Genomic DNA, 55923 nt, shown 5'->3' on the forward strand with positions numbered 1-55923 from the left:
ACCACCTCCGGCTGCGCGGCCCCCTCCGCGGCCGGAGCCGACCGCACCCGCCTCCGCTTCTGGCATCTCTTCGGCGGTGGTGACGGCGTCAACATGCAGACGCTGCTGGACGCCTTCCGCGCCGAGCACCCCCGTATCGGCCTGGAGGCCGCCACCCTCCAGTGGGGCGCGCCGTACTACACCAAACTCGGCATGGCCGGGGCCGGCGGACGCGCCCCCGAGGTGGCCGCCCTCCACCTCACCCGCCTCCCCGGTTTCGCCCCCGGCCGCCTCCTCGACCCCTTCGACCTGGACCTCCTCGCCCAACACGGCGTCCGCCCCGGAGACTTCCCCGAACACATCTGGCACCGCGGGACCGTGGACGGCGAGCAGTACGCCGTCCCGCTCGACACCCACCCCCTGGTGCTCTTCTACAACACCGAGATCTGTGAGAAGGCCGGACTGCTGGGGGACGACGGCAGGCTCCGGCCGACCAGCGGGGCACGGGAGTTCACCGAGGCCCTGCGTACCGTCAAGAAGACCACCGGCCGTCCCGCCCTTGCCATGGAGACCATGGGTGCCGACACCGTCGGCCCCTGGCGGCTCTTCGCCGCCTTCTACTCCCAGACCGGCGGCACCGTCCTCGACGACACCGGCACCCGCATCACCCTCGACGACGCCAAGGCCCTGCGAGTCCTGGAATGGATGCGCTCCCTCGTCGACGAGGGGCTGGCCATCCACCGGGTCGACTACCAGGGCGGCGTCGGCGCCTTCAACACCCGGCGGACCGCCTTTCTCATCAACGGGGAGTGGGAGGTCAGCACCTTCCTCACCACGAAGATCCCCTTCTCCATGACGCGGATCCCGGACCTCTTCGGCCGGGCCTCCACCTTCGCCGACTGCCACACCTTCGTCCTCCCGCACCAGGCCGGCCGCGGGGGCGCGAGCAACGAGGCCGCCCACGCCTTCGTCGCCTGGCTGCTGAAACACACCGTGGAGTGGGCCAAGGGCGGCCACGTCCCCGCCTATCTGCCCACCCTGGAGAAGCCCGAGTACCTGGACCTCCACCCGCAGTCCGAGTACCGCTCGGTCCTGGACGACGTGGCGCTCGACCCGCCCGCCTGGTTCGCCGGCTCCGCCTCCTCGATGCAGATCGAGCTCGGCGCCGTCTTCTCCGGTGTGCTCACCGGCTCCCGCAGCCCGCGCAACGGCCTCGCCGAGGCGAAGAGACGGCTGCGGAAACTCCTCGACACCCCGAACCCCTTCGGAGGCGCGGCATGACCACCACCTCCGCCGTACCGCCCGCCGCGCCCGCCGCCGGGGCCCGCGCCGGAACCACGGAATCCTTACGCCCCGTCCGCCACCGGTGGACCGAGCACGGGCTGCTCTTCACCGCCCCGTTCCTCCTCGTCTACGCCCTCTTCCTGGTGTGGCCGCTGCTCTACGGCGTCAAGATGAGCCTCGGCAACGACAACATCGCCGGCACGGGGTCGGAGTTCGTCGGGCTGGACAACTACGCCGAGGCGCTGACCGACCCGAACGTCTGGTCCTCCCTCTGGAACACCCTCTGGTTCACCGCCCTCAGCACCGTTCCGCTGGTCGTCCTGGGGCTGGTCCTCGCGCTGCTGGCCCACCATCTGCGGGTGGTGCAGTGGCTGTGGCGGCTCTCCTGGTTCGCGCCGTTCCTGCTGCCCTCGGGCGTCGTCTGCCTGCTCTGGCTGTGGATGATCTACCCGTCCGACTTCGGCCTGGCCGATCTGCTGCTGGGCGCCGCCGGGCTCGACCCGGACATCGGCTGGCTCAGCGACACCCGCTACGCGATGCTCTCCATCGTCCTCACCACCGTGTGGTGGACCGTCGGCTTCAACTTCCTGCTCTACCTCGCCGGACTCCAGGCCGTCCCGCAGCACCTCTACGAGGCCGCCGAGATCGACGGCGCCGGGCCCTGGCACCGGCTGTGGCACATCACCCTGCCGAGCCTGCGCCGCACCACCTTCGTCGTGCTGGTGCTCCAGCTGCTGGCCTCGCTCAAGATCTTCGACCAGGTCTACATCATGACCGGCGGCGGCCCCGACGAGTCCACCCGGCCGATCCTCCAGTACGTCTACCAGGCCGGCTTCACCGGCTACCGGATCGGCTACGCCTCCGCCGTCTCCTACGTCTTCTTCGCCCTGATCGTCGTCGTCTCGCTGGTGCAGCTGCGACTGTCCCGGCGCGCCAGTGAGGAGAGTGACCGGTGAGCGCAACCGCCGTGGACGGCACCACCGCGGCCGCTGCCCGGGTCCCGGGCGCCGCCGCCGCGCCCGGGACCGGCGGGGGCCGCGCGCCCCGCTGGACGCGTGGCCGGATCGCCCTGCTCGCCCTGGCCCTGCTGCTGGCGGTCGCCTGGCTGCTGCCGCTCGCCTGGGCCGTGGCCACCTCCCTCAAACCGGCGAGCGAGACGACGAAGACCACACTGGAGTGGGTGGGCTCCACCATCACCTTCGAGGCCTACGGCGAGGTGTGGGCGTCCGGAGACCTGGCCCGCTGGATGGTCAACTCCGCCTACATCGCGGTGATGACGACGCTGCTGACGGTCACCACCTGTGCGATGGCCGCCTACGGCTTCGCGCGCACCGAGTTCCGCGGCCGCCGCGTCCTCTACGGGATCGTGCTCGCCGGGATCATGGTGCCGCCGCAGGTGCTCATCGCCCCGCTCTTCGCCGAGATGGTGCGGCTGCGGCTCGTCGACACCTACTGGGGTGTCATCCTGCCGCAGGTCGCCGTGCCCGCCATGGTGTTCATCCTGGTGAAGTTCTTCCAGGGCGTGCCGCGCGAGCTGGAGGAGGCCGCCTTCTGCGACGGCGCCGGGCGCTGGCGGGTGTTCTGGCAGATCGTGCTGCCGCTCTCCCGGCCCGTCCTCGCCGCCGTCGCGATCTTCACCTTCATCTCCACCTGGAACAACTTCCTCTGGCCGTTCCTGGTGACCACCGACCCGGCCGGGATGACGCTGCCCGTCGGCCTCGTCAACGTCCAGTCCACCTACGGCGTGCGCTACGCCCAGGTGATGGCCTCCCTCGTCATCGCCGGGCTGCCGCTGCTCGTCGTCTTCGCGATCTTCCAGCGCCAGATCGTCCGCGGCGTCGCCCACACGGGCCTCGCCGGCCAGTGACCCGGGTCCGGACCGGGGCGCCCGCCGCGGCTCCCCGGTCCGGACCGGCCCACGCGCAACGCCACGCATCCCGTACGCGCGACGCATCCGGGCACGACGCAGACCGCGTACGACCCGCCCTCCCGTATCCCCGCACCCCGCAACGGAAGGACACCCCCCCATGCGTCGCCGACGCGCTCTGCTCACCGCCCTGCCCGCGGCCCTGCTGCTCGCCCTGCTGCCGTCCGGCGCCACCGCCTACCCCAACCCGGGGCTGGTCACCGGCGATGTCGTCGTCCACGACCCGACGATGATCAGGACCGCCGACGGGCGCTACGTCCTCTACTCCACCCACGGCGGCCTGGAGGCCCGCACCTCCACCGACCGCACCCACTTCACCCGCGCCGGATCGGCCTTCACGAGCCTGCCGTCCTGGTGGTCGGAGTACTCCCCGGAGCGGGACCCCTGGGCGCCCGACATCTCGTACCACAACGGCGCCTACTGGATGTACTACGCCGTCTCCTCCTTCGGCTCCAACCACTCCGCCATCGGGCTGGCCAAGAGCTCCACCGGCCTGCCCGGCAGCTGGAGCGACCGCGGCATCGTGTACCGCACGAGCACGAGCGACAACCACAACGCCATCGACCCGAACCTCTTCGTGGACGACGACGGCACCTGGTGGCTGAGCTTCGGCTCCTACTGGACCGGGATCAAGATGATCCGCCTCGACCCCGCCACCGGCAACCGGCACGGCGACCGCACCGTCCACAGCCTCGCCACCCGGCCCGACGCCCCGCACGCCGTGGAGGCCCCGCAGATCGTCGAACGGGACGGGTACTACTACCTCTTCGCCTCGTACGACCGGTGCTGCGCCGGCACCGACTCCACGTACAAGATCAAGGCGGGCCGGGCGAGCAGCCCGACCGGCCCGTACACCGATCGCAACGGCGTACGGATGATGGACGGCGGCGGCACCCCGGTACTGGAGACCCACGGGCGGTACATCGGGCCCGGCGGGCAGTCCGTCCTGAAGGACAGCGACGGGCATGTGCTCGTCTACCACTACTACGACCGCGACGACAACGGCACACCGAAGCTCGGCATCAACCTGCTGGGCTGGAGCGGCGGCTGGCCCACCGCGTACTGACCCCGGACCGGGCCCGGCAGCCGCATCCGGTATCCGGGCCCGGCCTCCGTACCGCCCGCACCGCCGTCCTCCCCGCCTCTCCCCGACCGGCTTCTCCCGTTCCCCCCGGACCGAAAGGCCTCCATGACCGCCCGCACCGCCCGCATCACCCTGGACGCCGCCTTCGCCGTCGGCGACGTCAACCCCCGCCTCTTCGGCTCCTTCGTCGAGCACCTGGGCCGCTGCGTCTACACGGGCGTGTACGAACCCGGCCACCCCGCCGCCGACGAGGCGGGGCTCCGCACCGACGTCCTCGAACTGGTCCGCGAACTCGGCGTCACCGCCATCCGCTACCCCGGCGGCAACTTCGTCTCCGGCTACAAGTGGGAGGACGGCACCGGCCCCGCGGAGAACCGGCCGCGCCGCCTCGACCTCGCCTGGCGCTCCACCGAGACCAACCGCTTCGGCCTCGCCGAGTACATGGACTTCGTCGCGAAGGCGGGCGGCGAGCCGATGATGGCCGTCAACCTCGGTACCCGCGGCGTCGCCGAGGCCCTCGAACTCCAGGAGTACGCCAACCACCCCGGCGGCACCGAGCTCTCCGAACGCCGTATCGCGCACGGGGCGAAGGACCCGTACGGCATCCGCCTCTGGTGCCTGGGCAACGAGATGGACGGGCCCTGGCAGACCGGCCACAAGACGGCGGAGGAGTACGGCCGGCTGGCCGCCGAGACCGCCCGCGCCATGCGGCAGATCGACCCGGACGTGGAACTGGTCGCCTGCGGCAGCTCCGGCCAGTACATGCCGACCTTCGCCGCCTGGGAGGCCACCGTCCTGGCGGAGTGCTACGACCTGGTCGACCACATCTCCCTGCACGCCTACTACGAGGAGAAGGACGGCGACCGCGACTCCTTCCTCGCCTCCGCCGTCGACATGGAGTCCTTCATCGAGAACGTGATCGCCACCTGCGACCACGTCGGCGCCCGGCTCAAGTCGACGAAGCGGATCAACCTCTCCTTCGACGAGTGGAACGTCTGGTACCTCTCCCGCTTCCAGGAGGAGGCCGAGCGCAACCCGGGCCAGTGGGAGGAGGCGCCGCGGCTGCTGGAGGACAACTACAGCGTCACCGACGCCGTCGTCTTCGGCTCGCTGCTCATCGCGCTGCTCCGGCACGCCGACCGGGTGACCGTCGCCTGCCTCGCCCAGCTCGTCAACGTCATCGCCCCGATCCTCACCGAACCCGGCGGCCTCGCCTGGCGGCAGACCACCTTCTTCCCCTTCGCGCAGGCGTCGCGGTACGGACGCGGCCGGGTCCTGACGGTCAACCCGGCCGGACCCGTGCAGAAGACCGCGCGCTACGGAGAGGTGCCGCTGCTGCACGCCACGGCGGTACAGGACGAGGAGACCGGCGCGGTCACCCTCTTCGCCGTCAACCGCAGCCAGACCGAACCGCTGCCCCTGGAGGCCGCGCTGCACGGCCTGTCCGTCGGACGGGTCGCCGAGCACAGCGTGCTGGCCGACGCCGACCCGGAGGCCCGCAACACCCTCGCCGAACCGGAACGCGTCACCCCGCACGCGGCGGCGGAGGGCACCGAACTGGCGGACGGCGTGCTGCGCACGGTGCTGGAACCCCTGTCCTGGAACGTCATCCGCCTCGTCTGACGGGACGGAGCGGCCGGGCCGACCGGATCGGCCGGGCCGGATATACCGGACGGGGGCCCGCTCCGGCCGCTCCGGCACCGCCCCCACGCGTGCCCAACGGCTGTACGCCGAACAGCCGTTGGGCACTCCCTCCGGTACGGGCCCGCACCCACCGGGCGGCACGACCCCCCGTACCGCTCCGGCACACCGGCACACCGGCACACCGGCACACCGGCACATCGCACCACCGGGCGCACCCAGCGTTCACGGGCTCCTACATTCCGTGATGAGATTCACACGACCAGTAGCCGTATAGCGGTTGCGCTGTTCACCGCGCAGGGGAGACAAGAAGCATGGAGCCCCACACCTACGCCCTGTGCTGTCCTCCGCAGATCACCGTCCCGAAGATCGCCCGCGACTTCGTGACGAGCGTCCTGCGCTCCCTGGACCTGCGGCACATCACCGACAGCGCGGCTCTGTGCACCTCCGAACTGGTCACCAACTCCTATGTGCACACCAACAGGGGCGGGGACTCCGGCTCCGGCATCGGCTCCCTGCTGTGGCTGGTGATCGAGCCGACCCTCGTACGGATCAGCGTCTACGACGCCAACCCGTCCGCCCCCGCCCCGCGCAGCGCCCGGGACGACGACGAGGGGGGCCGCGGCCTCGCCCTGGTCGCCGCCCTCGCCGACGCCTGGGGCCACGTACGGGGAGGCCCCCCGGGCCTCACCGCGCGCCAGGGCAAGGGCGTCTGGTGCGAACTGGGCACCCTCCGGGCGTAGCCGGCGAGCCCGGTGCGGCGGCGCGCGGGCGGACGCGCCGGCAGGCGGTGCACCGGATCAGTTCCTCACACCCTCGGGGCCGGGCTGTCGAACTCCCCGTTCTTCACACCGCTGAGCAGCGAGCCCAGTGCGGTGGAGGAGACGGTCAGGACGGTGCCGGGGGCCTCGCTCTCGCGGAGGGCGACGGTGGCGGGGCCGGCGGCGGCGAGTTCGACGCACTCGCCCTCCTCCTGCGAGTAGGACGACTTCTGCCAGATGGTCTGCTCGGCCAACGGATGACCCTTCACAGCTCTCGGACGACCGACTGGATGAAGGCGCGCGACTCGGTCTCTCCGAGCGCCGCCGACCATATGGCGTCGAAGAGCGTCCGGTACTTCCGCAGTTGCGGCTCGGTGTGGAGCAGCCCCATGCCGTGCGCGGCGTCGACCTGCACGCTGTCGAGCTGCGGTACGGGCCCGCAGGCGTAGAGCATCGCGTGGCCGGAGCCGATGTGCGCCTCGGAGGCGAAGGGGATCACGCGCAGGCTGATGTACGGCTGCTCGCTCAGGCTCTGCAGGGCCTTCAGCTGTTCGCGCACCACCGCGCGGCCGCCGAAGCGCATGCGCAGCGCGGCCTCGTGGATGACCACCTCGTAGGGGGAGGCGCGGTGCCGGCTCAGGACGGACTGCCGCTCCATGCGGTGCGAGACGCGGGCCTCCAGCTCCGTCTTGGGCAGCGGGGGGAGGGCGGCGCCGAAGATGGTGCGGGCGTACGCCTCGGTCTGTAACAGGCCGGGGATGTGGGTGATCTGGATGGTGCGGAGCCGGGTCGCGTGGTGTTCCAGTTCGGAGAGGTCCAGCAGCGGGGCGGGCAGCACGCCCCGGTACGCCTCCCACCAGCCCTGGCCGCGCTGTTCGTAGGTGATGGCCACGAGGGCGTCGATCAGCGCGCTGTCGCCGCAGGAGTAGAACGTCGCGAGCCGCCGCAGCCGCTCCTCGCTGACCCCGAGCCGTCCCGCCTCGATATGGCTGACCTTGGCGGGGTCCACCCCCAGGAGTTTCGCGGTGTCGCGGGCGGTGACCCCCGCGGCCTCGCGCATCCTCCGCAACTCGGCACCCAGGCGCTCCTGACGAGCTGTCGGCGCGCTTCTCAGCGACATGGCGTCCCCTCGTGGCTCGTGTGTCGCATGTGACGCAACACCTTTTCATGAACCGGGGGAGGCGAGGGACGTGGAGGGACCAGGTTGCAGGGGTGCCACCTTGCCCCTGGCGGCGGGGCCGGGGAGGCAGCCGCTCTGCCATGGCGCTCCGGGGGCGCTGCTGCCCAGCGTGGCGGAGGGCGTGGTCGGTGGTGACCGGTAGCAGCGGTTCCCGGCTTCACGGGAACACCGCCCCCGGCGGGGGTTACCGGCCCCGGCTCCCCCCGGGGTCATGCCACACGGTGAGCATCCCCAACCGCAACCCTTACAGAGGGAGCCCAAGCCCTCGGGGAGCCGGAGGCCGAAATCGTCAGGGAACGTCGTGGATATTGTGTTCGGCCATGTCAGAAGCGTGCCGCGTGATGACGCGGTAGTCGGCGTCGTCATGCAGCACCACCAGCCCGTGATGAGCCGCAGTAGCCGCGATCATGAGATCTACAGCCGAGGCACTGCGGTGCTCACCGGCTTGGGCCATGCGGTGCTGCACCGCGCCAATCCAGCGTCCCGCGTTCTTCGGTACTGACACGTCCGGGTAGAGATCCGCGAACATCTCGGCGATCTCGCCGTACTCGCGACCGTTCCGGGCGCTGTACAGAAACTCGGTGCGCTGTGGAAAGCAGGAGGCCATGGCTCCGGCGTCGACCGCGTCGTACCACGCGGACTGCAGTTTCGGCTCCCGGAGCAACCGGACGAGTGCCGACGTGTCGAGCAGGTACATCACCGGGTGCGCTTCTCCGCCTCGTGCAGAGCCTCGGCGTCCTCCACAGCTCCCCACTCCCGCGCCCGCTCGAAGTGGCGACTGATACGGGCCGCCCGCTCCTGCTGCTCGGCGTAGAAGTGGAGCGCGACGTTCACCGCTTCCTTCTTCGTCCTTGCCTTCGAGAGGGCCATGGCCCGTCGCAGAGCGTCGTCATCAATATCGATTTGCGTAACGGACACACCGCACCTCCGTCCAATGTTGGTGATGTACATGGAAGTGTACATGAGCAACATTCCGACCGCGAGCAGAGGCGACTGCGTGCCACGCCTGCCTCTGCGCACAGCAAGCCTGCTCTCGGAACCGGCAATGGCCCGGGCCTCCGTCTCACCCCGCGTCGGCGGGGAGGCTCGACCTGAGCGGCGTGCTCTTTCTCGTCGAGTGTCCTCCCCGCCGACGCGGGGTGTTCACGGCTGGTGCTGTCCGAAGGGGATGGGGCGCTCCGTCAGCCAGAAGGGAACGAGTAGGTCACCGTGATCCTCGCCTGACGGTACGAGTTGGCCCTAACGGCCGCAGGAAACCAATTGCTGGCTTCCAGGTAAGCCAACGGCCAGGCCTTTGACGAACATCACGATGGCCTCCGCCGGGTGAGGGCGAGGAGCAATCGCTACCGCCCAGCCGCAGGCCAGGCGTACCGTTTCGGGTGTCGAGTTCAGAACGGAGCCAGTATGCGGCACCCCGCTGACGACCACACCGGCGCTCGCATCGCCGACTACCGCAAATTGCGTCACCTCACCCAAGAGGCGTTGGCTCAGAGGGCGTACCTCTCCCGCAGTTGCATCGCCAAGGTGGAACGGGGACTTGCGCCGGCCACTCCTGCTGTCGTGGCGGCCGTGGCCCGCGTGCTCCAGGTTGATGTCGCTGTCCTCAACGGCCAGCCGTACACCTCGGAAATGCAGCAGGACCACTTGGACTTGGTGATCGCGCCGCTGTCCGACGCGCTGGATCTCTACGACCTCGGGCCCGACCCGGACATCACGCCCCGCTCTGTCGCGGACATCGAGCCGGACGTCCGCGCCTTGTGCGAAAAAGCTTGTGCCACCGAGTACAGCGGTGTGGGGCAGCAACTCCCCGGTCTGCTTGGTGAGCTCACCACGGCCATCAGCCTTCTGCCCGAAGGGGAGGAACGGCGGCGCACCGCCGCAGCGTTGTCCTGGTGCTACTGGGTGGCCTACGAATTCGCGTACCGGCTCGGCTACCACCTGCTGGCGTCCATCGCGCTGGAGCGGATGGGGTGGACTGCCGAGCAGGCCCAGGACCCACTGCTCCTCGCGGTCCGTCTCAGCCGCCGCAGTGCCATGCTGCTGCGCCGCGGCGACCACCGCATGTCGCTGCGCACGCTGGATCGCGCGTACCGACTCGTGGGCCAGCACGACGCCCCCGGCTCCGTGCCAGTACTCGCAGTCTCCGGGAGTCTGCACCTGGCAGCGGCCATCGCTGCGGCTCAGGCCAAGGACCCGGACACTGTGGCAGGGCGCATGGAGTTGGCGCGGCAGGTGGCGAAGGAGATCGGCCGCGACGTGCCCCAGGTGTACTGGGCCGCGTTCGGTGAGACCAACGTCCAGCATTTCGATGTGGCCACGCGGGTTGAGCTCGGGCAACTCGGCGACGCGGTGAGGGCGGCGCGGTCGCTGCGTTTCCCTGCCGAGCATCCGCGGATGCGGGTGGGCCGGTACTACATCGAAATGGCCCGGGCGTACACCGAGATGGGGCGGGTGGATGCGGCGCAGTGGGCGCTGTCCCAGGCCCGAACAGTGGCACCGCAGCAGGCCCGCTACCACCCGCTGGTGCGGGAGACGATCGGCGCGCTGGTGCGTCGGCAGCGGCGGGCTGCGGAGGGGCTGACATCACTCGCGGCGTGGGTCGGTATGTGACGGTACGACCGTAGTCAAGAGGCGTTTGTTCCCGTCTCATGAACAGCGGGTCCAGTCCAGCTCGGCACTGTTGTGACGTACCGTACGCATCGCGTCACATGGAGTTCATCGTGCTGGACAAGCATTCCACCGTCGCCCTGGAGTGGATCGGCCGTGCGGGCGGCAGTCCCGGGCAGGCGGCCGTCGCGTGGCTGGCGGACGAGCTCGTCACGGTCCCGGTGGGTGTCGCCTGGGACGTCGTACGGCTGCCGGCCGCCGAGGGGTGGCGGACCGTTCACATCCTGCAGAAGCTCGGGGAGGTCGGCCCCGTCCTGCTCGGCCCGAAGGGCGTCGAGGTGATGGTGCCGGTGGGCGCGGCCCACGACTGGGACCTGCCCGGTGCGCGCGTGCTGGCCCGGGCCGAGCACGTCGATGTGCCGCCTCCTCGGGTGGTCGCACCGCACACCCGGCACCGGCGCACGTGGATCGTCCCCCCGACCGGCGAGCCCGCCGTGCTGACGGACGCCGACGCCCTGTACGGGGCTTACGCGGCGGCCCTCGCCACCGGAGGGTCCGCCCGGTGAGGCAGTGCGCACGGTGCGGGCAGCTCGGTCGACTGGTGCGGGTCGGCGCGCGGGACGGGGCCGCCACGGGGATTGTGGTGTACGCCTGCCCGGGGCACGCGGCGGAGTTTCCGCCGCTGCCCGGGGCGGACCCGGTCGGTCTGATCGAGTCGGTGGCGCGGGCTCGCCGGGAACGGGACGCGGCCGGGCGGTGAGGCGGCGGTGAGGCTGCGATGGTGCGCGTGGCACGAGCCGCTCGCCCCGGACACCGTGCCGGTCCGGGGCGTCGAGGCGGGGCTCGGTGCGGGGTGCCGGCGGTACGCCTGCCGCCGCTGTGTCACCGGTCTGGGCCTGGTCCCGGACCTCCGCCTCACCTCCGTGAGCCGGAGGCCCGGGCCGGGCGGTCAGCGGGCCGAGAAGGAGTGCACCGTCTCCGAGCGGTAGGTCTCGCCGGGGCGGAGGACCGTGGACGGGAACGACGGCTGGTTCGGGGAGTCCGGGAAGTGCTGGGTCTCCAGGCAGAAGCCGTCGCCCTGGCGGTAGACGCGGCCCGAGGTGCCGGCGTAGGTGGCGTCCAGGAAGTTGCCGGTGTAGAGCTGCACGCCCGGCTCGGTGGTGGCGATCCGCATCGTGCGGCCGGAGCGCGGGTCGGTGACCGTCATCGCGTGGCGGGGGCGGGTGGTGATCCCCTTGTCCAGGACGTAGTTGTGGTCGATGCCCCGCCCGTACAGCACCTGCTCGTGCGCCTCGCGGATGTCCCGGCCGATGGGCTTCGCGCGCCGGAAGTCGAAGGGGGTGCCGGCCACCGGGAGAAGTTCCCCCGTGGGGATGAGCGAGGCGTCCACCGGCGTGATGCGGGACGCGTCGAGCCACAGCTCGTGGTCCATGACCGTGCCGGTGCCCTCGCCGCCGAGGTTGAAGTAGGTGTGGTTGGTGAGGTTCACGACGGTGGGGGCGTCCGTCGTCGCCGCGTAGACGATGCGGAAGTCCCCGCGGGCGGTGAGGATGTAGTCCACCCGCACCGTCAGCTCGCCCGGGTAGCCCATCTCGCCGTCCGGGCTGACCCGGGTGAGCGTCAGGCCGGCGTCCCCGCCCCGGGTGAAGGGCTCGACGTCCCAGACCCGCTTGTCGAAGCCCCGGTCGCCGCCGTGCAGGCTGTTCTCCCCGTCGTTGAGCGGGAGTTGGTAGGTCCTGCCGTCGAGGGTGAAGCGGCCCCGGGCGATGCGGTTGCCGAAGCGGCCGATCAGCGCGCCGAAGAACGGGCTGTTCTCGGTGTACGAGGCGAGGTCCGCGAAGCCGAGGGAGACATTGGCCGTGCGGCCGTGCCGGTCGGGGATCTCCAGGGACTGGACGATCCCGCCGTACGACAGCACCCGCAGCCGGGTGCCGCCGCGGGCGAGGGTCCAGCGGTCGACGCGGGTGCCGTCCGGGAGGCTGCCGAAGCCCTCCCGGGTGGGGAGGCCGCGCCCGGCGGGCCCGGCCTCCCCCGGGGCCCCGGCCCCGGTCCCGTTGCCGGCTCCGGCCCGGTCCCGGGCCCGTGCCGCGCCTGCTGTCGTCATGCTCGCCGCCAATCCGGCGGCCGCGGCCGCCATCACCGTGCGTCTCGAAGTCATGCCGTGCCGATCCTCTCAGGGGGGACAAGGGGACAAACGGGCAGAGGGCGCCTGGCCCCGGGCCGGTCGGCCGGCCCGGCTAGGAACCGACCCGGCGCTTGTTCCAGACGTCGAAGCCGACCGCCGCGAGCAGCACCAGGCCCTTGATGACCTGCTGGTAGTCCGAGCCGATGCCGACCAGGGACATACCGTTGTTGAGCACGCCGAGCACCAGGCCGCCGATGATGGCGCCGAGGACGGTGCCGACGCCGCCGGTGGCCGAGGCACCGCCGATGAAGGCGGCGGCGATGGCCTCCAGTTCGAAGTTGATACCGGCGTTGGGGGTGGCGGCGGTCAGCCGGGCCGCGTAGACGACCCCCGCCAGAGCCGCGAGGACCCCCATGTTCACGAAGACCAGGAAGGTGACGCGCTTGTCCTTGACGCCGGACAGCTTCGCCGCCGCCCGGTTGCCGCCGAGGGCGTAGACATGCCGGCCGATGATCGCGTTGCGCATCACGAAGCCGAGGGCCATCAGCAGGCCCACGAGGATCAGCAGCACGATCGGTGTGCCGTGGTAGCTGGCCAGGGTCAGCGTGAAGGCCACGACCGCCGCCACGAGGGCGGTGCACTTGGCGATGAAGAGCCCCATCGGGATGACGTCCAGCTCGTACCGCTCCTGCTGCCGCCGGTCGCTCCACTCCCGCCACAGCACGAAGACGACCACGCCGAGACCGATCAGCAGTGTGGCGTTGTGGTAGTTGGTGTCCGGGCCCAGCTCCGGGATGAAGCCGCTGCCCAGGGCCTGGAAGCCGTCCGGGAAGGGCCGCAGGGTCCGGCCCTCCAGCATGATCTGGGTGGCACCGCGGAACAGCAGCATCCCGGCGAGGGTGACGATGAAGGACGGGATGCCGATATAGGCGATCCAGAAGCCCTGCCAGGCCCCGGCCGCGGCGCCGATGAGCAGGCACAGCACCAGCGCGAGCACCCACGGCACATCGTGCCTGATCATCATCACGCCGGCGGCGGAGCCCACGAAGGCGGCCAGCGAGCCGACGGACAGATCGATGTGGCCCGCGATGATCACGATCATCATGCCGATGGCCAGAATGAGGATGTAGCTGTTCTGCTGGACCAGGTTGGTGACGTTCTGCGGCTTCAGCAGGATGCCGTCCGTCCACACCTGGAACAGCACGACGATCAGCGCCAGCGCGAGGAGCATCCCGTACTGCCGCATGTTGGCGCGCATGCCGCGGATCAGCGCCGCGCCCAGGCCGCTCCCGGCGCCGGGACCGGCTCCCGCGCCCGGCCCGGAGCCCGGGCCCGGCGCCGGTCCCTCGTCCTTGGTGGTGGTCGTGGTGCTCATGGGGTCCGTTCCTTGTCCATGGTCATGTGCCGCATCAGCACTTCCTGGGTGGCCTCCGCCCGGGGGATCTCCCCGGTCAGCCGGCCGGCGGCCATCGTGTAGATCCGGTCGCACATCCCGAGCAGTTCCGGCAGCTCGGAGGAGATGAAGACCACGGCCTTGCCCTGTGCGGCGAGCTCGCCCACGACCGTGTAGATCTCGTACTTCGCCCCCACGTCGATGCCGCGGGTCGGTTCGTCGAGGATCAGCACCTCGGGGCCCGCGAAGATCCACTTGCTGAGGACGACCTTCTGCTGGTTGCCGCCGCTCAGCCGGTTCACGGTCTCGAACACCGTGGGGGTCTTGATGTTCATCGATGTCCGGAACCGCTCGGCGACCCGGCTCTCCTCGTGCTCGCTGACGACACCGCGCCGGGCGACCTTCGGCAGCGAGGCGATGGAGATGTTGCGGGCCACGCCGTCGCCGAGGTTGAGCCCGTAGGTCTTGCGGTCCTCGGTGACGTAGGCGATGCCGTGCGCGACGGCCTCCGGCACGGTCCGCGTGGAGATCTCCTTGCCGTGCAGGAGGACCCGGCCCGCCGCGTGCCGCCCGTAGCTGCGCCCGAAGACGCTCATGGCCAGCTCGGTGCGGCCCGCGCCCATCAGCCCGGCGATGCCGACGATCTCGCCGCGCCGCACTTCCAGCGACACCCCGTCGACCACTTTCCGCTGCTGGTCGATGGGGTGGTGCACGGTCCAGTCGGCGATTCGCAGGGCCGTCTCCCCGGCGCCGGGGCCCGTGTACGGGGTGCGTTCCGGGAAGCGGTGGTCCAGATCGCGGCCGACCATGCCGCGGATGATCCGCTCCTCGGAGACGGCCGGTTCCGCCTCGGGCGTCTCACGCACGGCGAGGGTCTCGATGGTCCGGCCGTCCCGCAGGATGGTCACGGAGTCGGCGACCCGCCGGATCTCGTTGAGCTTGTGCGAGATGAGGATGCAGGAGATGCCCTGCGCCGTGAACTCCAGCAGCAGGTCGAGGAGTTTGGCGCTGTCCGCGTCGTTGAGGGCCGCGGTGGGCTCGTCGAGGATGAGGAGCTTCACCTCCTTGGCGAGCGCCTTGGCGATCTCCACCAGTTGCTGCTTGCCCACGCCGATGTCGGCGATCCGGGTGTGCGGCGAGTCGGTGAGCCCGACCCGCCGCAGCAGCCGGCGGGCGTGCCCCAGGGTGTCGTTCCAGTCGATCACCCCGCGGGTGGCGTGCTCGTTGCCGAGGAAGATGTTCTCCGCGATGGAGAGATAGGGGACGAGGGCGAGTTCCTGGTGGATGATGACGATCCCGCGCCGCTCGCTGGCCCGGATGTCCTTGAAGGCGCAGGGCTCGCCGCGGAAGACGATCTCGCCCTCGTAACTCCCGTGCGGGTGGACTCCGCTGAGGACCTTCATCAGGGTGGACTTCCCGGCGCCGTTCTCCCCGCAGACGGCGTGGATCTCCCCCTCCCGCACGGTGAGTTCGACGCCGGACAGGGCCTTGACACCCGGGAACGTCTTGGTGATGGAGCGCATCTCGAGGACGGGGTGCCCGGGCGGCGCCGCCCCCGGGCCGCCCGCCGTACCGGTGGCCGCTTTCATGACCGTCACCCCTTACTTGAGCTCGGAGGCTTTGTAGTAGCCCTCGTCGACGAGGAGCTGGGTGTTGGACTTGTCGATGCTCACCGGCTGGAGGAGATAGGCCGGCACGACCTTCTTGCCGTTGTCGTAGGTCTTGGTGTCGTTGACCTCCGGCTCACCGCCGGTCAGCATCGCGTGGCCCATCTGGACGGTGGCCTTGGCCAGCTTCCGGGTGTCCTTGTAGATGGTCTGGGTCTGCTCACCCGCGATGATCGACTTCACGGAGGCCTTCTCGGCGTCCTGCCCGGTGATCACCGGGTACGGCTTGTCCTTGCTGCCGTAGCCCACGCTCTTGAGGGCGGAGAGGATGCCGATGGAGATCCCGTCGTACGGGGAGAGCACGGCGTCCAGCTCCGCCGAGGTGTACGACTTGCTCAGCAGGTCGTCCATCCGGCGCTGTGCCGTGCCGCCGTCCCAGCGGAGCGTGGTGATCTGGTTCAGCTTGGTCTGCTTCGACCGCACGACCAGCTTCTTGTCCTCGATGTACGGCTTCAGCACGCTCATCGCGCCGTTGAAGAAGAAGCGGGTGTTGTTGTCGTCGGGGGAGCCCGCGAACAGCTCGATGGTGAAGGGGCCCTTCTCGCCGCCCTCCTCCTTCAGCCCGAGCTTGTCGGCGATGTACGTGCCCTGCTGCACGCCGACCTTGAAGTTGTCGAACGTGGCGTAGTAGTCGACGTGTTCGGTGCCCATCAGCAGCCGGTCGTAGGCGATGACGGGGATGTTCGCCTCGGCCGCCCGGTCCAGCACATTGGTGAGCGCCGCGCTGTCGATCGCGGCGATGACGAGGAGGTCGTGCCCCTTGGCGATCATGTTCTCGATCTGGGCGACCTGCTCGTCCACGTCGTCGTTGCCGTACTGGAGGTCGGTCTTGTAGCCCTTGGCCCGGAACTGCTTGGCCATGTTCCGGCCGTCGGCTATCCAGCGCTCGGACGACTTGGTGGGCATGGCCAGGCCGATGGTGCCGCCCTTGGCGTCCTTCTTGCCGTCGTCGTCGACGCCGGTGGAGTCCTGGCCGCAGGCGCCGAGCGCGGAGGTGAGGAGAAGCGCCGCGGTCGCGGCGCCGAGACCTCTGGTGATGCGCATGGTGGTGGTTCCTTCCGTGGTGGGGCGGGTCGAGCGGGTGGATCGGGTGACGGGGACGGAGCGGTGGGGCAGGGGTGATCAGGAGTCCGGGCCGGTGGGGAAGCGCCGCAGCGTCCCCGGGAGCCGCGAGCCGAGGGGTGACATGCCGCCGTCCGCCCCGTGCCGCGCCAGCAGGTCCAGGACGAGCCGGCCGCGGCGCACCCGCTCCCGCGCGGTGTCGAGGGTGACGTCGCGCATATGGGCCCCGTAGGGGTAGATGCCGGGCGCCTTGCTCAGCCCGAACTTGAGGTAGACGGGGGCGCCCCGGCGGATCAGCTCCCCGGTGTCGTACATCCGGACGTAGCCGCCGAGGTCGTCCGGCGCCTCGATGTAGAGGTCCATCGGCGCGCGGCCGGCCCGGCGGATCTCGGTGAGCTGGTCGAAGGAGAGATCCGACGGGATGTTGATGGAGTCGGCGCCGAGCCGCTCCCACACCGCGTACGAGGCCGGGTTGACCGGGCCGACGAGCGCCGAGACCTTGAAGGTGGTGTCCGCCGGCAGGCCGCCCCGCTCCCGCAGCCGGTGCAGCGTCCACAGCACGCCCTCGTCGGCGACGAGCAGGCAGCGCACGCCGAGCTCGGTGGCGCGGACGGCGTCCTCCACGCAGCCCGCGAGGCCGTCGTGGCCGCGGGCGCGCAGACCGCCGCCCCGGGAGTCGGTGCGGGTGGCGGCACCGATGTCCCAGGTGCCGCGCGGGCCGGTGAACAGGCAGAGCTCGATGTCCCGTTCGGCGCAGGCCCCGGCCATCTCGGTGATCTCGTCGTCGGTGAGCATCCATATGCCGCTGCCCTGGCTGATGCGGTGGATCGGCACATCCAGCCGGGAGGACTCCTTGAGAACGGTCGCCAGCGCCTCGGGGCCCTCCACCGACGGCACCTCGGTGCGCCAGGTGCCGCCGTCGGGGAAGGAGTGCGGGGAGGCGTCGGCCGGGTCGTCGGCGGGCACGGGCTCGCCGATGAGGGCGAGGGCGGCCGAGCCGGGGCGGCGCGGCACGGGACGGGTGCTGTCGGACACAGGACTCCTCTGTTCTGCATGACGAATGATGTTCGGGTGGTCGGGCACCCCTGGGCCGGGACACCGCCGGTGGGGAGCCGGGGTGCCGGGGACCGGCCGGAGGGCGTCCGGTGCGGAGACGGAAGGGGGACGGAGGGCGGAGAACAGGAACGGGAACGGGAACGGGAACCGGGCCGGCGACGGGGACGGGGCCCGGGCGCGGCGGCCGCCGCGCGCTCAGGGCCGCAGCAGCACCTTTCCGGCCGCCGGATCACCACCGCCGACCAGCGCGACGGCCTCGGCGTACTCCTCCCATGCCAACTCGTGGGTGATCAGCGGAGCCGGGTCCAGCAGCCCGCTCTCGAAAGCCCGCACGGCATACGCCCAGGCCGCGGGCGGGGCACCGAAGACCGTGCGCACGGTGATCTGGCGCATCGCCAGGCCGAGCGGGTTGATGCCCTCGGCGCCCGCCCCGGGCAGCCCGGTGAGCACCACCCGGCCGCCGCCCCGGGCCAGGGCGACCGCGCAGACCGCGCTGCGCGGCGCGCCCGCGGTCTCCACCACCAGGTCGTACCGGCCCGTGAGCGTGCCGAGCCCGTCCGGCGGGCGGACCTCGGTGGCGCCGAAGGGCACCGCCTGCTCGGCCCGGCTCGCGCGGGGCTCCACGACCAGCAGTTCGGCGGGGGAGGAAGCGGCCAGGAACTGCACGGCCAGCAGGCCGAGGGTTCCCGCGCCGACCACCGCGATCCGCTCGGCGGGCCGCGCCGCCGCCGTCAGCGCCGCGGCGGCGACCACGGCGGCCGGCTCCAGCAGCGCCGCGGCGCGCAGATCGGCGTCCGGGCCGAGGACGTGCAGCAGCCGGGCGGGCAGGGTGAGGGTGTCGGCGAAGGCGCCGGGCCGGGTGAAGCCCGTCTCGTCGTAGCCGCCGGTGCACAGGGAGGTCTCGCCGGCCCGGCAGCGTTCGCAGGTCTGGCAGTTGCGGAAGCCCTCGCCGACGGTCTTCCGGCCCACCAGCGCCGGGTCGACACCCTCGCCGACCGCCTCCACCGTCCCCGACCACTCGTGGCCGGGCGTGACGGGGTAGCGGACGTAGCCGGGCGCGCGCGTGCCGTCGTACAGCTCGCGGTCGCTGCCGCACACCCCGGCCGCGAACACCCGGACCAGGGCCTCGCCCGGGCCGGGCGGCACCGGCTCCGCCGGGACGATCCGGTGCGCACCCGGCCGCTCCAGGAGGACGGCGCGCCCGCCGCCCGTCACGACCGGCCCCCGGTGGGATCGCGCTTCTCCCAGCCCTCGGCCCACAGGTCGAAGTGGGCGCGCTGCTGCGGGAACTCCGCCGCCGCGTCGGGGTCGAACTCGACGCCGAGGCCGGGTGCGTCGGAGAGGGTGAAGTAGCCGTCGACCACCTCGGGGGCGCCCTTCACCACCTTCTTGATCTCGGCGTCGGCGAAGTCGTTGAAGTGCTCAAGGATCTTGAAGTTGGGGGTGCAGCCGGCGAGCTGGAGGGAGGCGGCGGTGAGGACCGAGCCGCCCACGTTGTGCGGGGCGATCAGGACGTAGTGCGTCTCGGCGGTGGCGGCCAGCTTGCGAGTCTCCAGGATGCCGCCGATGTGCCCGACGTCGGGCTGGATGATGTCGGCGGCCTGTGACTCGAAGAGCTCGCGGAACTCGATGCGGTCGTGGATGCGCTCGCCGGTCGCGATCGGCAGCGTCGTCCGCCCGGCCACCTTGGCGAGCGCCTTGAGGTTCTCCGGCGGCACCGGCTCCTCCAGCCAGGACGGCCGGAACCGCTCCAGCTCCTGCGCCAGCCGGGAGGCCGTCGCCGGGCTGAACCGCCCGTGCATCTCGACCAGCAGCTCGGCCTCCGGCCCGATGGCGTCCCGGACGGCCTCGACGAGGGCGAGGGAGTGCAGGGTCTCGGTGTGGTCCAGTTCGAAGTGGCCGGTTCCGAACGGGTCCAGCTTCAGCGCCCGGTAGCCGCGGTCCACGACCCGGCGGGCCGCCGCGTGGAAGGCCTCGGGGGTGCGCTCGACGGTGTACCAGCCGTTGGCGTAGGCCTTCACCCGGTCGGTGACCCGGCCGCCGAGGAGCTGCCAGACCGGCACGCCCAGGGCCTTGCCCTTGATGTCCCAGCAGGCCATTTCGACGCAGGCGATGCCGGACATGACGATCTCCCCGGCGCGTCCGTAGTCGCCGTACTTCATCCGGCGGACGAGGTCCTCGACCGCGAACGGATCGGCACCGGCGAGGTGGTTGGCCTCCGCCTCGCGGAGGTAGCCGACGAGCGCGTCGGTCCGGCCGAGCATCCGCGTCTCGCCGACGCCGGTGATGCCCTCATCGGTGTGGACGAGGACATAGGTCAGATTGCGCCACGGGGTGCCGACGACGTGGGTGGTGATGCCGGTGATGCGCAAGGCCGCTGCCCTTCCGGTGTTCGATATTTCGTCACACGTTCGAAATCCTGGCGTGACGGTAATGACGTGCCGGGAGCAGTGTCAATGGTCGTGCACCCGCGTCCTTCCCCGAACCGGGTGACGGCACCCCGGCCCGGAGGAGAAGGGCCGGTTTGCGCGGCCGGTGGAGCCCGGCCCGAGGCCCGGCGGGTGCCGCTGCCGACGGGATCCGGCCAGAATCCGGCCAGGCCCCGGCCGGGGTGCCGCCGGTGGTTGCGGCGGGGGAACCGGAAGCGTGCCGGACCGGCGGGGCGCGGTGCCGGAGGAGCGGGACCGGGGCCGGCCGGCGCTCCGGCGGTCCCATGTCCCCTGTGGTGCAGGGCTGTTCGCGGACCCTCCCCGCCGGGGAGACGTACACCCCCTCGGGCGGTCCCCGCCGGGAAGTGCGGGACCGCCCCCGAGGGTGAAGCTTCTCGTGATATCCGGCCCGGACCGACGGTACGTCACCCCGGGGCCCCCGGCGCACGGTAGCTTTTCCCCGGGGCGCAGGCGCCGTGCCCCCGTGGCGGGTTCCCGGTCCTCCGATCGGGTCAGGGCGCCCGGCATCCGTACGTTCACGGCACGTCAACACAGTGTCCCTTTTGTAGAGGATCGCTCCCGATGATGTTTACTGTTGGTAATCTCGGGGCCTGGTGCGGAAGTGATCTCTGGGGCAGAATGTCAAGTGCTGTTCCGGACGAGAGCGGTACGGGCGCGAGGCCGCTGGGGAAGGCGCACCTCGTCCCACACTGGAGGTCCCGGTGACGACACGTGGAGTTCTGTACGTCCACTCCGCCCCGCGGGCGCTCTGCCCGCATGTCGAGTGGGCGGTCGCGGGCGTCCTCGGCGTGCGCGTCAGCCTCGACTGGATCAGACAGCCGGCCGAACCCGGCACCTGGCGCGCGGAGTTCTCCTGGCAGGGGGAGCACGGCACCGCCTCCAAGCTCGCCTCCGCGCTCCGCGGCTGGCACCTGCTGCGCTTCGAGGTGACCTCGGAGCCCTGCGCCGGCGCCGAGGGCGAGCGCTACAGCTCCACCCCCGGGCTCGGCATCTTCCACGCCGTCACCGGCATCCACGGCGACATCCTGATCCCGGAGGACCGGCTGCGCGCGGCCCTGGCCCGCTCCCTCCGGGGTGAGACCGCCCTGGAGTCGGAGATCGCCAAGCTTCTCGGCAAGCCCTGGGACGACGAGCTCGAACCCTTCCGCTACGCCGGCGAGGGAGCCCCCGTCCGCTGGCTGCACCAGGTCGTCTGAGGCCCGCGGAGGCCGCGCACCCGCACAACGGAGGGGCCCGCCCGGATCGCCCGGGCGGGCCCCTCCGCGCTGCCGCGCCGCGTCAGACCGTCCGGAAGGCCAGGACGACGTTGTGGCCGCCGAAGCCGAAGGAGTTGTTCAGCGCCGCGATCGTGCCCTCGGGCAGCGGGCGGGCCTCGCCGCGCACGATGTCGGCGTCCACCTCGGGGTCGAGGTTCTCGATGTTGATGGTCGGCGGGGCCGTCCGGTGGTGCAGCGCCAGCACGGAGGCCACCGTCTCCACACCGCCCGCGCCGCCCAGCAGATGACCGGTCATCGACTTGGTGGCGGAGACCGCCATGTGGTCGACGTCGTCCCCGAAGACCTTCCGCAGTGCCTTGATCTCGGCGACGTCCCCCAGCGGGGTGGAGGTCGCGTGCGCGTTGATGTGCGCGACCTCGGAGGGCTTGAGGTCGGTGGAGTCCAGCAGGTTCCGCAGGGCGTCCGCGATGCCGCGGCCCTCCGGCTCCGGCTGGGTGATGTGGTGGCTGTCGGCCGAGATGCCCTGGCCGAGCACCTCGCAGTAGACCCTGGCGTTCCGCGCGGCGGCGTGCTCGGCCGACTCCAGGACGACGACGCCGGCGCCCTCGCCGAGCACGAAGCCGTTGCGGCCCGCGTCGTACGGGCGGGAGGCGCCCTCCGGGTCCTCGTTGCTCTTCGACATCGCCATCATGTTGCCGAAGGCGGCGATGGGCAGCGGGTGGATGGCGGCCTCGGTGCCGCCCGCGACGACCACGTCGGCACGGCCGGTGCGGATCATCTCGACCGCGTAGCCGATGGCCTCGGCGCCGGAGGCGCAGGCGCTGACCGGGGTGTGCACGCCGGCGCGGGCGCCCACCTCCAGGCCCACGTTGGCCGACGGGCTGTTCGGCATGAGCATGGGCACGGTGTGCGGGGAGACACGGCGTACGCCCTTCTCCTTGAGCACGTCGTACTGGTCGAGCAGGGTGGTGACGCCGCCGATGCCGGAGGCGACGACCGCGCCCAGCCGCTCCGGGCGGACGGCGCCGGCGTTCTCCTCCGAGCCGGCCGCGCCGGTGAAGCCCGCGTCGGCCCACGCCTCACGGGCGGCGATCAGTGCGAACTGGGCCGAGCGGTCCAGCTTGCGCGCCACCGGCCGGGGCAGGATCTCGGAGGGGTCCACGGCCGCCGAGGCGGCGATGCGGACGGGGAGGTCGGCGAAGCGCTCGCCCTCCAGGGCCGCCACACCGGACCGTCCCGCGAGCAGGCCTTCCCACGTCGAAGCGCTGTCGCCACCCAGCGGTGTGGTTGCTCCGATACCGGTGACGACCACGGTGCGATTGGTCGAGTTCACAGGAATGTTCTCCACGAGTAGAGGGGTGCGGACCGCCACCGCCGGGGTGGCGACGAACGCTCGGCTCAGGCCTGGTGCTTGAGGATGTAGTCCGCGGCGTCGCCGACGGTCTTCAGGTTCTTGACGTCGTCGTCCGGAATCTTGACGTCGAAGCGCTCCTCGGCGGCGACGACGACCTCGACCATGGACAGCGAGTCGACGTCCAGGTCGTCGGTGAAGGACTTGTCCAGCTGGACGTCCTCGGTGGGGATACCGGCGATCTCGTTGACGATCTCCGCGAGACCGGCGACGATCTCTTCCTGCGTGGCGGCCATGATGGCGCTCTCCATTCGATGTGTTTCGGTGGTGCTTTCCGGATGAAAACAGGACGCGTGGTGACCGGATGCCCGTAACCGCGCGTTTCGTGCCTAGGGGAGAGTAACGACCGTGGCGGCGTAGACGAGACCCGCCCCGAAGCCGATGACGAGCGCGGTGTCCCCGCTCTTCGCCTGCCCCGTCGCCAGCAGCCGCTCCATCGCGAGCGGAATCGACGCTGCCGAGGTGTTGCCGGTGGTCTCGATGTCACGGGCGACCGTGACGTGCTCCGGCAGCTTGAGGGTCTTCACCATCGAGTCGATGATCCGCATATTGGCCTGGTGCGGAATGAAGACGTCCAGGTCGGCCGGGGCGATCCCGGCCGCTTCCAGAGCCTGCTGGGCCACCTTCGCCATCTCGAACACCGCCCACCGGAAGACCGCCTGGCCCTCCTGGGTGATGGCGGGGAAGCGGATGTCCGAGACGTCGGCGCGGCCGCGGTAGGCGTCCCAGGGCACGGTCTGCTTGATGGTCTCGGACTTGTCGCCCTCGGAACCCCAGACGCTCGGGCCGATCCCCGGCTCCTCGGAGGGGCCGACGACCACGGCGCCCGCGCCGTCGCCGAACAGGAAGGCCGTGGCGCGGTCCTCCAGGTCGGTGAGGTCCGACAGCCGCTCCACGCCGATGACGAGCACGTACTCCGCGCTGCCCTCGGTGACCATGCCCTTGGCGAGCGTCAGGCCGTAACCGAAACCCGCGCAGCCCGCGTTGAGGTCGAACGCGGCGGGCCGGCCCGCGCCCACCCGGTGGGCGATCTCGGTGGCCACGGCCGGGGTCTGCTTGAAGTGCGAGACGGTGGCGACGATGACGCCGCCGATCTGCTCCGGGCCGATCCCGGCGTCGGCGATGGCCTTGCCCGCCGCCTCGACCGACATCTCCGCCACGGTCTCGTCGGGCCCCGCCCAGTGCCGGGCGGTGATGCCCGAACGGGAGCGGATCCACTCGTCGGAGGAGTCGATGTGCTGCAGGATCTCCTCGTTCGGCACCACCCGTGTCGGGCGGTAGCCGCCGACGCCGAGGATGCGCGCGTACGGGGCACCCCGGCTCGGCCTGATCTTCGCGGTCATGCTTCTTCGGCTCCTATTCCGCGGCGGAGCGGGCGGGCGCCGCGTGCTCGGCGATGAGCTCGCGAGCGGCGTCGAGGTCGGCCGGGCTCTTCAGCGCCAGGGTCTTCACCCCGGGCAGCGCCCGCTTCGCCAGCCCGGTGAGGGTGCCGGCGGGGGAGACCTCCAGCAGCGCGGTGACGCCCAGCTCCTGGAACGTCTCCATGCACCGGTCCCAGCGGACCGGGTTGGAGACCTGGTTGACCAGACGCTCCACGGCGTCCCGGCCGGACGCGACGGCCCGGCCGTCCTTGTTCGAGAGGTAGGGAACGCGCGGGTCGGAGACGGTCAGATCCGTGACCGCTGCCTCCAGCTTCGCGACCGCCGGCGCCATGTGGCGGGTGTGGAACGCGCCGGCCACCTTGAGTGGCATGACGCGGGCCTTCTCCGGCTTCTCCGCGGAGAGCGCGGCGAGTTGCCCCGCCGTGCCCGCGGCGACGATCTGCCCGGCGCCGTTGATGTTGGCCGGGGTCAGTCCGAGCTTCTCCAGATGCGCCAGCACCTGCTCCGGGGCGCCGCCGAGCACGGCGGACATGCCGGTCTCGGTGACGGCGGCGGCCTCGGCCATGGCCAGGCCGCGGGTGCGCACCAGGGCGACGGCGTCCTCGTCGCTCAGCACTCCGGCGAGCGCCGCGGCGGTCAGCTCGCCGACGCTGTGCCCGGCGACGGCGCCGACCCGGGCCGGGATCTCCGCCCCGGGGTCGTCGAAGAGGGCGTACGCGGAGACCAGCCCGGCGGCCACCAGCAGCGGCTGGGCCACCGCGGTGTCACGGATGGTCTCGGCGTCGGCCTCGGTCCCGTAGTGCACCAGGTCCAGGCCGGAGACGGCCGACCACTCCGCGAGGCGTCCGGAGACGCCGGGGAGGTCGAGCCAGGGGGTCAGGAAGCCGGGCGTCTGAGCGCCTTGGCCGGGAGCGACGAGTACGAGCACTCTCACACTCTCTCGTGACGGTGGTCCCCGCCGCCCGTGGGGACAGGGACCAAGAACGGACAAGGGAATTGTTGCTATCCAACAAAGGCTCAGGGCTGTGAACCCGCGTCGGCGAGACGGCCCAGGATGAGTGCGATGCGCAGGGTGAACGCCGAGCGCACATCGGACGGAGACCAGCCGGTGACGTCCGTCACACGTCGGAGCCGGTAGCGCACGGTGTTGGGGTGGACGAAGAGCATCCGCGCGGCACCCTCCAGACTGCTGGCCTGCTCCAGATAGACGCTCAGAGTTTCCAGCAGCGCCGACCCGGCTTCCTCCAGCGGTCTGTAGATCTCCTCCACCAACTGCCGCCGCGCGGCGGCGTCTCCGGCCATCGCCCGCTCCGGCAGCACATCGTCCGCGAGGACGGGCCGCGGCGCGTCCGGCCAGGCGGCGCACGCCCGCAGACCGGCCGCGGCGGCCGCCGCCGAGCGGGTCGCGGAGAGCAGATCGCCCACGACGGGCCCGGCGACCACCGGGCCCGCCGCGAACGGCCCGATCAGATCCCGGGCGGTGCGCAGCGGATCGTCGCTGCCGCCGGCGACGACCACCAGCCGGCTGCCCAGCACCCCGGTCAGCACCTGCAGCTTCGCGTGGCGCGCGGCCCGCCGGATCGCCTCCACGGTCAGCTCGCTGTCGCCGTCGGGCGCCGTGCCCAGCACGACGCAGACGTGCTCCGGGGAGTTCCAGCCCAGCGCGGCGGCCCGGGACAGCGCACCCTCGTCGGCCTCCCCGGAGAGCACCGCGTTGACCACCAGGGACTCCAGCCGGGCGTCCCACGCGCCGCGCGCCTCCGCGGCCTGCGCGTACACCTGGGCGGTCGCGAAGGCGATCTCGCGGGCGTAGACCAGCAGGGCCTCGCGCAGGGCGCTCTCGTCGCCCGGGGCGGCGACCTCGTCGATCGCCGACTCCATGACCTCGATGGTCGTGCGCACCATCTCCACGGTCTGCCGCAGCGTGATGGCCCGGGTCAGCTCGCGCGGCGCGGTGCCGAAGACGTCCGTGCTGATGGCCTGGGGCGCCTCGGGATGCCGGAACCACTCGGTGAAGGCCGCGATACCGGCCTGCGCGACGAGGCCGATCCAGGACCGGTTCTCCGGCGGCATCGCGCGGTACCACGGCAGCGTCTCGTCCATGCGGGCGATCGCGTCCGCGGCGAGCGAGCCGGAGGACTTCTCCAGCCGGAGGAGCGTCGCGGCGTGCGGATGGCGGGCGGGGTCGGAAGGCGCGGTTTCAGGTTCGGGCACGGAACCAGCCTGCCTCATCGTGCGGCCATTCGGGGCCGGGGGTCCGGAGAGCGGGACCGGCGCCGCCCCTGGGGACGCCCCGGGGCAGGGGTGCCCCCGCGGTTCCCCGGGGCGCCTCACCCGGCCCGGGGTGTGCCGGAGAAGTCCCGGGGGGACGTCCCGGGGCCCTCGGCGAGAGGAGCCGGCGGGGGCCGGTCCGCCCGGGGCCGCGGAGCTGCCGCGCTGTCCCCCGGGGTGTCCTGTTCTCCGTCCCCGGGGCGGCCCGGGGACGCGGGACGGGGACCGGCGGATGTCCCGTGCCGCCCGGAGTGCTCCGGCTCGTGCCGCCGGCGCCTCTGCCGCTGCCGGCCGCTGCCGTGCGGGCGGCGGGGCCGGCTGGTGGCCGGCGCGGTCCCACCCCGAGCCGTTGACGAACGCCCCAGCCGTCCCAGCCGTCCCCGCAGCCACAGCCGCTTCCGGCCGTACCCCGCCGAGCCCGCGCGCGCCGCGTCCTCTACGGTGTGATCATGAACGAGGTCTGGCGGGCGGGCGCACGGTTCCGGGGCGGGGACGCGGGCGCCGGGATCGAAACCCTGCACGCGTTCTCCTTCGGGCGGTTCTACGACCCGGACAACCTGTCCTTCGGCCCGCTGATCGCCTGCAACGAGGAACGGCTCGCTCCCGGCGCGGGCTTCGCCTCCCACCCGCACCGCGACACCGAGATCGTCACCTGGGTCGTGGAGGGGGAGCTGACGCACCGCGACTCGGCCGGGAACACCACCAGGGTGCGCCCCGGCGACGTCCAGCGGCTCGGCTCGGGCAGCGGGGTGCGGCACGAGGAGCGCAACGAGGGCGAACGGCCGCTCGTCTTCGTGCAGATGTGGCTCAGCCCGCGCGAGCCCGGCGGCGAACCGGAGTACGAGATCGTGCGCGGCATCGCCGACCGCACCCCGCTCGCCGTGGACCGCGCGGAGGCGTATCTGCACATCCGCCGCCCGGACGCCGGGGCGCGGGTCGTCCTGCCGGACGCACCGCAGCTCTACGCCCACGTGGTGCGCGGGTCGGTGCGGCTGGCCGCGGCGGGCACACCCGGCACCGGCGTCCCGGAGACCGGCGCCGACGCGGACGGCGAGCTGCTGGTCCCCGGGGACGCGGCCCGGATCACGGACTGCCGGGGCCGCTTCCTCGTCGCCGAGGAACCCGCCGAACTGCTCCTCTGGGAACTGCCGTAGCACCGGACGGCCGGACGGCCGGACGCCCGGGCCGTCCCGGGGCCCGGCCTTCCCCGCCGCCGGGCGGGGCCGCGACGTCCCGGCGGCGAACGGTGCCGGGCACGACCGGTCACGCGCGGCCGGTCACGGGCCGGTGCGCCGGGAGCGCCCCGAGCCCTTCGCCGGCCGGTTCCCGGGCCGGGCGGTGCCGAGGGCTGCCGGGGAGAGGCGCGTCGAGGACGGCCTCCCCCCGGTACCGCCGGGATCGGGCAAGGTCAGGGCAGGTTGACGAACGGGGCGAGGAAGTCGCGTGCGGCGGGAGTGTCGAGGCGGTAGGCGACGTTGGTCGCGTAGCACACGGCGTCGCCGGTGATGGTGGTTCCCACCAGGGTCCGCCTCCCGTCGATCTCCGCGAAGTTGGGGCCGCCGGAGTCGCCGTAGCAGGCGCCGCCGTTGCCCTGCGGCTCCGTCATCGCCAGCCGGATCCAGGTCCGGTCGAGGGCGTTGAAGGAGAGCGGGGCCTTCATCCGGACTCCGCCGCCGGGGTGGGTGTGGCCGCCGGGCGCCCGGAGTGCTTGCTGGGTGCCGTAGCCGGCCACCGTGAAGCCGGTGTCGTTCAGGCCGCGCGGGCCGAGGTCACCGAGGCGGCCGGCGGCGGGAAGCGTGGCCGGGGTGAAGTCCCAGCGCTCCCGCATCTTCTCCGCGGGGAGTTCGATCACGGAGATGTCGTGGGTGTCGGACTGCGGGCCCGGGTACTCCGGGTGGCTGTGCGCCTCGCCCCGTACCGCGACCTCCGCGGCCACGGCGGCGGGGTCGCCCGGGTGCCGGGCCTCCGCGTCGTCCAGCGCGGACTGGACGTCCTGGTCGAGCGAGACGTGGAAGCGGACGTTGTCCGGCCAGTCGGTGGTGCAGTGCGCGGCGGTGAGGAAGGTGTTCTCGTCGACCATCGTGCCGGAGCAGACCCAGTCCACCCGGTCGGGGGTCGCCGGGTCGCCGTCGTTGTCCCAGGTGGCCACGAGGGCACCGACCTCGGTGCGTTCGGGCGCGGGGGTGGAGTTGTACGAGTTGACGGCCGCGGCCGGCAGGGTCGCCGCCAGTGCCAGGCCGGCGGTGGCCGAGGCCACGGCGATCGACTTCGCCAGGGTGGAGCGGGTGGAGCGCGGTTGTGTGGTGGCCCGCAAGATAAGCCCCTTCGCTGATGTGTCCGGCGGGTGCCGTGCGCCTGGTGGGCGGCACGGAACGAACGAACGGACGTTCGGCTGTTTGCTGCTCTCAGCGCCGGCGGGGCGCAGAACATCACCCGGGGCGTGGCGGCAGGGCGGGACGCCCGACCCGGTTCAGCCCGTCCGGCCGCCCAGTTCGGCGAGGACCGCGTCGGTGAACGGGGGCCAGGCGTCGATCGCCCACTGGCCGAAGTCCCGGTCGGTGAGGACGACACAGGCGGCACCGCCGGAGCCGGCGTCCGGGTCGACCCAGAGGAAGGTGCCGGTCTGGCCGAAGTGGCCGAACATCCGGGGCGAGGAGGAACTCCCCGTCCAGTGCGGGGACTTGCCGTCCCGGATCTCGAAGCCCAGCCCCCAGTCGCAGGGGCGCTGGTGGCCGTAGCCGGGCACCACGCCGTTCAGCCCGGGGAAGACCACCTGGGTCGCGGCGGCCACGGTCTGCGGGTGCAGCAGCCGCGGGGCCTGCACCTCGGCCGCGAACCGGGCCAGGTCGGCGGCGGTGGAGACGCCGTCCTTCGCGGGGGAGCCCGGCAGATGGGTGGCGGTCATGCCGAGCGGTTCCAGCACCGCCTGCCGCAGATAGTCGGGGAACGCGATCCCGGTGGCCTCGGCGATGTGGTCGCCCAGCGCCTCGAAGCCCGCGTTGGAGTAGATGCGGCGCTCGCCGGGGGCCGCCATCGCCCTCGGCTGGTCGAAGGCGAGCCCGGAGGCGTGGGCCAGCAGATGGCGGACCGTGGAGCCCTCGGGCCCGGCGGGCTCGTCGAGTTCGACGGCACCCTCCTCGTACGCGACGAGCACGGCGTAGGCGGCCAGCGGCTTGGTGACCGAGGCCAGCCGGAACCGGTGGTCCTGCGGGCCGTACGACCCGGCGAGGCTGCCGTCGGCCCGGACGACAGCGGCCGCGGCGGTGGGAACCGGCCAGTTCTCGATCATCCGCAGACTTTCCATGGTCAGGAGCCTAACCCGCCGCCGGGCGGCTCCTGCGCCCGGCCGAGGACGGCGCCACCGGGTTCCCCGGCGGCGGAAATCCGGGACGGCTTCCGGGGCCGGGGCCGGGGCCGGGACCGGCAGTGGCACCGGGGCGCGGGTGTGCCCGGAAGCGGGACGCGGTGCCGAAGTGCGAACCGGCCGGTGCGAGAGCCGGCCCGCGGCCGGGGTACGCGGCCCCGACGCGGGTACGCGGCCCGGACGTGCCGGGAATGGCCGGAAAGAAATCCCGCGCCGCTTGCTTCGAGTGCACTCCAAGCTCTTAACGTGAGCGGCGAGCGTCCGGTGAGCCGCGAACCAGGAAGGCGGTCGGCGATGAGCGTGGTGAAGAGTGCGCCCGTACGGCGGGACCTGTGTGCGTCGGAGCTCCCGGAGCACCCGCGCCCGGCCGGGCAGGACGCGTACACCATCAGCGAGGTCTCGGCCTGGACCGGGCTGACCGCGCACACCCTGCGCTGGTACGAGCGCATCGGCCTGATGCCGGACGTGCTCCGCTCGCACACCGGCCAGCGCCGCTACACCAACCGCGACCTCGACTGGCTCGACTTCGTCGGCAAACTGCGGCTGACGGGGATGCCGGTCGCGGACATGGTGCGCTACGCGGAGATGGTCCGCGCGGGCGACCACACCTACGCCGGGCGGTGCGAGCTGCTGACCGCTCACCGCGAGGACGTCCGCCGGCGGATCACGGAACTGCAGGACACCCTGGACGTACTCGACTACAAGATCAACCTCTACACGGAAGGACCCGGCACCGCATGAGCCACAGCCAGGAACGGATCGCCCGCACACCCCTCGGCACCGGCGGCCCCGAGGTGGGCGTGCAGGGCCTTGGCTGCATGGGCATGAGCTTCGCCTACGGCCCCACCGACGAGGCCGAGGCCCGCGCCACCCTGGAACGCGCCCTGGAACTGGGCGTCACCCTCTACGACACCGCGGACATGTACGGGATGGGGGAGAACGAGCGGTTCCTCGCCCCCTTCGTGGCCGCCCACCGGGACGAGATCACCCTCGCCACCAAGTTCGGCATCGTGCTCGACCCGGACGACCCGTCCAAGCGCGGCATCCGCAACGACCGCCCGTACATCCGGCAGTGCGCCGAGGCCAGCCTCCGCCGGCTCGGCGTGGACGTCATCGACCTGTACTACATGCACCGCCGGGACGTGAGCGTGCCCGTCGAGGAGACCGTCGGCGCCATGGCCGAACTGGTCCAGGAGGGCAAGGTCCGGCAGCTCGGACTGAGCGAGGTCACGGGGGACGAGCTGCGCGCCGCGCACGCCGAACACCCCATCGCCGCCGTGCAGTCGGAGTGGTCCCTGTTCAGCCGGGACGTGGAGCGCACGGCGGTGCCGGCCGCGGCGGAGCTCGGGGTGGCCTTCGTTCCGTACTCGCCGCTCGGCCGGGGCTTTCTGACCGGGGCGTTCACCGACGCCGGGAAGGAGCTGACCGAGGACGACTTCCGCCGGACGATGCCCCGCTTCACCGGCGAGAACGCCGAGGCCAACGCGGCGCTGCTGGAGCCGGTGCGGAAGGTCGCCGGGGCGCACGGGATCACCCTCGGCCAGACCGCGCTGGCGTGGGTGCACCAGCAGGCGGAGCGGTACCCCGGGCTGAGCGTCGTCCCGATCCCCGGCACCCGCAAGCGCTCCCGCGTGGAGGAGAACACCGCCGCCACCCGCGTCCGCCTGACGGACGAGGACCTGGCCCTGCTCGCCCCCATCGCGGACCGCGTCGCGGGCGGCCGCTACCCGAACATGGCCTTCACGTCGGCCGGACGGGAGTAGTTCCGGACCCGCCGGACGCGGCGACGGAGGCGGCCGGGGCCCGGGTGCCGACCGCCTGCGCGGCGGCTCCGGGCTTTCGGGTGCGCTCGGGTCAGCGGCGGATGAGGCCGAGGTCGGTGGCGGTGGCGACGGCGGCGGTACGCGAGTCGACGCCGAGTTTGGCGTAGACGCGGGCCAGATGGGACTTGACCGTTCCCTCGGTGAGGTGGAGCCGGTCCGCGATGGCCTGGTTGGACAGACCGTCGGCGACGAGGGCGAGGACTTCGGTCTCACGCCGGGTCGGGGCGGCGCCCGGCGCGCGCAGCCGGTTCATCAGCCGGTCGGCGACCGTGGGCGCCAGCGTGGTGCGTCCGGCGGCCGCGGTGCGTACGGCGGCGGCCAGGTCCTCGGGCGGGGCGTCCTTGAGGAGGTAGCCGGTGGCGCCGGCCTCGATGGCGGGCAGCACGTCGGCGTCGGAGTCGTACGTGGTGACGACCAGCACGCGGGGGGCTCCCGGCCGGGCGGTGATCCGGGCGGTGGCTTCGGCGCCGCCCATGCCGTTGCCGAACTGCAGATCCATCAGCACGACGTCGATGCCGCCCTCGGCGGCGCGGGCGACGGCGTCCTCGGCGGTGGCGGCCTCGGCCGTGACGACGAGGCCGGGTTCGGTTTCCAGCACGGCGCGCAGCCCGGCCCGTACGACGGGGTGGTCGTCGGCCAGGAGCAGGCGGACGGGGGTCTCGGTCACGGGCGGGCCTCGGTCTCGGTCTCGGCCGGTGGGGTGAGGGGCACCCGTGCGGCCAGGGCGGTGCCGCGGCCGGGGGCGGATTCGACGGTGAGGGTGCCTCCGAGGGCCTGGGCGCGAGCGCGCATGGCGGCCAGCCCGAACCCGCCGGCCCCGGGGTCGGGGGCGACCGGACGGGCGGGGTCGAAGCCGCGTCCGTCGTCGACGATGTCGAGGACGACGTGATCGCCGAGGTAGCCGAGGGTGACGTCGGCGGTGGTGGCCTCGGCGTGCTGGACGGTGTTGGCCAGGGCGGACTGCGCGATGCGCAGCAGCGCCACCTCGTGCGCGGTGGCGAGCGGGGCGGGGGCGCCGGTGAGGTGGAAGCGCGCGGTGAGCCGGTGCCGGGCGGATGTGGTGGCGCACAGACGTTCCAGGGCTTCGGCCAGGGTGGTGCCTTCCAGCGTGGGCGGAGTGAGGGCGGCGACGAAGCGGCGGGCCTCGGCGAGGCTGTCGACGGCTGCTTGCCGCGCCTGGCCGACGTGGCGGGCGGCGTTCCGCGGCTCCTGGGGCAGGGCGCGTTCGGCGGCGCGCAGCAGCAACTGGATGCTGGAGAGGCCCTGCGCGAGGGTGTCGTGAATCTCGCGGGCCAGGCGGTCGCGTTCGGCCAGCACGCCGGCGGTGTGCTGGGCGGCGGCCAGGTCGGTGCGGGTGGCGGTGAGCTCCTCGATCAGTCCGCGGCGGTGTTCGCTCTCCCGGTACAGAGCCTGATATCCCCACACCACCGCGACGGCCACAGCGGCGCCGAGCGCCGGGCCGATGGCCATGGCGGGGCTGAAGGAGCGCTGGTGGGTGGCGAAGCCCGCGACGGCCGCGGCGGCCGTGACGGTCACGGCCGCCAGTCCGGCACGGCGGGACAGCAGGTGCAGCTGGAGGAAGTACAGCGGGAAGGCCACCCACACGGCGTCGGGGGACAGGGCGAGCAGCACCAGCCACACCACGCCCACGGCGGCCAGCCAGAGTGCGGCGGCCCGCCGCGAGCGGCGTACGCGCGGCAGTACGGGCCCAGCCGCGTACACCAGGCCGCATGCGCCCGCCGCGGTGACGATCCACCCGGCGTGCGGCCGGTCGCCGGTCAGGGCCCGGCCGGCAGCCAGGGCGAGCAGGCCGATGATCAGCAGATGCAGGGACCAGGCCAGGGCCCGGGTGGTCGGGGTCAGCGCGGGGGCAACGGTGTTCACAGTGCTTACCAGGCTACGGAGGCCGGCGCCCCGGGGCCTCCATCGAAAGTGAGAACCCGTGTGCCGTCTTCCGGCCCGCGAAGTGCCGTCCTGCGCCGGACGCGCACACGGGGGTCCGGCCGCGATGGTGGAGCCACACCGCTTCCGCCGCCGGAAAGGACAGCCCACGGCCGTGTTCGTCGCCTGGAGAGACCTCAAGTTCGCCAAGGGGCGCTTCGCCCTGATGGGAACCGTCATCGTACTGATCACCCTGCTGGTCGGACTGCTGTCCGGGCTGACGGCCGGACTGGGCCGGCAGAACATCTCCGCGATCACGGGACTGCCCGCCGACAAGATCGCGTTCCAGGCCCCCGGTGACGGCCGGGACCTGTCGTACTCCGACTCCACCGTCAGCGAGCGGCAGTGGCGGCAGTGGTCCGGGGCGCCCGGCGTCGAGAGCGCCGAACCGCTGGGGATCACCACGACGAGGGCCACCGCCGGGGACCGGAGCACCGGGGTCTCGGCCTTCGGCGTCGAGCCCGGCTCCCGCCTCGCCCCGGACGGCGACAAGATCAGCGACAGCGCGGTGGTGCTGTCCACGGCGGCCGCCGAGGATCTCGGCGTGAAGCCCGGCGACTTCCTGACCCTGGCGGGCCGGCGGTTGACGGTGGCCGCCGTCCAGGGCGACGCCCACTTCAGCCACACTCCGGTCGTCTGGACCAGCCTGCACATCTGGCGGAAGACCGCGCCGCCCACCGGCAGCGGCCAGGGCCCGACCGCCACCGTCATCGCCCTGAACACCACCTCCGGGGCCGATACGGACGCCACCGACCAGCAGGCCGGCACCAGGACGGTCTCCATCGGCGACTCGCTGTCCGCGATCGGCTCCTACACCTCCGAGAACGGCTCCCTGCAGCTGATGCGCGGCTTCCTGTTCGCCATCTCCGCCCTCGTCATCGGGGCCTTCTTCACCGTCTGGACCATCCAGCGCAGCGGCGACGTCGCCGTCCTCAAGGCCCTGGGCGCCTCCACCACCACCCTCCTCAAGGACGCCCTCGGCCAGGCCGTCGTCCTGCTCGCCGGCGGCACCCTGCTCGGCACCGGCATCGCCGCCGCCGTGGGAGCGCTCGTGGCCGGCTCCGCCGTGCCGTTCCTCCTCACGCCCACCACCGTCCTGCTCCCGGCCGCCGTGATGATCCTCCTCGGCGCCCTCGGAGCCGCCCTGTCCATCCGCCGCATCACCTCCGTCGACCCGCTGACCGCCCTGGGGAGCGCCCGATGAGCCTGAACCTGACCGGCGTCACCCTCACCTACCCCGACGGCGACACCCGCCTGACCGCCCTCGACCGGGTCGGTCTCGATGTGCCCAAAGGCAGCCTGACCGCCGTCGTCGGACCCTCCGGCTCCGGAAAGTCCAGCCTGCTGGCCGTCGCCGCCACCCTCACCGCCCCCGACACCGGCACCGTCACGGTCGACGGCACGCCCACCACCGGCATGACCCGGGGCGAACTGACCGAACTGCGCCGCCACAAGATCGGCATCGTCTTCCAGCAGCCCAACCTGCTGCCCTCCCTCACGGCCGCCGAACAGCTCCAGGTCATGGCTCAGATCGACGGCCGCAAGCCCCGCGCCGCCCGGAACCGGGCGATGGAACTCATCGACGCCGTCGGCCTGACCGGCCAGGCCGGCCGCCGCCCCCACCAGCTCTCCGGCGGCCAGCGCCAGCGCGTCAACATCGCCCGCGCCCTGATGAACGACCCCGTCGTCCTCCTCGTCGACGAACCCACCAGCGCCCTCGACCACGAGCGCGGCGCCGCCGTCATCGACCTCATCACCCGTCTCACCCGCCGGCAGGGCACCGCCACCGTCCTGGTCACCCACGACCGCACCCACCTCACCGCCGCCGACCGGATCGCCGAGGTCCGTGACGGGCGCCTGCGCCTCCCCGCCACACTCCGCTGACCGGCCGCTGCCGGCCGACCGGGTTCCGGCCTCGGGCGCGGTAGGTCCGGGAAGTGCGGCCGCGGCGCTCCTGCTCGTCGAGCGCCGCCGGCCCGATGACATCCGGCACCCGTGGCAGGCGCGACCGACGACGACGTCGTCACCCTGCTCCCTGCGCAACGTCGCCGCTACTACGCCGAGCCGGGCACGGCTCCGGAGTCCGGCGATGGCTCAAGAGCAGGCGACGACGCCTCCATGCCGGCTCCGGGCATATCGCCGCCTGGGCGACGGCAGACTCCGCACGCGATCCCGGGAAAGACATGACCCGGCACCAAGGCGTCAAGCACGGCTGGCAGCTGTGGCGGCTCAACAGGGTCGGGCAACGAGCTCAGATCCCACCACGCGATCCAGGCGTGCGCGCCCAGACTGGCCTGTTCACCGGGCAGCAGGCCGGTCCTGCTGAGCGCTGGCCGCTCATCGGCGAATTGAGCGACGAAGAAACGCTCCGTCCCGATGTACCGCTTGCGGTTCCACTGCACATCGCGGTTCACCGGTACCGACCGGTCAAGGACCGCGGCCGGATCGAGTCCGGTCTCCTCGGCCAACTCGCGTCGTGCCGCCACCAGAGGCGTTTCGCCGGGCTCGATGCCGCCACCGGGCGGCTCCCAGAGCCACGCCCCGGTGAATGGATCACGCCAGTGCAGAAGGAGCAGGCGATGGGCAGCGTCCAGGCAGATGACCCGGGCGGCAGGCCGGCACGTTGTCTCCACGCCCTGACGGTATGCCGTTCCCGAAATGCAGATCAAGAGCTGAGCGGTGTTGCTGGACATCCCCAAGACGGCCTGGGGCGGCAAGCAAGCACTGCCGGGTTGTGTGTGAGTCGAGCGCTGAAGCAGGCCAACGACATGGCCGACGTCCTCGCCGACCGGCCCGGTGGCGGCCTCAGCTCAGCGACGCGGTGAAGGCCGCCCAGGCGGTGGGGGCGATCGTCAGCGTCGGGCCGCTCCGGTGCTTGGAGTCCCGGATGTGGACGGCGCTGGGGCCGGTGGCGCCCTCGGAGCAGGCGTTGTCCTGTGCCGGAGTGAGCATGGATCTCCCCCCGGAGTAAGCGACCTCCAGGCAGTCGCCCCCCTCGTCGCCGCTGTAGCTGGACTTGAACCAGGTCGTCGGTGCGTCGTTCATCGCTCTCCCAGCAGCCGGTCCAACAGCCCTGTGGATTCATCCGGATTGAGGGCCTGGGACCGCAGCATCGCATACTTCCGGTTGAGGATGGACACCTCGTCCAAGTCGGTGATCAGCTGGCTGCCACGCTGTGTTTCGGTATAGGCCACGTGCTGATGTTCAGGGGTCTCCAGCAGGACGAACGGGCCGTTCAGGCCGGCGTGGCCGGTGCGTCCGAGCGGCATGATCTGGAGAGAGACATCGGGGGAGTCCGACGCATCGCGCAGACACCGGAGCTGTTCCGCGTACACGTCCTCGCCGCCCAGCCGGTCCAGCAGCACGGGCTCCCAGATGACGAAGCTCAGCGTGGGCGCGGGCTCCCGGTGAAGACTCTGCCGGCGTGCCATGCGGGCTGACACCTGGTCTTCGATCTGCTGCTCGCTGTAAGAGGGAACCCGGCTGCGGAAAACCGCTCGTGCGTAGCGTTCGGTCTGCAACTGCCCCGGCAGGACCTGGTTCTGGTAGGAGGACAGCGCGATCGCTTCCCGCTCCAGATCGACGAACTCCTCCGCCCAGGCCGGGATCCGGTCCACCTCCGGCATGTTGTCGACGGCGACCGACAGCGCGCCCTTGGTGTCGAGGTATTCGTCGAAACGCTGGGCGAGGTCGGGCTTGAGAGGGCGGCGGCCCTGCTCGACGGAGGCGACGGTCTCCTCGGCGAGGTTGAGCCGCGCCGCCAGCTCCCGCTGGGTGAGGCCCGCGGCTTCGCGGAAACAGGCGAGCTGCCTGCCGACCAGCCGCAGGGCCGAGGCGTTCTTCCGGTGCCGTTTCACGGTGCGCATATCCGAGCCAACTCCCCGTCCCTCGGCGTGCGTCACGCCCCGGCGCCCGTACACGGAATTCGTACGGGGCGACGCACTGCAAGAAGGGTGTCACGGACGGTGATGATCGCCCGCATGGAACAGCTGACTCAACACCCTTTTGAGCGACACCAGTTCGTCATGGACACGGACAGCGGCCGGATCGGCGAGGTCATGGACTTCCAGGACGGTCTGCTCCAGCTCCGCCCGCCCCGGGGCGGTGTGGAGTGGGACTGCCGGCCTGAGGCGGCGAGGGCCGCCGAACCCGGTGAGGAGCTGAGCGCCCGGGTCGCGCAGGCCAACCACCGGCACCGGAGGTGGTGACCGCCACCGTGGACCCGTCCCCGGCACGGTCGGCTGACCGCGGGGCCGGCCGCGCCCGGGCGTTCCGGCGCGCCGTCTGCCCGGGGCACGGGTCCGGTCGGGCCCGGGCCGGGTCCTGCCTGTGGCCCCGCGTACAGAAACGGTCGCCTGCGGACCCGGCTCACCGGCCGGGCCGGCACCCGGCCGGGCCCGCGGGCGGCCGGGTCACAGCTCCGCGAGCAGTTCCGCCTTCTTCGAGGTGAACTCGTCGTCCGTGAGCAGACCTGCGTCGTGCAGGGCGCCGAGGTGGCGGATGCGGTCGGCGACGTCCGCCGGGTCGGGGCGGGCCTGCGCCGGGGCCTCGGCGGTGAGGACGGGAACGGGGGAGCGGCGCCCCGGGCGGCCGGGGCAGGCGGCGGTGGCCGGTTCGGCGGCCTTGACGGCCTCCAGCACCGAGGCCGCGAACGGCAGGGACTCGTGGACGAGTCCGTAGCCGAGTCCGAAGACCACCGCCGCCGGGTCCTGGTCGGCGTCGCCCGGCGCCGCGTTCTCCGTGCCCCGGCGCAGCAGCCGCAGGTGGCCGTCGAAAACCTCGGGGGAGCGCCATTCGACGCCCTCCAGCTCGCCCACCGGGAAGGTCTGGTCCCCGGCCTTCCACTTGGCGGAGGAGGCGCCGGTCCAGAACCAGCGGAAGGTGACGTTCCGGCCGTCGAAGGCGGCCTTGCCGTCGTACGCCTTGAAGCTGAGCGGCGGCGGAGGGGCAGCGACCAGATGGCAGGAGGCGGGGTCGGCGGCGTCCGGGCCGAGCGCGGAGCGCAGTTCGTCCGCGTAGTACTCGGCGAGCAGTTCGCGCTCGGCGGGCAGGACGAGCCGGTAGGGGTCCGAGCCCTCCTTGAGCTGTCCGCCCGCCACGTCCATCAGCGGGTCGGCGCCCGGCCGGGGCACGGCCCGCAGCACTATCGTTCCCTTTCTGCCGGGAGCGAGCTCCACGGCGGACAGCGCCTCGTACGGGACGCGTCGCTCGCCGAGCACGTGGAAGAGTCTCGGCGTGCGGATCCCCCGTTCGAAGCGGATGAGCACGGAGTCCGTGTCGAACTCCCAGACGGTGTGAAAACCGGCCAGCACATCACCCATACGGCTCATCGTATGCGGCGCCGGACCGCCCGTCCCCCCTCCGTGCCCTGCGCGCGTCACAGCGCCCGGTGCCCGGGGCCGGCGGGCCGCCCGCAGCCCGTCCCGCCGGACGGGCAGCTCACGGCGGCGAGGTCGCCCACGCCGACCCGGGCGAAGTTCTCCAGGCTGGCGGTGCCCGGGACGAAGTAGCCGGCGTGCCCGGTGGCCCCCGCGGCGGAGAGCAGCCGGGCGCCGAACGCCGGGGAGACCGGGTCCACGCCGTGGCCGAGCGCGCCGAACTCCAGGTTCGGCACGTCCTCGATCCAGTCGTCGGCGTCTCGGGTGGCCCAGATCCGGGCCCGTCCGCCGAGGTCCGCGACCCGCTCGGCCCGCATCCCGGGGCTGCCCGCGACCGCTATGTCGGTGACCCGGGAGGGCAGCGAACGGGCGGCGACACCGCAGACCACGGAGCCGTAGCTGTGGCAGAACAGGGCGACGCTCGACGTTCCGGGCAGTGCCCGGACCAGCGACCGCAGGGTGACGGCGCCGGCCGCGGCGAGCCGGCCCGCGGCGGCGTCCATGCCGATGCCCGCGGGGCTGGTGTAGTCGGCCCAGGCGATGACGGCGGTACGGACCCGGGGCGCGGCCGCCCGCTCGGCGCGGTGCAGCGCCCGTGCCATGCCGGCCGGTGCCGCGTACGTCCGCCGGGTGCGCTCGAAGGTGAGCAGATCGGTGTCGACGCCGGGCACCACGATCGAGACCCGCTGGGCGGAGTCGAGGTCGCCGAAGACCTCCGCGACCCTGCCGGGGCCGGTGGGGTCGAAGGCGAGGATCTGCCGGTTTCCGTCCAGCAGCGAGCCGTAGCGGTGCATCCGGCGGGCCGCCTGCCGCCGGCCGAGCTCGGTGAGCCGGTCGTCGTGGAGCCGGGCCCGCTCGGTGCCGATCGCCTGCCGCAGCGCGGTGCGGTTGGCCCGGTAGCGCAGGGCCGCCGGGGCGCCGTTCAGGTTGCCGACGACCAGCGCGTGGCGCTGCGCGAGCCGCCGGCGCTGCTTCTCGCCGAGTGACCGGAAGAAGGCCCTGACGGCGGCCGGGGAGGCTTCGGGGCGGGGGAGTCTCCGCCCGTCGACCGTCGCGCGGTTCCAGGCGGCCTGCGCGGCGGCGCGGGCGCCCGGCTGCGGGCGGTGGGTGCGGATCGCGGTCCAGCCGGTGGTGGCCAGGAGCATCAGCACCAGGCCCAGGACGAGCGCCGCCCGCGAGGCGGGGGAGCCGCTGAACCAGGAGGTGGGGGAGGAGCCGAGCTCAGACAAGGAAGACACTGCGCCACACCCTAGGAGACCGGCGCTGCCGAATCGTTATCCGGCGGGAGACCGTGAGTCATTTCACGTTTGAGGCCGGGCATAGCGGTCGCAAGGGATGACCGTGTCCCGGCGGACACGGGGGCCGATACCGGGTGAATGCCGAGGTGGGGGCCGCGATGGGCCGGGGCGGGGACGGGAGGAGGCGGCCCCGGTACGCGGGCGGACGCGGCGGACGCGCGGGCCGGAGCGCCCCCGGGGGCGTGGGCGCGGACGCCGGAGGGGACGGAGACCGCGGACCGTTGTCGCGGGCCCGGCGCGCGGCCGTGCGGCGGCCGGGCCCGGGCCGGCGCGGGCTGGTGTGCGGGCGGGCCCCGGGGAGCACGGGCCGTCGCCGCGGGCGCCCGCGTGCGGCAGGCGGCGCGCGGCGGACGGCGGCCCGGGGCCGGACCCCCGGCGCAGCCGGGATCAGCCGGCCGGCGGGTGCGGCCGCTCCAGGGCCAGCGCGGGTCCGATGGCGTCGAGATGGCACTCGGTGAGCCGGCGCAGCGCCTCGGCGCTCGCGTCCGGCCCCGCGCCCCAGACGCGTCCGGTCATCCGCATTACGCCGGTGAAGGCGGCGACGAGGACCCGCGGGCGGAGGTCGCGGGCCGGGTCCGCCCCGGCCCGGCGGGCGATGTCGCGGACGAGCCGGTCCTCCAGCTCCGCCGAGCGGCACATCGCGGTGGCGAGCAGGGCCGGTGTCGACTCGATGACCTGGTACATCCGCATGTGCAGCCCGGGCTCCACGGTCTCCCCGACGGCCGCCCCGAAGGTGTCCCAGGTGACGGAGACGGCCCGGCGCAGCGCGGTCAGCGGGGGCTCGCAGTCCGGGCGGGCGCCGAAGGCGTCGAGGAAGTGCTCCTCGACGAGGTCGTGGACGGAGAAGGCGACCGCCTCCTTGCCGGCGAAGTAGCGGAAGAAGGTCCGCTGGGAGACCCCGGCGGCCTCGGCGATCTCGTCGACCGTCGTCTCCTCGTAGCCCCGGGTGGTGAAGAGTTCCAGGGCCGAGCGGATCAGCGCGTCACGGGTGTGTCTCTTCTTGCGTTCGCGCAGCCCGTCCGGTGCCGCGCCCGCGGGGTGCCCAGTCGCCACCTTCGGGCCGCCTCTCGCTCGGTTCCGCCGCTGTTCTCCCAGTGTTCTCCCTGCTCGGGGAGGGTGTGAGTAGCGTGACAGTTACCGGCCCGGGAAACGGTTTGTCAACTGTCAGTCGCTGCCATAATCTCCGGGCCATGACGTCTCAGACCACCGTCGCCGACGACGCGGCGCCGGACCTCACGAAGCCCGGGCCCCGCAAGGGCCTGCGGGGACACCCCTGGCTCACTCTTCTCTCCGTCGCGATCGGCGTGATGATGGTCGCCCTCGACGGCACGATCGTCGCGATAGCCAACCCCGCGATCCAGCAGGACCTCGGGGCCTCGCTCGCCGACGTCCAATGGATAACCAACGGCTATCTGCTCGCCCTCGCCGTCTCGCTCATCACGGCGGGCAAACTCGGTGACCGCTTCGGCCACCGCCAGACCTTCCTCATCGGCATCGCCGGCTTCGCCCTCGCCTCGGGCGCCATCGGCCTCTCCGCGAGCGTGCCGCTGGTGGTCGGCTTCCGCGTCCTCCAGGGCCTCTTCGGCGCGCTGCTGATGCCGGCCGCGCTGGGTCTGCTGCGGGCCACCTTCCCGGCCGAGAAGCTCAACATGGCCATCGGCATCTGGGGCATGGTCATCGGCGCCTCCACCGCGGGCGGCCCGATCGTCGGCGGTCTGCTGGTGGAGCACGTCAGCTGGCAGTCGGTCTTCTTCATCAACGTGCCGGTGGGTATCGCCGCCCTGCTGATGGGCGTGCTGATCCTGCGGGACCACCGCGCCGAGAACGCGCCGCGCTCCTTCGACATCCCCGGCATCGTGCTGCTGTCGGCCGCGATGTTCTTCCTCATCTGGGCGCTCATCAAGGCCCCCGCCTGGGGCTGGGGCGACGGGCTCACCCTGGGCTTCCTGGCCGCCGCGGTGGTCACCTTCGCGGTGTTCGCCGTCTGGGAGACGAAGGTCCGCGAACCGCTGATCCCGCTGGGGATGTTCCGCTCCGTGCCGCTGTCCGCGGGCACGGTGCTCATGGTGCTGATGGCCTTCGCCTTCATGGGCGGGATCTTCTTCGTCACCTTCTACCTGCAGAATGTGCACGGCATGAGCCCGGTGGACAGCGGGCTCCACCTGCTGCCGCTCACCGGCATGATGATCGTGTCCTCGCCGGTCGCCGGCGCCCTCATCACCAAGGTCGGCCCGCGCGTTCCGCTGGTCGGCGGCATGGTGTTCACGGCCGCCGCCATGTTCGGCATGTCGACCCTGGAGCCGGACACCGGCAGCGGCGTCATGTCCCTGTGGTTCGTCCTCCTGGGCCTCGGCCTGGCGCCGGTCATGGTCGGCGCGACCGAGGTGATCGTCGGCAATGCGCCGTTGGAGCTCTCCGGTGTGGCGGGCGGTCTGCAGCAGGCCGCGATGCAGGTCGGCGGCAGCCTCGGCACGGCCGTGCTCGGCGCCACCATGGCCTCCCGGGTCGATGCCCAGTTGCCCGGCAACTGGGCGGACGCCCAGCTGCCGCCGGTGACCCCGGAGCAGATGGCGAAGATGTCCGAGGCCGTGGAGGTGGGCATGCCGCCGCTCACCAAGGAGACGCCGCCGCAGCTCGCCGAGATCATCACCGGTGTCACCCACGAGACGTTCGTGTCCGGCATGGGCTTCTCGTTCACCGTCGCGGGCGGGGTCGCCGTCCTCGCCGTCGTGGTCGCCCTCTTCACCAACCGGGGCGTCAACGCCGGGGCCGGTGCCGGGGGCGCGCACATCTGAGGCGGCGGCGGGCGGGTTCGCGGCCGCCCGGCGGCCGGGAGGCCGGGGAGGCCCCGGCGGGCAGTCCGGCAGTCCGGTAGTGCGGTAGTGCGGCAGTCCGGCAGTCCGGACCCGTGGGCACCCCGGCAGTCGGCGCGGACAGGCGTCCGGAACAGTCAACTCCATTTACCGCCAGTCCCGTTGGGGTCATCCCCGGCGGGACTGTCGTCCGTCCGGGTGGCATCGCCCGGAGACCCTTGGCGGCGGAGGGGGCGGCCGGAGAGGCTCGTCGTGGAAGCGCCGCCGGGCATCCGCCCGCCGGCCGGCTGTATGCCCGCGCCCCGGCGGCGCGGCATCTCACGGGGGAGTGATCCTTGATGCGCCATGTCCTGACGACCGCCGCCCTGACCGCCGCCGCGGCGGCCACCACCCTGGTCACGGCAGGTCCGGCCGCCGCCACGTCCGCTGCCGCCGCGCCGGCCGCCGCCGACGAGTACGCGACCGTGTCCGCGGCACCCGCGGCACGGCCCGGACCCGCCGCACCGGCCACAGGGCCCGCGGCGCCGGCCACGGGCCCCGCCGCACGGGCCGCCGGCCCCGCGCCCTCCTCCGGCTCCTGCCCGTCCGGGGCGTTCTGCCTCTGGGACCACCACGGCTACAGGGGCACCCGCAGCGCCCACGAGCTCTCCGGCACGGACATCGAGAGCTGCATCCCGCTGCCCGCCGGTGCCTCGGCGGGCTCGCTGGCCAATCGCACCGGCCGGCCCGTCACCACGTACCAGAGCGCCGAGTGCGGGGAGACGGGCGAGTTCGACACCTACCCGGGCGGCGGCACCTGGGTGCCCGACTCCCCGTACCGGGTCCGGGCGTTCAAGATCTGGGAGAACTGACTCCCGGCCCGCCGCCGTTCCGTCCGGCCGGCTCCGGGACGGCGGCGCCGCTCGCCCCGGCCGCCGCGAGCTCCGCGCGCAGGGACTTGACCTCGGCGGTGAGCTCCGCGATGGCCGCCGTCTGCCGCTGCTCCTCGGCGTTCTCGCGGTCGAACTGGGCGATGAACCAGGCGGCGATGTTCGCGGTGACCACACCGAGCAGGGCGATACCGGAGAGCATCAACCCGACCGCCAGCACCCGGCCCAGCCCGGTGGTCGGGGCCAGATCGCCGTAGCCGACGGTGGTCATGGTCGTGAACGACCACCACACCGCGTCGCCGAACGTCTTGATGCTCCCCTCGGGGGCGTCCCGTTCCACTTCCAGGACGGCCAGCGAGCCGAACAACAGCAGCCCGGCGCACGACCCGGCCACATAGGTGGTGAGGCGGATCTGGGCGGTGGCCGCCGCCAGCCGCGCCCGGTGCCCCGCCAGCAGCAGCCCGGAGACCAGCCGCAGCAGCCGCAGCGGCTGGAGCAGCGGGAGGGCCACGGCGAGGACGGCGAGCGGATTCTCACGGAGGAACCGCAGCTTCCGGGGGGACAGGTGCAGCCGGACGGCGAGATCCGCGGCGAAGGCCGCCCAGACCCCCCATTCCACCGCCCGGCCGGCCTCGCGCACCCACGGATCACTGTCCGGCAGCACGATCGGCACGGCGTAGGCGGCCGCGAACAGCAGGGACAACGCCAGCAGCGGTCCCTGGGTACGGCGCTCCCAGCGCTCCCTCTTCCGCAGGCCGGACGGTGTCTCACTCATGGTGTGAATCGTATGGGAGTGCGGGGGAAGGCGGAGAGCAGCCCGAATTCGACAACCCTTTGGAGGGACGAGATGGCGGGCATCGGACACAGCAGTACGCGCAGGCACCCCCGTGAGAGCGGCCGGATGTGGTCGCGGAGCGGGCCGGATCGCGCGTCACTGGGCATCATCGGCCTCGTCTGCGCGATCGCCGGGTTCTTCGTCCTGGGCATCGTGCTCGGACCGGCGGCGATCGTGGCCGGCTGGCTGTCGATGGGCCGCCGCTGGGACTTCCGCGGTGCCTCGGTACCGGCACTGGTCGCGGTGGTCCTCGGTGCCATCGACACGGTGATGGCCGTCCTCCTGCTGGCCGGGGTCGGGGGCGCCGGCGGCGGCGTCTTCTGACCGGGCGGTCCCGAGCGGCGCCCGGCGCGGAGGACATGACACGAAGGGCCGGGCCCGGACGCTGTGCGGCGTTCCGGGCCCGGCCCCTGGTCGTCTCTGTGTCCTGGTGGGCTCGGCGGGTGCCGCGCGGGGTGCTTCCGGCGGCTGCCGGGTCGCACTCCCGCGCGGTCACGCCGCGCCGCCGTCACGCGGTCAGGCGTCGCCGCCCTCCGTGCCCGGGTGGGCCGCCGCCGGGTCCAGCAGCTGATAGCGGTCGATCGCCTGCTTCAGCACGGAGCGGTCCACCTTCCCGTCCCGCGCCAGCTCGGTCAGGACCGCCACCACGACCGACTGCGCGTCGATGTGGAAGAAGCGCCGGGCCGCGCCGCGGGTGTCCGCGAAGCCGAAGCCGTCCGCGCCCAGCGACTGGTACGTCCCCGGCACCCAGCGGGCGATCTGGTCCGGTACCGCCCGCATCCAGTCGGACACGGCCACCTTCGGGCCCTCGGCGTCCGCCAGCTTGCTGGTGACGTACGGGACGCGCTGTTCCTCCTCGGGGTGGAGCAGATTGTGCTCCTCCACCGCGATGGCTTCCTTGCGCAGCTCGTTCCACGAGGTGGCCGACCAGACGTCCGCCCGGACGTCCCACTCCTCGGCGAGGATGCGCTGCGCCTCCAGGGCCCACGGCACCGCGACACCGGACGCCATGATCTGCGCCGGGATCATGCCCCGCGCGCCCTGCTTCAGGCGGTAGAGGCCCTTGAGGATGCCCTCGACGTCCACGTTCTCCGGCTCGGCCGGGTGCTGGATCGGCTCGTTGTAGACGGTGAGGTAGTAGAAGACGTCCTCGCTGTTCTCGCCGTACATCCGGCGCAGACCGTCCTCGACGATGTGCGCGATCTCGTACGCGTACGCCGGGTCGTAGGCCACGGCGGCCGGGTTGGTGGAGGCCAGCAGCTGGGAGTGGCCGTCCGCGTGCTGGAGGCCCTCACCGGTCAGCGTGGTGCGGCCGGCGGTGGCGCCGAGCACGAAGCCGCGCGCGAGCTGGTCGGCCATCTGCCAGAACTGGTCGCCGGTCCGCTGGAAGCCGAACATCGAGTAGAAGACGTAGACCGGGATGAGCGGCTCGCCGTGCGTGGCGTAGGCCGAGCCGGCGGCGATCAGCGAGGCCGTGCAGCCCGCCTCGGTGATGCCGTCGTGCAGCAGCTGGCCGGTCGGCGACTCCTTGTAGGAGAGCAGCAGCTCGCGGTCCACGGACTCGTACTGCTGGCCCAGCGGGTTGTAGATCTTCGCCGACGGGAAGAGCGAGTCCATGCCGAAGGTGCGGTACTCGTCGGGGGCGATCGGCACGAAGCGCTTGCCGATCTCCTTGTCCCGCATGAGGTCCTTGAGCAGCCGGACGAAGGCCATGGTGGTGGCGATCTGCTGCTGCCCGGTGCCCTTCTTCAGCGTCGCGTACGTCTTGTCGCCCGGCAGCACCAGCGGCTTCGACCGCACCACGCGGGTCGGCACATAGCCGCCCAGCGCCTTGCGGCGGTCGTGCATGTACTGGATCTCCTCGGAGTCCGGCCCCGGGTGGTAGTACGGCGGGGCGCCGGACTCCAGCTCCTTGTCGGGGATCGGCAGGTGCAGCCGGTCGCGGAACATCTTCAGGTCGTCGACCGTCAGCTTCTTCATCTGGTGGGTCGCGTTGCGGCCCTCGAAGTTGGGGCCGAGCGTCCAGCCCTTGACGGTCTGGGCGAGGATCACCGTCGGCTGGCCCTTGTGCTCCTTGGCCGCCTTGTACGCCGCGTAGATCTTCTTGTGGTCGTGGCCGCCGCGCCCCAGGTGGAGGATCTGGTCGTCGGTCATGTCCTCGACCATCTTGCGCAGCCGCTGGTCGTCCCCGAAGAAGTGCTCGCGGATGTACGCGCCGGTCTCGGTGGCGTACGTCTGGAACTGGCCGTCGGGGGTGGTGTTGAGCTTGTTGACCAGGAGGCCGTCCCGGTCCTGGGCCAGCAGCGGGTCCCAGGTGCGGTCCCAGACCAGCTTGATGACGTTCCAGCCGGCGCCGCGGAACTGCGACTCCAGCTCCTGGATGATCTTGCCGTTGCCGCGCACCGGGCCGTCGAGCCGCTGCAGGTTGCAGTTCACCACGAAGGTGAGGTTGTCCAGGCCCTCGCGGGCGGCGATGGAGAGCTGGCCGATCGACTCGGGCTCGTCCATCTCGCCGTCGCCGAGGTAGGCCCAGACGTGGGAGCCGGAGGTGTCGGCGATGCCGCGCGCCTCCATGTAGCGGTTCATCCGCGCCTGGTAGATCGCGCCGAGGGGGCCGAGACCCATGGAGACGGTGGGGAACTCCCAGAAGTCCGGCATCGACCGCGGGTGCGGGTAGCTGGAGAGGCCGTGGGGGGCCTTGGACTTCTCCTGGCGGAAGCCGTCGAGCTGTGCCTCGGAGAGCCGGTCCAGCAGGTAGGCGCGGGCGTAGACACCGGGGGAGGCGTGGCCCTGGAAGAAGATCTGGTCGCCGCCGTCGCCGGCGTCCTTGCCGCGGAAGAAGTGGTTGAAGCCCACGTCGTAGAGGGAGGCCGAGGAGGCGAAGGTGGCGATGTGGCCGCCGACGCCGATGCCCGGGCGCTGGGCGCGGGAGACCATGACGGCCGCGTTCCAGCGGGTCGCGTTCAGGATCTTGCGCTCGATCTCCTCGTTGCCGGGGAAGAACGGCTCGTTCTTGGTCGCGATGGTGTTGACGTAGTCCGTGCTGCGCATCTCGGGGACCGCGACGCGTTTGGCGCGCGCCCGCTCGATGAGGCGGAGCATCAGGTAACGGGCGCGTTCCCGGCCTCGCTCATCGACGGCTGCGTCGAGGGAGTCGAGCCATTCCTGGGTCTCCTCGGGATCGAAGTCCGGGACCTGGCTGGGAAGACCGCCAATGATGATCGGGTTGCGATCGGATGCGGAAGCCACGCTGTTCCTTCGCTTTTCGGTCGTGCTGTGCACGTCATGGATTCGTGCTCTGGTGGTGTCGCGCCGCCTCCATCGTGGACCGCAGAGGCGAAAACGTCATCTCTACTGATCGGTAATAACCACGGTACTGCGCGGTAACCGCCACTCTGTGAGACAACGGGGGGTTCCGGCCGACTTGGGTGGCTCGGCCGACCGCAACCCTACGCCTCGCCGGAGCCCCGGCCGGATGCCGGTCCGCTCCCCGGACGGGGGTTTGGCGCCCACCCCCGAAATGCGCCGGAAATGCCGGACTGGGACCATGGCCGGGGAGTGCGTCTTGCGGCGACAAGTCAACGTTTGGGCGGGATAAGGGGCCAGGTACTTGCGCGATCCGCCCGGCCCGTGTGGACTACGCCCAAGCCTCGCGTGCGCGTGGGGTGCGAAGAACACTCGAAACACGACAGGAGGCAATCCGTGAGCGCGACCGCGGACCACGCGGAGGAGCGGACCAACCCTGCCGCCAGGCTGGGTTTCCAGCCCGGACAGGTGGTCCAGGAGCTCGGTTACGACGACGACACCGAGCAGGATCTGCGTGCGGCCATCGAGGAACTGACCGGCACGGAGCTCGTCGACGAGGACTACGACGACGTGGCCGACGCCGTGGTGCTGTGGTTCCGAGAGGACGACGGCGACCTGACGGACGCGCTGGTGGACGCCACCACCATGATCGACGCGGGTGCCCCGATCTGGCTGCTGACGCCGAAGACCGGCCGTGACGGCTATGTCGAGGCCAGTGAGATCGGCGAGGCCGCTTCCACCGCCGGGCTGGCGCAGACCAGCAGCGTCAGCGCCGGCAAGGACTGGGCGGGCAGCCGCCTCGTCACCCCGAAGGCGGCCCGCTCCGGAAAGCGGTAGCCGGCCCCCGGCCCGGCCCCGAGCCGTACCGGATACCGGAAGCGTCCTGTGCCCCCGCGGTGATCCACCGCGGGGGCACAGGGCATCCCGGGCTCCCTTCCGCGCCCGTCCCGGGCGGGTGCCGCCCGGCCCGCCGCGGGCGGTGCCCGGCCCCCGGCGCGAAGGGGAACCGCGCAGTGGAAGACTGGGGCGCGACCGGTAACCACGACGAGAGGAACGCGCACCCCATGGCGATCGATGTCGGCACCGAGGCCCCTGACTTCGAGCTCAAGAACCAGCACGGTGAGCTCATCAGGCTCTCCGACTTCCGCGGTGAGAAGAACGTCGTCCTCCTCTTCTACCCCTTCGCCTTCACCGGCGTCTGCACCGGCGAGCTCTGCGCCCTCCGCGACGAACTGCCGCAGTTCGTCAACGACGACGTGCAGCTGCTCGCCGTCTCCAACGACTCCCCGTTCTCGCTGCGGGTCTTCTCCGAGCAGGAGAACCTGGAATACCCGCTGCTCTCCGACTTCTGGCCGCACGGTGAGACCTCGCGCGCCTACGGCGTCTTCGACGAGGAGAAGGGCTGTGCCGTGCGCGGCACCTTCATCATCGACAAGGAGGGCGTGGTCCGCTGGACGGTCGTCAACGGCCTGCCGGACGCCCGGGACCTGAACGACTACGCCAAGGCGCTCGGCGCGCTCTGACCGCTCCGCGTACGCACGGTGATCCCCGGGGGGAACGGGCCGGTCGCGAAGCCTGTCCCCCCGGGTGGCCGCTCACTAGGATCGGCCCGTTGATCCGATGTCATCGCACGACGGGGGCGGGGCGGTCTTCCTCCCGCCCCTCGAATCCAGGGGAGGACTTGTGGGAGTCAGTCTCAGCAAGGGCGGGAACGTCTCTCTGAGCAAGGAGGCGCCGGGCCTGACCGCCGTCACCGTCGGTCTCGGCTGGGACGTCCGCACCACCACCGGCACCGACTTCGACCTCGACGCCAGCGCGCTCCTGACGAACGCGGAGGGCAAGGTCGTCTCCGACCAGCACTTCGTCTTCTTCAACAACCTGAAGAGCCCCGACGGCTCCGTCGAGCACACCGGCGACAACCTCACCGGTGAGGGCGAGGGCGACGACGAGGCCATCAAGGTCAACCTCGCCGCGGTGCCCGCGGATGTCGCCAAGATCGTGTTCCCGGTCTCGATCTACGAGGCCGAGAGCCGGCAGCAGAGCTTCGGCCAGGTGCGGAACGCCTTCATCCGTGTGGTGAACCAGGCCGACAACAACGAGCTGGCCCGCTACGACCTGACGGAGGACGCCTCGACGGAGACCGCCATGGTCTTCGGCGAGCTGTACCGGCACGGCTCGGACTGGAAGTTCCGGGCCATCGGCCAGGGCTACGCCTCCGGTCTGCGCGGCATCGCGCAGGACTTCGGTGTCAACGTCTGAGCACCGCGTCAGCGTCTGAGAAACGTCACCGCCCGGCGCCGCGCCTCCCGTCACACGGAGGTGCGGCGCCGGGCGCGGCAGGGTCGGCAAGCCCGCAAGGCAGCAAGGCAGCAAGGCAACAAGAAGGGGGAGGAACAGATCATGGGTGTCACGCTCGCCAAGGGAGGAAACGTCTCCCTGTCCAAGGCCGCGCCGAATCTCACGCAGGTCCTGGTGGGCCTCGGCTGGGACGCGCGGTCCACCACGGGAGCGCCGTTCGACCTCGACGCCAGCGCGCTGCTCTGCCGCGAGGGGCGGGTGCTGGGGGACGAGTACTTCGTCTTCTACAACAACCTCAAGAGCCCGGAGGGCTCGGTCGAGCACACCGGCGACAACCTCACCGGCGAGGGCGACGGCGACGACGAGTCCCTGCTGCTCGACCTGGCCAAGGTCCCGGCGCAGGTCGACAAGATCGTGTTCCCGGTCTCCATTCATGACGCCGATGTCCGGGGCCAGACCTTCGGGCAGGTCAGCAATGCCTTCATCCGGGTGGTCAACCAGGCGGACGGCAGCGAGCTGGCCCGCTACGACCTCAGCGAGGACGCGTCCGGCGAAACCGCGATGATCTTCGGCGAGGTGTACCGGTACGGGGGCGAGTGGAAGTTCCGGGCGGTCGGACAGGGGTACGCGTCGGGGTTGCGGGGGATCGCTCTAGACTTCGGGGTCAACGTTTCGTAAAGCCGCGCACTGCGCGCGGGGGACCCGTACTCACGATTGGGTGGCCAGTGCTCCTGAAAACTTTCGGCTGGTCCTTCGGCGTCACCGCCGTGGGGCTGGCCGCCGCGGCGTTTTTCTGGGGGTGGCAGGGGTTCGCCGTCGTGGCGATCCTGTCGGTCCTGGAAATCTCGCTGTCGTTTGACAATGCAGTCGTCAACGCCGGTGTGCTGAAGAAGATGAACGCCTTCTGGCAGAAGATCTTCCTCACCATCGGCATTCTGATTGCCGTCTTCGGTATGCGACTGGTCTTCCCGGTCGTGATCGTCGCCATCACGGCCAAGGTCGGTCCGATCGAGGCCGTGGAACTGGCCATGCGCGACCCCGACCAGTACGAGATGCTGGTCACCGACGCCCACCCGGCCATCGCCGCCTTCGGTGGCATGTTCCTGCTGATGATCTTTCTCAACTTCCTCTTCGACGAGAAAGAGCACCACTGGCTGCCCTGGTTCGAGAAGCCGCTCAGCCGGCTGGGCAAGGTGGACGGCCTCGCCGTCGGTATCGCGCTGGTCGTCCTGCTGGTCACCGCCGCCACCATCGCCACCGAGGCCGCCCAGCACGGCGGCACGTATGTGGACAAGTCGTCGACCGTGCTCCTCTCCGGCGTCGCCGGCCTGATCACGTATCTCTTCGTGGGCGGGCTCTCCGGCTACTTCGAGGACAAGCTGGAGGAGGACGAGGAGCACGACGAGGAGATCAAGGAGCAGGCGCGGCGCGAGGGCAAGGACCCGTCGATGGTCGGCCTCGCCGGCAAGGCCGCGTTCTTCATGTTCCTCTACCTGGAGGTCCTGGACGCCTCGTTCTCCTTCGACGGCGTCATCGGTGCCTTCGCCATCACCAACCACATCTTCTGGATGGCGCTGGGCCTCGGCATCGGCGCGATGTACGTCCGTTCGCTCACGGTCTACCTGGTCCGCGAGGGAACCCTCGACGACTACGTCTACCTGGAGCACGGCGCGCACTACGCCATCGGCGCCCTGGCCGCGCTGCTGCTCATCACGATCAAGTTCCACATCTCCGAGGTCATCACCGGCCTCATCGGCGTCGGCCTGATCGCGGCCTCCTTCTGGTCCTCCGTCCGCCGCAACCGCGGGCTGGCCGCCGAGGGCCACGAGGAGGAGACCAAGGTGTCACCGGGGGTGTGACCCGGCCGGAGTGTGACCACGCTCCGAATGAGGAACGCTCTGTGCGGGGCGGCCACCAGGCGGCGGATCCCGGAAACGTCCGGGCCGCCGGCCGTCGTGGCCGCCCCGCGGTGCCGCCCGGTCCGCGCTCCGGCGGGCCGGGTGAGGGGACGAGAGCAGTGGGGGTGTGTCCGGCGTGGCGTTCTGGAACAGGGACGGGAGCAGGGACTGGTCCTGGCCTGCCTGGCTGCGGCCCGGTGGCGGCAGGGCGGTCTTCGAGAGCGGCAACCCGGCGACCAACGCGATAGAGCTCACCAAACGACGGCAGACCGTCTCGCTCACCAAGCAGGGCGCGGCCACCGGAAACCTCCGCGTCAACCTCTCCTGGCGGATGCGGACCTCGGACATCGGCGGCTACACCAGGCGCGGCGGGCTGCTGCGCAATCCGGGCAGCCTGTTCAAGCCGGAGATCGTGCAGGCGCAGGGCCCGGCCGTGGTCAAGATCGACCTGGACCTGGCCTGCCTGTACGAGCTGAAGGACGGCACCAAGGGTGTCGTGCAACCGCTCGGGAACTTCCTCGGCGACATCAACAGCCCGCCCTATGTGAAGCTCAGCGGCGACGACCGCTTCGGCGGCACCTCCGGCGAGACGATCTACATCAACCTCGACCACCGGGACGCGTTCAAACGGCTGCTGATCTTCGTCTACATCTACGACGGCACCCCCGCCTTCGACCGCACCCACGCCGTCGTCACGCTCTACCCCAGCAGCGGCCCCCGGCTGGAGATCGGGCTCGACGAGCGGGCCCCGCAGGCCCGCTCCTGCGCCGTGCTGCTCATCGAGAACGTCAAGGGCGAACTGGTGGTGCGCCGCGAAGTGCGGTACGTCTACGGCTTCCAGGCGGAGCTGGACCGGTTGTACGGCTGGGGACTCCAGTGGGGGCCGGGCACGAAGGAGAAGGTCTGACGGAGCCGCGGCCGGGGACGGCTCCGGCCGGCCGCGCGCCCCGGGCGGGCGCCGTCCGGTGCCGTTCCGGGCGCCGGGTACCGCCGGTGATGCCCCGGTGCCCCGGTGCCCCGGCGGCCGGCGTCCCCTCTGCCGGTGACGGGACGGCGTACCCCCGGGACGGCGCGCGTCAGCGGTTCCGCTGGAACTGCGGCCCCTGCGGCGGCAGGGCGAAGGCCGGGTCCGGCACGGGCGGTGCGGAGGCGTGCGGATAGCCGTAGGCCGCCGCCGGCTGGTGCGGATAGCCGTACCCCGGCGCGTGCGCCGGAGGCGCCTGCGGCACCGGGGCCGGAACGGCCGGCGGGGGCGGGAACGGCGGCTGCCCGGGAGGCGCGGCCGGCGGGGGCGGGGGGTAGCCGTAGCCGGGCCGGTGCGCGCGGGTGGCGTCGTCCGGCGCGGCGGCGGGCGCGGTGGCCGGTTCCGGGCGCGGCGCGGGCACGGGCTCGGTGAGCGCATCGGGCGCGGGTGACGGGGCCGGCGGGGCCGGCGCCGCGCCGTCCTCGGCCGGGGCGCTGCCGGAGGGCCCGTCCCTGCCGTCCCCGCCGTCCTCACCGTCCCCGCCGTCCTCCACCGAGATGCCGTACTCGGTGGCCAGGCCGACCAGCCCGGTGTCGTACCCCTGGCCCAGGGCGCGGAACTTCCAGGTCTCGCCGCGCCGGTAGAGCTCACCGCAGATGAGGGCCGACTCGTCACCGGTCTCGGGCACGAGGTCGAAGACCGCGAGCGGCTCCGCGCCGTTCCCCGAGACCTCGGGTGAGGCGTCGAACAGCAGCAGCCGCAGGTCCGGCACCCCGCCGAAGGCGCCGCCGTCGGACGAGGCGGCCAGCACCACCCGCTCCACCACCGGCTCCAGCGCGGTGAGTTCGGCCTCGACGGTGTCCGTCAGCGCGTCGGCCAAGCGCTTCTTGGGCAAGTGCCGCACCAGGCCGGAGGGGTGGCGGGGCTGGTTGTAGAAGACGAAGTCCTCATCCGAACGCACACGGCCGTCCGCGGTCAGCAGCAGCGCCGACGCGTCGACATCGGGCACCCCCGGGCCGGGAGTCCAGCGGAGCACCGCCCGTACGGCGGATGCGTCCAGCGGGATGTTCGACCCCTTCACCATCGCGTGCGTCATGGCGGTCATCCTGCCTTCCCGGGGCAGGCGGGTACAACGCGGGGACCGCTTCCGGCGTCCGGCGGACAGCCGGCGGACACGGACGGGACGCGCGAATTTCACATCCGGAAGGGCTTTCGAGCCTGATCGCAACGTACGATTACCGGCCAGATCGCGTCACAGCGCGACAGATCACTGGGGAGTTCCATGCGTCACTTCGGGTACGTGCCGCCCGATGTCCGGACGGCCCTCTTCCACCGGGAGCCGGGCCACTTCGACGTCGACTCCCCAGCTCAGCGGCTCGCCGTCGCGCTCGGCGCCACCCTGTACAGCCCCGCCACCCGGCCCGCGCTGGCCGAGGACGTGGTCAAGCGGACGAGCCGCGGCGTCGTCTCCATGGTGCTGTGCCTGGAGGACTCCATCGACGACGCCGACGTCACCGGCGCGGAGGAGAACCTGGTCCGGCACCTGCGCACCCTCCTCGACCACGGCTCGGAGCTGCCGCTGCTCTTCATCCGGGTGCGGTGGCCGGAACAGATCACCGATCTCGTGCGCCGCCTCGGGCCCGCGGCGCGGCTGCTGTCCGGATTCGTGCTGCCCAAGTTCACCGAGGAGCGCGGTGTTCCGTTCCTGGAGGCGCTGGCGGAGGCCGAGAACGCCTGCGGGCGGCGGCTGTTCGCGATGCCGGTGCTGGAGTCACCGGAGCTGCTGCACCTGGAGAGCCGCGCGGAGACCCTCGCGGGCATCCGGCGCAGCGTCGACAAGTACCGGGAGCGGGTGCTGGCGCTCCGCCTGGGCGTGACCGACTTCTGCTCGGCGTACGGGCTGCGCAGATCACCGGACATGACCGCGTACGACGTGCAGCTCATCGCCTCGGTGATCGCCGACGTGGTCAACACGCTCGGACGGGCGGACGGCACCGGCTTCACCGTGACCGGACCCGTGTGGGAGTACTTCCGGCTCCAGGAGCGGATGTTCAAACCGCAACTGCGGCGCAGCCCCTTCACCGGGCGCGCCGAGAAGCTGCGCACCGCGCTCATCGAGCACGACATGGACGGCCTGCTCCGGGAGATCGAACTCGACCGCGCCAACGGCCTGCTGGGGAAGACCTGCATACACCCCTCGCATGTCGCGCCGGTCCACGCGCTGTCCGTCGTGAGCCACGAGGAGTACAGCGACGCGGTCGACATCCTGCGGCCCGAGCGGGGGGGAGGTGGTGTGATGCGGTCCGCCTACACCAACAAGATGAACGAGGTGAAGCCGCACCGCGCCTGGGCCGAACGGACGCTGCTGCGCGCGGAGGTCTTCGGGGTGGCGCGGGAGGACGTGACCTTCGTGGAACTGCTGGCGGCGGCCGGCATCTCGTGACCGGGCACGGCGGCAGAGCGAGGACAGTGCCCCCGGCCCCGGCCGCGGGCCGCGGAACGGCCGGGGTACGGACGGCAGAGGAAAGGCGAGGCGTTCACAGGATGCGGCAGGAGCGGGAGTGGTCCGGGGCATGGGTCGCGGAGCGGCTCGGTGTCGAACTGCGCGAGGCGGACCGGCCGGAGGACGGCGACGGCCA

The 55923-nt window shown here is 72.0% G+C and carries 55 protein-coding genes (2 of these 55 running past the window's edge); 26 read left to right on the forward strand and 29 right to left on the reverse strand.

The window, feature by feature from the left end; translation table 11 throughout:
• The 6 genes from KBZ10_RS10075 to KBZ10_RS10100 all read left to right on the forward strand — a co-directional run.
• Positions 1-1260, forward strand: partial view of an extracellular solute-binding protein gene (locus tag KBZ10_RS10075; RefSeq protein WP_210987194.1) — the 3' portion only. Its footprint begins 87 nt before the window's first position; only the last 1260 of its 1347 coding nucleotides appear in the window; its start codon lies off the left edge, out of view; it ends in the stop codon at positions 1258-1260.
• Positions 1257-2219, forward strand: coding sequence for a carbohydrate ABC transporter permease (locus tag KBZ10_RS10080; protein WP_210987195.1), 963 nt, complete (start codon positions 1257-1259; stop codon positions 2217-2219). The genes KBZ10_RS10075 and KBZ10_RS10080 overlap by 4 nt, the downstream gene beginning before the upstream one ends.
• An 11-nt stretch (positions 2220-2230) precedes the next feature.
• Positions 2231-3130, forward strand: a complete 900-nt coding sequence (locus tag KBZ10_RS10085; RefSeq protein WP_210987372.1) for a carbohydrate ABC transporter permease — start codon at positions 2231-2233, stop codon at positions 3128-3130.
• Positions 3131-3290: 160 nt separating this feature from the next.
• Positions 3291-4256, forward strand: coding sequence for an arabinan endo-1,5-alpha-L-arabinosidase (locus KBZ10_RS10090; RefSeq protein ID WP_210987196.1), 966 nt, complete (start codon positions 3291-3293; stop codon positions 4254-4256).
• 123 nt (positions 4257-4379) lie between these two features.
• On the forward strand, positions 4380-5897 hold the full coding sequence (locus KBZ10_RS10095; protein WP_210987197.1) for an alpha-N-arabinofuranosidase: 1518 nt from the start codon (positions 4380-4382) through the stop codon (positions 5895-5897).
• Between the two features lie 332 nt (positions 5898-6229).
• Entirely contained in the window at positions 6230-6658 is a 429-nt protein-coding gene (locus tag KBZ10_RS10100) for an ATP-binding protein (RefSeq protein WP_210987198.1), read from the forward strand.
• 65 nt (positions 6659-6723) lie between these two features.
• Here KBZ10_RS10100 and KBZ10_RS10105 read toward each other — a convergent pair whose 3' ends face one another.
• From KBZ10_RS10105 to KBZ10_RS10120, 4 genes are all read right to left on the reverse strand, one after another.
• The gene (locus tag KBZ10_RS10105) at positions 6724-6930 is read right to left on the reverse strand and encodes a DUF397 domain-containing protein (RefSeq protein ID WP_247702123.1); all 207 of its coding nucleotides are present in this window, start codon (positions 6928-6930) and stop codon (positions 6724-6726) included.
• A gap of 11 nt (positions 6931-6941) precedes the next feature.
• Positions 6942-7796 carry a helix-turn-helix transcriptional regulator gene (locus tag KBZ10_RS10110; protein WP_210987200.1) on the reverse strand — a complete coding sequence of 285 codons (855 nt, stop codon included), beginning with the start codon at positions 7794-7796 and terminating at the stop codon, positions 6942-6944.
• A gap of 349 nt (positions 7797-8145) precedes the next feature.
• A complete protein-coding gene (locus KBZ10_RS10115) occupies positions 8146-8556 on the reverse strand; it encodes a PIN domain-containing protein (protein WP_210987201.1) in 411 nt (136 codons plus the stop codon).
• Positions 8553-8774 carry a type II toxin-antitoxin system VapB family antitoxin gene (locus KBZ10_RS10120; RefSeq protein WP_210987202.1) on the reverse strand — a complete coding sequence of 74 codons (222 nt, stop codon included), beginning with the start codon at positions 8772-8774 and terminating at the stop codon, positions 8553-8555. The genes KBZ10_RS10115 and KBZ10_RS10120 overlap by 4 nt, the downstream gene beginning before the upstream one ends.
• Positions 8775-9260: 486 nt before the next feature.
• Between KBZ10_RS10120 and KBZ10_RS10125 the strand changes: the two genes are divergently transcribed.
• Both KBZ10_RS10125 and KBZ10_RS10130 read left to right on the forward strand, forming a co-directional pair.
• Positions 9261-10466 carry a helix-turn-helix transcriptional regulator gene (locus tag KBZ10_RS10125; RefSeq protein WP_210987203.1) on the forward strand — a complete coding sequence of 402 codons (1206 nt, stop codon included), beginning with the start codon at positions 9261-9263 and terminating at the stop codon, positions 10464-10466.
• 110 nt (positions 10467-10576) lie between these two features.
• Positions 10577-11029 (forward strand): hypothetical protein, encoded by a 453-nt coding sequence (locus KBZ10_RS10130; protein WP_307847323.1) that lies wholly within the window; start codon positions 10577-10579, stop codon positions 11027-11029.
• Positions 11030-11412: 383 nt separating this feature from the next.
• Here KBZ10_RS10130 and KBZ10_RS10135 read toward each other — a convergent pair whose 3' ends face one another.
• From KBZ10_RS10135 to KBZ10_RS10165, 7 genes are all read right to left on the reverse strand, one after another.
• A complete protein-coding gene (locus KBZ10_RS10135) occupies positions 11413-12621 on the reverse strand; it encodes an aldose epimerase family protein (protein WP_210987204.1) in 1209 nt (402 codons plus the stop codon).
• A gap of 79 nt (positions 12622-12700) precedes the next feature.
• Positions 12701-13963 carry a multiple monosaccharide ABC transporter permease gene (gene mmsB, locus KBZ10_RS10140; protein ID WP_210987205.1) on the reverse strand — a complete coding sequence of 421 codons (1263 nt, stop codon included), beginning with the start codon at positions 13961-13963 and terminating at the stop codon, positions 12701-12703.
• A complete protein-coding gene (gene mmsA, locus KBZ10_RS10145; RefSeq protein ID WP_210987206.1) occupies positions 13960-15570 on the reverse strand; it encodes a multiple monosaccharide ABC transporter ATP-binding protein in 1611 nt (536 codons plus the stop codon). Before mmsA ends, mmsB begins: the two co-directional genes overlap by 4 nt.
• A 12-nt stretch (positions 15571-15582) precedes the next feature.
• Positions 15583-16692 carry a multiple monosaccharide ABC transporter substrate-binding protein gene (chvE, locus tag KBZ10_RS10150; RefSeq protein WP_210987207.1) on the reverse strand — a complete coding sequence of 370 codons (1110 nt, stop codon included), beginning with the start codon at positions 16690-16692 and terminating at the stop codon, positions 15583-15585.
• Between the two features lie 78 nt (positions 16693-16770).
• The gene (locus KBZ10_RS10155) at positions 16771-17745 is read right to left on the reverse strand and encodes a hypothetical protein (protein ID WP_210987208.1); all 975 of its coding nucleotides are present in this window, start codon (positions 17743-17745) and stop codon (positions 16771-16773) included.
• 216 nt (positions 17746-17961) lie between these two features.
• Positions 17962-18981: a zinc-binding dehydrogenase gene (locus KBZ10_RS10160; protein WP_210987209.1), complete on the reverse strand. Its 1020-nt coding sequence runs from the start codon at positions 18979-18981 to the stop codon at positions 17962-17964.
• Positions 18978-20138, reverse strand: a complete 1161-nt coding sequence (locus tag KBZ10_RS10165) for a mandelate racemase/muconate lactonizing enzyme family protein (RefSeq protein WP_210987210.1) — start codon at positions 20136-20138, stop codon at positions 18978-18980. The genes KBZ10_RS10160 and KBZ10_RS10165 overlap by 4 nt, the downstream gene beginning before the upstream one ends.
• 779 nt (positions 20139-20917) lie before the next feature.
• Between KBZ10_RS10165 and KBZ10_RS10170 the strand changes: the two genes are divergently transcribed.
• A complete protein-coding gene (locus KBZ10_RS10170; protein ID WP_210987211.1) occupies positions 20918-21412 on the forward strand; it encodes a DUF3145 domain-containing protein in 495 nt (164 codons plus the stop codon).
• An 82-nt stretch (positions 21413-21494) separates the two neighbouring features.
• Here the strand turns inward: KBZ10_RS10170 and fabF are convergent, their stop codons facing one another.
• The 5 genes from fabF to KBZ10_RS10195 form a co-directional block, all read right to left on the reverse strand.
• Positions 21495-22766, reverse strand: a complete 1272-nt coding sequence (fabF, locus tag KBZ10_RS10175; protein WP_210987212.1) for a beta-ketoacyl-ACP synthase II — start codon at positions 22764-22766, stop codon at positions 21495-21497.
• Between the two features lie 65 nt (positions 22767-22831).
• The gene (locus KBZ10_RS10180; RefSeq protein WP_030545387.1) at positions 22832-23080 is read right to left on the reverse strand and encodes an acyl carrier protein; all 249 of its coding nucleotides are present in this window, start codon (positions 23078-23080) and stop codon (positions 22832-22834) included.
• Between the two features lie 93 nt (positions 23081-23173).
• Positions 23174-24187: a ketoacyl-ACP synthase III gene (locus tag KBZ10_RS10185; protein WP_210987213.1), complete on the reverse strand. Its 1014-nt coding sequence runs from the start codon at positions 24185-24187 to the stop codon at positions 23174-23176.
• Between the two features lie 13 nt (positions 24188-24200).
• A complete protein-coding gene (locus KBZ10_RS10190; RefSeq protein ID WP_210987374.1) occupies positions 24201-25154 on the reverse strand; it encodes an ACP S-malonyltransferase in 954 nt (317 codons plus the stop codon).
• Positions 25155-25243: 89 nt separating this feature from the next.
• Entirely contained in the window at positions 25244-26440 is a 1197-nt protein-coding gene (locus KBZ10_RS10195; protein WP_210987214.1) for a CdaR family transcriptional regulator, read from the reverse strand.
• Positions 26441-26946: 506 nt separating this feature from the next.
• Between KBZ10_RS10195 and KBZ10_RS10200 the strand changes: the two genes are divergently transcribed.
• The gene (locus KBZ10_RS10200) at positions 26947-27651 is read left to right on the forward strand and encodes a pirin family protein (protein ID WP_210987215.1); all 705 of its coding nucleotides are present in this window, start codon (positions 26947-26949) and stop codon (positions 27649-27651) included.
• Between the two features lie 254 nt (positions 27652-27905).
• On the opposite strand, the gene KBZ10_RS10205 is transcribed toward KBZ10_RS10200, so the two are convergent.
• Positions 27906-28811, reverse strand: coding sequence for a trypsin-like serine protease (locus tag KBZ10_RS10205; RefSeq protein WP_247702125.1), 906 nt, complete (start codon positions 28809-28811; stop codon positions 27906-27908).
• A 156-nt stretch (positions 28812-28967) separates the two neighbouring features.
• A complete protein-coding gene (locus KBZ10_RS10210; RefSeq protein WP_210987216.1) occupies positions 28968-29801 on the reverse strand; it encodes a serine hydrolase in 834 nt (277 codons plus the stop codon).
• A gap of 354 nt (positions 29802-30155) precedes the next feature.
• On the opposite strand from KBZ10_RS10210, the gene KBZ10_RS10215 reads away from it, so the two are divergent.
• Positions 30156-30602 carry a MerR family transcriptional regulator gene (locus tag KBZ10_RS10215; protein ID WP_210987217.1) on the forward strand — a complete coding sequence of 149 codons (447 nt, stop codon included), beginning with the start codon at positions 30156-30158 and terminating at the stop codon, positions 30600-30602.
• Positions 30599-31624, forward strand: coding sequence for an aldo/keto reductase (locus tag KBZ10_RS10220; protein ID WP_210987218.1), 1026 nt, complete (start codon positions 30599-30601; stop codon positions 31622-31624). Before KBZ10_RS10215 ends, KBZ10_RS10220 begins: the two co-directional genes overlap by 4 nt.
• Before the next feature lie 91 nt (positions 31625-31715).
• On the opposite strand, the gene KBZ10_RS10225 is transcribed toward KBZ10_RS10220, so the two are convergent.
• Positions 31716-32351, reverse strand: coding sequence for a response regulator transcription factor (locus KBZ10_RS10225; protein WP_210987219.1), 636 nt, complete (start codon positions 32349-32351; stop codon positions 31716-31718).
• Positions 32348-33568 (reverse strand): sensor histidine kinase, encoded by a 1221-nt coding sequence (locus KBZ10_RS10230; RefSeq protein ID WP_210987220.1) that lies wholly within the window; start codon positions 33566-33568, stop codon positions 32348-32350. Before KBZ10_RS10230 ends, KBZ10_RS10225 begins: the two co-directional genes overlap by 4 nt.
• Before the next feature lie 172 nt (positions 33569-33740).
• On the opposite strand from KBZ10_RS10230, the gene KBZ10_RS10235 reads away from it, so the two are divergent.
• Complete coding sequence (locus KBZ10_RS10235) at positions 33741-34829, forward strand: ABC transporter permease (RefSeq protein ID WP_210987221.1); 1089 nt, start codon at positions 33741-33743, stop codon at positions 34827-34829.
• On the forward strand, positions 34826-35509 hold the full coding sequence (locus KBZ10_RS10240) for an ABC transporter ATP-binding protein (protein WP_210987222.1): 684 nt from the start codon (positions 34826-34828) through the stop codon (positions 35507-35509). The genes KBZ10_RS10235 and KBZ10_RS10240 overlap by 4 nt, the downstream gene beginning before the upstream one ends.
• Before the next feature lie 170 nt (positions 35510-35679).
• Here the strand turns inward: KBZ10_RS10240 and KBZ10_RS10245 are convergent, their stop codons facing one another.
• The 3 genes from KBZ10_RS10245 to KBZ10_RS10255 all read right to left on the reverse strand — a co-directional run bounded on the left by KBZ10_RS10245 (position 35680) and on the right by KBZ10_RS10255 (position 37491).
• The gene (locus KBZ10_RS10245) at positions 35680-36318 is read right to left on the reverse strand and encodes an NUDIX hydrolase (protein WP_210987223.1); all 639 of its coding nucleotides are present in this window, start codon (positions 36316-36318) and stop codon (positions 35680-35682) included.
• A gap of 112 nt (positions 36319-36430) precedes the next feature.
• A complete protein-coding gene (locus KBZ10_RS10250) occupies positions 36431-36670 on the reverse strand; it encodes a DUF397 domain-containing protein (protein WP_210987224.1) in 240 nt (79 codons plus the stop codon).
• Positions 36667-37491, reverse strand: a complete 825-nt coding sequence (locus KBZ10_RS10255) for a helix-turn-helix transcriptional regulator (RefSeq protein WP_210987225.1) — start codon at positions 37489-37491, stop codon at positions 36667-36669. Before KBZ10_RS10255 ends, KBZ10_RS10250 begins: the two co-directional genes overlap by 4 nt.
• Before the next feature lie 114 nt (positions 37492-37605).
• Between KBZ10_RS10255 and KBZ10_RS10260 the strand changes: the two genes are divergently transcribed.
• Positions 37606-37833 carry a hypothetical protein gene (locus KBZ10_RS10260; RefSeq protein WP_210987226.1) on the forward strand — a complete coding sequence of 76 codons (228 nt, stop codon included), beginning with the start codon at positions 37606-37608 and terminating at the stop codon, positions 37831-37833.
• Positions 37834-38037: 204 nt separating this feature from the next.
• Here KBZ10_RS10260 and KBZ10_RS10265 read toward each other — a convergent pair whose 3' ends face one another.
• The 3 genes from KBZ10_RS10265 to KBZ10_RS10275 form a co-directional block, all read right to left on the reverse strand.
• Positions 38038-38946, reverse strand: a complete 909-nt coding sequence (locus KBZ10_RS10265) for a DUF4429 domain-containing protein (protein WP_210987227.1) — start codon at positions 38944-38946, stop codon at positions 38038-38040.
• 56 nt (positions 38947-39002) lie between these two features.
• Positions 39003-40241, reverse strand: a complete 1239-nt coding sequence (locus tag KBZ10_RS10270) for an alpha/beta hydrolase (RefSeq protein ID WP_307847325.1) — start codon at positions 40239-40241, stop codon at positions 39003-39005.
• A 447-nt stretch (positions 40242-40688) separates the two neighbouring features.
• Positions 40689-41354: a TetR family transcriptional regulator gene (locus KBZ10_RS10275; RefSeq protein WP_210987228.1), complete on the reverse strand. Its 666-nt coding sequence runs from the start codon at positions 41352-41354 to the stop codon at positions 40689-40691.
• Positions 41355-41491: 137 nt separating this feature from the next.
• Here KBZ10_RS10275 and KBZ10_RS10280 point away from each other — a divergent pair, with 137 nt between their 5' ends.
• Positions 41492-43096, forward strand: a complete 1605-nt coding sequence (locus tag KBZ10_RS10280) for an MFS transporter (protein WP_210987229.1) — start codon at positions 41492-41494, stop codon at positions 43094-43096.
• A 356-nt stretch (positions 43097-43452) separates the two neighbouring features.
• Entirely contained in the window at positions 43453-43965 is a 513-nt protein-coding gene (locus KBZ10_RS10285; protein ID WP_247702127.1) for a peptidase inhibitor family I36 protein, read from the forward strand.
• On the opposite strand, the gene KBZ10_RS10290 is transcribed toward KBZ10_RS10285, so the two are convergent.
• Positions 43946-44758: a potassium channel family protein gene (locus KBZ10_RS10290; RefSeq protein ID WP_210987230.1), complete on the reverse strand. Its 813-nt coding sequence runs from the start codon at positions 44756-44758 to the stop codon at positions 43946-43948. The genes KBZ10_RS10285 and KBZ10_RS10290 overlap by 20 nt on opposite strands.
• A 72-nt stretch (positions 44759-44830) precedes the next feature.
• Between KBZ10_RS10290 and KBZ10_RS10295 the strand changes: the two genes are divergently transcribed.
• Positions 44831-45142, forward strand: coding sequence for a small hydrophobic protein (locus KBZ10_RS10295; RefSeq protein WP_210987231.1), 312 nt, complete (start codon positions 44831-44833; stop codon positions 45140-45142).
• A 192-nt stretch (positions 45143-45334) separates the two neighbouring features.
• Here KBZ10_RS10295 and aceE read toward each other — a convergent pair whose 3' ends face one another.
• On the reverse strand, positions 45335-48067 hold the full coding sequence (gene aceE / locus KBZ10_RS10300; RefSeq protein WP_210987232.1) for a pyruvate dehydrogenase (acetyl-transferring), homodimeric type: 2733 nt from the start codon (positions 48065-48067) through the stop codon (positions 45335-45337).
• A gap of 453 nt (positions 48068-48520) precedes the next feature.
• Here aceE and KBZ10_RS10305 point away from each other — a divergent pair, with 453 nt between their 5' ends.
• From KBZ10_RS10305 to KBZ10_RS10330, 6 genes are all read left to right on the forward strand, one after another.
• The gene (locus tag KBZ10_RS10305) at positions 48521-48961 is read left to right on the forward strand and encodes a DUF3052 domain-containing protein (protein ID WP_019709241.1); all 441 of its coding nucleotides are present in this window, start codon (positions 48521-48523) and stop codon (positions 48959-48961) included.
• A gap of 227 nt (positions 48962-49188) precedes the next feature.
• Positions 49189-49647, forward strand: coding sequence for a peroxiredoxin (locus KBZ10_RS10310; protein WP_210987233.1), 459 nt, complete (start codon positions 49189-49191; stop codon positions 49645-49647).
• A 160-nt stretch (positions 49648-49807) separates the two neighbouring features.
• On the forward strand, positions 49808-50383 hold the full coding sequence (locus KBZ10_RS10315) for a TerD family protein (RefSeq protein ID WP_210987234.1): 576 nt from the start codon (positions 49808-49810) through the stop codon (positions 50381-50383).
• Positions 50384-50524: 141 nt separating this feature from the next.
• Positions 50525-51100, forward strand: coding sequence for a TerD family protein (locus tag KBZ10_RS10320; protein ID WP_210987235.1), 576 nt, complete (start codon positions 50525-50527; stop codon positions 51098-51100).
• A 47-nt stretch (positions 51101-51147) separates the two neighbouring features.
• Positions 51148-52281 (forward strand): DUF475 domain-containing protein, encoded by a 1134-nt coding sequence (locus KBZ10_RS10325; RefSeq protein ID WP_210987236.1) that lies wholly within the window; start codon positions 51148-51150, stop codon positions 52279-52281.
• A 226-nt stretch (positions 52282-52507) separates the two neighbouring features.
• A complete protein-coding gene (locus KBZ10_RS10330) occupies positions 52508-53227 on the forward strand; it encodes a Tellurium resistance (protein ID WP_210987378.1) in 720 nt (239 codons plus the stop codon).
• A 169-nt stretch (positions 53228-53396) separates the two neighbouring features.
• Here KBZ10_RS10330 and KBZ10_RS10335 read toward each other — a convergent pair whose 3' ends face one another.
• Positions 53397-54380, reverse strand: a complete 984-nt coding sequence (locus KBZ10_RS10335) for a TerD family protein (protein ID WP_210987237.1) — start codon at positions 54378-54380, stop codon at positions 53397-53399.
• A 186-nt stretch (positions 54381-54566) separates the two neighbouring features.
• Between KBZ10_RS10335 and KBZ10_RS10340 the strand changes: the two genes are divergently transcribed.
• On the forward strand, positions 54567-55727 hold the full coding sequence (locus KBZ10_RS10340; protein WP_210987238.1) for an HpcH/HpaI aldolase/citrate lyase family protein: 1161 nt from the start codon (positions 54567-54569) through the stop codon (positions 55725-55727).
• Between the two features lie 101 nt (positions 55728-55828).
• Positions 55829-55923, forward strand: partial view of a phosphoribosyltransferase domain-containing protein gene (locus tag KBZ10_RS10345; RefSeq protein WP_247702129.1) — the start only. Its footprint extends 3370 nt past the window's final position; only the first 95 of its 3465 coding nucleotides appear in the window; its start codon is at positions 55829-55831; the stop codon falls past the right edge of the window.

Origin of the sequence: Streptomyces sp. F63 (genome assembly GCF_018070345.1) — a bacterium.
Classification (GTDB): Bacteria; Actinomycetota; Actinomycetes; order Streptomycetales; family Streptomycetaceae; genus Streptomyces.

What these genes read in the sequence shown, in the direction of transcription:
- KBZ10_RS10080 (WP_210987195.1), top strand. Translation starts at nt 1,257, where the DNA reads ATGACCACCACCTCCGCCGTACCGCCCGCCGCGCCCGCCGCCGGGGCC.
- KBZ10_RS10090 (WP_210987196.1), top strand. Translation starts at nt 3,291, where the DNA reads ATGCGTCGCCGACGCGCTCTGCTCACCGCCCTGCCCGCGGCCCTGCTG.
- KBZ10_RS10095 (WP_210987197.1), top strand. Translation starts at nt 4,380, where the DNA reads ATGACCGCCCGCACCGCCCGCATCACCCTGGACGCCGCCTTCGCCGTC.
- KBZ10_RS10100 (WP_210987198.1), top strand. Translation starts at nt 6,230, where the DNA reads ATGGAGCCCCACACCTACGCCCTGTGCTGTCCTCCGCAGATCACCGTC.
- KBZ10_RS10110 (WP_210987200.1), bottom strand. Translation starts at nt 7,796, where the DNA reads ATGTCGCTGAGAAGCGCGCCGACAGCTCGTCAGGAGCGCCTGGGTGCC.
- KBZ10_RS10125 (WP_210987203.1), top strand. Translation starts at nt 9,261, where the DNA reads ATGCGGCACCCCGCTGACGACCACACCGGCGCTCGCATCGCCGACTAC.
- KBZ10_RS10135 (WP_210987204.1), bottom strand. Translation starts at nt 12,621, where the DNA reads ATGACTTCGAGACGCACGGTGATGGCGGCCGCGGCCGCCGGATTGGCG.
- mmsB (WP_210987205.1), bottom strand. Translation starts at nt 13,963, where the DNA reads ATGAGCACCACGACCACCACCAAGGACGAGGGACCGGCGCCGGGCCCG.
- mmsA (WP_210987206.1), bottom strand. Translation starts at nt 15,570, where the DNA reads ATGAAAGCGGCCACCGGTACGGCGGGCGGCCCGGGGGCGGCGCCGCCC.
- chvE (WP_210987207.1), bottom strand. Translation starts at nt 16,692, where the DNA reads ATGCGCATCACCAGAGGTCTCGGCGCCGCGACCGCGGCGCTTCTCCTC.
- KBZ10_RS10180 (WP_030545387.1), bottom strand. Translation starts at nt 23,080, where the DNA reads ATGGCCGCCACGCAGGAAGAGATCGTCGCCGGTCTCGCGGAGATCGTC.
- KBZ10_RS10185 (WP_210987213.1), bottom strand. Translation starts at nt 24,187, where the DNA reads ATGACCGCGAAGATCAGGCCGAGCCGGGGTGCCCCGTACGCGCGCATC.
- KBZ10_RS10200 (WP_210987215.1), top strand. Translation starts at nt 26,947, where the DNA reads ATGAACGAGGTCTGGCGGGCGGGCGCACGGTTCCGGGGCGGGGACGCG.
- KBZ10_RS10210 (WP_210987216.1), bottom strand. Translation starts at nt 29,801, where the DNA reads ATGGAAAGTCTGCGGATGATCGAGAACTGGCCGGTTCCCACCGCCGCG.
- KBZ10_RS10215 (WP_210987217.1), top strand. Translation starts at nt 30,156, where the DNA reads ATGAGCGTGGTGAAGAGTGCGCCCGTACGGCGGGACCTGTGTGCGTCG.
- KBZ10_RS10220 (WP_210987218.1), top strand. Translation starts at nt 30,599, where the DNA reads ATGAGCCACAGCCAGGAACGGATCGCCCGCACACCCCTCGGCACCGGC.
- KBZ10_RS10240 (WP_210987222.1), top strand. Translation starts at nt 34,826, where the DNA reads ATGAGCCTGAACCTGACCGGCGTCACCCTCACCTACCCCGACGGCGAC.
- KBZ10_RS10245 (WP_210987223.1), bottom strand. Translation starts at nt 36,318, where the DNA reads ATGTCCAGCAACACCGCTCAGCTCTTGATCTGCATTTCGGGAACGGCA.
- KBZ10_RS10250 (WP_210987224.1), bottom strand. Translation starts at nt 36,670, where the DNA reads ATGAACGACGCACCGACGACCTGGTTCAAGTCCAGCTACAGCGGCGAC.
- KBZ10_RS10255 (WP_210987225.1), bottom strand. Translation starts at nt 37,491, where the DNA reads ATGCGCACCGTGAAACGGCACCGGAAGAACGCCTCGGCCCTGCGGCTG.
- KBZ10_RS10260 (WP_210987226.1), top strand. Translation starts at nt 37,606, where the DNA reads ATGGAACAGCTGACTCAACACCCTTTTGAGCGACACCAGTTCGTCATG.
- KBZ10_RS10265 (WP_210987227.1), bottom strand. Translation starts at nt 38,946, where the DNA reads ATGGGTGATGTGCTGGCCGGTTTTCACACCGTCTGGGAGTTCGACACG.
- KBZ10_RS10280 (WP_210987229.1), top strand. Translation starts at nt 41,492, where the DNA reads ATGACGTCTCAGACCACCGTCGCCGACGACGCGGCGCCGGACCTCACG.
- KBZ10_RS10285 (WP_247702127.1), top strand. Translation starts at nt 43,453, where the DNA reads ATGCGCCATGTCCTGACGACCGCCGCCCTGACCGCCGCCGCGGCGGCC.
- KBZ10_RS10290 (WP_210987230.1), bottom strand. Translation starts at nt 44,758, where the DNA reads ATGAGTGAGACACCGTCCGGCCTGCGGAAGAGGGAGCGCTGGGAGCGC.
- KBZ10_RS10295 (WP_210987231.1), top strand. Translation starts at nt 44,831, where the DNA reads ATGGCGGGCATCGGACACAGCAGTACGCGCAGGCACCCCCGTGAGAGC.
- KBZ10_RS10310 (WP_210987233.1), top strand. Translation starts at nt 49,189, where the DNA reads ATGGCGATCGATGTCGGCACCGAGGCCCCTGACTTCGAGCTCAAGAAC.
- KBZ10_RS10320 (WP_210987235.1), top strand. Translation starts at nt 50,525, where the DNA reads ATGGGTGTCACGCTCGCCAAGGGAGGAAACGTCTCCCTGTCCAAGGCC.
- KBZ10_RS10335 (WP_210987237.1), bottom strand. Translation starts at nt 54,380, where the DNA reads ATGACGCACGCGATGGTGAAGGGGTCGAACATCCCGCTGGACGCATCC.
- KBZ10_RS10340 (WP_210987238.1), top strand. Translation starts at nt 54,567, where the DNA reads ATGCGTCACTTCGGGTACGTGCCGCCCGATGTCCGGACGGCCCTCTTC.